Raw genomic sequence first — 57,671 nt, forward strand, 5'->3', positions numbered from 1 at the left:
CTGCAAGGGCCGAACCAGTGGCCGGGGGCACTGCCCGAGCTGAAGCCGGCTCTGCTGGCATGGCAGACCAAGGCGACAGCGGTAGCGATCCGGCTGCTCAGGGCCTTCGCTTTGTCGCTCGACCAGACCGAGGATGCCTTCGATCCGATCTACCGGGCCGAGCCCAACCACCGCATGAAGATCGTGCGCTACCCCGGTCGCGACGCCACCGGGGATGACCAGGGCGTCGGCGCGCACAAGGATGGCGGTTTCCTGACGCTTCTGCTGCAGGACGAGAGCAAGGACCTGCAGGTCGAATATGACGGTGCCTGGGTCGACGTCGATCCGCTGCCCGACACGCTGGTGGTCAACATCGGCGAACTGCTCGAACTGGCGTCGAACGGCTATCTCCGGGCGACAGTCCACCGTGTGGTGACACCGCCAGCCGGCGTCGAGCGCGTCTCGGTCCCGTTCTTCTTCAGCGCCCGGCTCGACGCCACGATTCCGCTGCTCGACCTGCCCGAGAATCTGGCGGCCGAGGCGCGCGGGCCGGCCAGCGACCCCGACAACCCGCTGTTTCGCAATGTCGGCACCAATGTGCTGAAGAGCCGCCTGCGCTCGCATCCCGACGTGGCGCGCCGGCACTATGCCGATCTTCTGGAAACCGACGCCTCACCGGCTGAAATCTTTCAAAACGAGAACGAAATTTCCGAATCTCACGTTGTTTTAGAAAGCCGTTCGTCGCCATCTGCCGCGAATACGCGCATATAGGAATTATCGTTCGGCGGTTTCCTCCCATTCCACCGAGCGGTGTTCCCCTCTGAAGGTTCTTGACCTTCTTTTGGCCGGGCCGCTTTCGCGCCCGGCCTTTTTTAATGTCAAGAGCTCTTCTTTCTTCCCCACAAGGGGAGAAGGAAGAGGCGCCAGGTACTTCACCCAAACTTCGGATCAAGGCTGCCCGACTTGTACCGCTTGGCCATCTCAGCTACCGGCAGCGGCTTGATCTTCTGGGCATTGCCGGCGGTGCCGAACTGCTCGAAGCGCTCCTTGCACAGCTTGCGCATCGCCGCCATCGCCGGCGTCAGATATTTGCGCGGATCGAACTCGCTCGGGTTTTCGGTCAGCACCTTGCGGATGGCGCCGGTCAGCGCCATGCGGTTGTCGGTGTCGATGTTGATCTTGCGCACGCCGTGCTTGATGCCACGCTGGATCTCTTCCACCGGCACGCCCCAGGTCGGCTTCATCTGGCCGCCATATTTGTTGATGATCTCCTGCAGGTCCTCGGGCACCGAGGACGAGCCGTGCATGACCAGATGCATGTTGGGCAGGCGGCGGTGGATTTCCTCGATGACATTCATCGCCAGCACCGCGCCGTCCGGCTTGCGCGAGAATTTGTAGGCGCCGTGGCTGGTGCCCATGGCGACAGCCAGCGCATCGACATGGGTGTCCTTGACGAATTCGACCGCCTGCACTGGGTCGGTCAAGAGCTGGTCGTGGCTGATGGCGCCTTCGACGCCGTGGCCGTCTTCCTGCTCGCCGCCGCCGCTCTCAAGCGAACCGAGCACACCGATCTCGCCTTCCACCGACACGCCGCCCCAATGCGCCATGTCGACGACGCGCCGGGTGATTCCGGAATTGTAGGCATAGTCGGCCGGCGTCTTGCCGTCCTCTTTCAGCGAGCCGTCCATCATCACCGAGGTGAAGCCGTACTGGATGGCGGTGACGCAGGTGGCTTCGTTGTTGCCATGGTCGAGATGCATGCAGACCGGGATGTCGGGGTGGATTTCGACCAGCGCGTCGATCAGCTTGGCCAGCACCACATCATTGGCGTAGGCGCGGGCGCCGCGGCTTGCCTGCAGGATGACCGGCGACTTGGTCTCCTCGGCCGCCTCCATGATGGCGAGGCCCTGTTCCATATTGTTCATGTTGAAAGCGGGTACGCCGTAGCCGTACTCGGCGGCGTGATCGAGCAATTGTCTCAGTGTTATGCGAGCCACCCAATAGTCTCCCGTATCTGGTTTCAAGCGCAACGTCGCGGGCCGGCCGATTGCCGGCCTAGATGCTTCTGGCCGGATTTCGCCAGAACCGCAACCGTCAGCGGCCATCGAGGCCGCAATTCTTGTTGCAGGGCTGAAATCCGGCAGCCAGCCGGTGAGGCGCTAATCTCCCCCATTGAGGGGGAGATGGCCGGCAGGCCAGAGGGGGTCGGTTCGACTGGAGCGCTAGCATCATCTGTCGGTGCTGGGAGGTCGCGTCAGGACGCGCCGACCCCCTCTGTCGCCTTTGGCGACATCTCCCCCTCAAGGGGGGAGATTATCCGCGTTCGGGGAACATCGCCTTCAACCCTTCGCGCGAAGCCTTGGCCACACCGCGCTCGGTGATCAGCCCTGTCACCAACCGTGCCGGCGTCACGTCAAATGCCGGATTTGCCGCCGGCGTCGCTTCGGGCGAAACCCGCACCTGCGCAATCTTGCCGTCCGCCGTCTTGCCCCAGACCAGCGACACCTCGTCACCGGAGCGTTCCTCGATCGGGATTTCGGTCAGCCCATCACCCACCGTCCAGTCGATGGTCGGCGAGGGCAGAGCGACGTAGAAGGGCACCTCATTATCGGAGGCGGCGAGCGCCTTGAGATAGGTGCCGATCTTGTTGCAGACGTCGCCATTGGCCGTGGTGCGGTCGGTGCCCACGATCACCATGTCGACCGCGCCACGCTGCATCAGATGGCCGCCGGCATTGTCGACGATCAGCGTGTGCGGCACGCCGTGGCCGGCCATCTCCCAGGCGGTCAGCTGGGCGCCCTGGTTGCGCGGGCGCGTCTCGTCGACATAGACATGGACCGGAATGCCGGCCTCGACGGCGAGATAGATCGGCGACGTGGCGGTGCCGTAATCGACCGTCGCCAGCCAACCGGCGTTGCAGTGGGTGAGGATGTTGACCGGCTCGCCCGGCTTCTTGCGTGCCGCGATCTCCTTGATGATGGCAAGCCCGTTCTCGCCGATGGCGCGATTGAGATCGACATCCTCGTCTGCGATTTCGGCAGCGCGCTTATAGGCCGCCTCCGCGCGCTGTCCCAATACGATCGGCCTGAGGAACCGCCGCATCTCGTCCAGTGCCCAGCGCAGATTGATCGCCGTCGGCCGCGTCTTGTGCAGCGTCTCCCAGACCGCGTCGAGCGCTTCGTCAGACGGATCGTCCGCCATCTGGATGGCGACGCCATAGGCTGCGGTGACGCCGATCAGCGGCGCGCCACGAACCCACATGTCACGGATCGCGGTGGCGATGCCGGCAACGCTCCCGATCGTCTCGACCCGGAACTCGTGCGGCAGCCAGCGCTGGTCGATGATCTCGACCGAACGCTGGTCGTCGCTCAGCCAGATGGTGCGGTAGTGGCGCTCGCCGACGTTCAAATCCTGCTCTCCCGTTCGATCAAAGCGGCCAGATTATTGACCTCGTCCATGCCGTGAATCTGGTGCCGGTTGACGGCGATGTGGCGGCCGAATTTCAGCGCCTTGGCCTCGCAGGAGGCTCGCAGATCCTCGTCTTCAATGGTCTCGAAATCGGCATTGTGGGCGAGGCCGAGGATGCGCCGGTGCACCTCGATGCCGGCAAAGCCCAAGAGGTCGGTCCAGATCTGGTGCAGCACATGGTCGAGCGCCTGCTCCGAGGCGAGAATGTCGCCCTGATCCTCGAACAGGCTCTTCTGGTAAAGCATGCCGGTGCGCTCGGTGCGCCATAGATGCGAGAACTCGGCGCGGAACACCGTCCAGGTGTCGTTGGTCACCCCGAGCAGATAGGCACGCATGGCGTCACGCTTGCCCTTCTGTTCATGGCCGCGCTGCGAGAAGTAGGACATCCAGAAATTGGCGAGCAGCATGCCTACATCGAAGGCCATCGGACCGTAGAAGGCGAACTCCGGATCGATCATCCGCGTCTCGGTGTCGGTGACCATGATCGAGCCCGAATGCAGGTCGCCATGCAGCAGCGTCTCGGCGTTGGCGGCGAAGATATGCTTCAGCCGCTGCGCTTCGACCTTGAGGTCGCGGTCGGCGCGCAGTTCGGCAACCAGGCCGTCGAGCTGCGGCGAGGTGTGCCGGTTCAGCTTGGCATCGAAATATGGGTCGGAAAACACCAGGTCTTCGGTGATGCCGCAGAGCTCGACATTGTCGGCAAACAGCGCCAGGTCGGCCTTGCGGTCCTTGGTGGGCATGGAGAGATCAGAGCCGCGGAACAAAGTGCGGGCCATGAACAGGCCGATGTCGCGGGCGATATTTGGCAACTCGCGGCCGTCGATCAGGGCACGGCGCAGGATGATGTGCGGCGGCGCCAGATATTCCATGATGATCAGCGCCTGGGCTTCGTCGAAATGGAGGATCGCCGGCACCGAGCCCGGCGCGCGCGCCTCTTGCCGCGTCAGCGCGTGATACTCGAAGAAGGAGCGTTTGAGCGGCAACGGCCAGCTGTCGCCGACGAGGCGAACATAGGGCAGGGCCTGCTTGACCACGGCCGCACCCGAGCCGCCTTCGACGATGAAGACGAGGTTCAGATTGCCGTCGCCGACCTCGCGCACCTTCCAAGGGCCCTTGCCGATTTTGGCGCACAGCGCTTCGTTCGTACCGAGGCGCGTTGCAACCGTCTCCACCGACAGTGCTTCAAACGGCAATTTCGCAGTCATTCCTCACCCTCCCGCTTGCTCGCTCCAATCATAGTGGAGCGATGGCGGTGAGGCCAAGCTAGGAAGCTGACTGGCAATTGTCAATCGAGTTGACAATTGATGACGTAGCCCATAGCGTCATCTTAAGGGAGGAACGAATGGGCAATGATGCCGTGTTCCGCGTGGACGGGCTGAGGAAATCCTTCGGCCATATCGAGGTGCTTGGCGGCGTCTCGCTCGAACTGCATGCCGGTGAGATCACCGTGCTGATGGGCGCCAACGGCGCCGGCAAGTCCACCCTCGTCAAGATCATCAGCGGCGTCTACGACCATGACGGAGGCATCATGCACCTCGCTGGCGGCAACTTTGTGCCGAACACGCCGGCAGAGGCGATCCGCGCCGGTGTCGTTACCGTGCACCAAAACATCAATGACGGCGTCGTCGCCGATCTCGATGTCGCCACCAATCTGACGCTCGACCGGCTGAGCGGCAAGGGCGCGCCGCTGCTGTTCAACCCCGGCCGGGTGCGCCGCGAAGCCAAAGCGGTGGCCGACCGCATGGGGCTCGCCATTGACCTCAAGGCCCGCATCAGCGACCTGTCGCTGGCCGATCGCCAGATGGTGGCCATCGCGCGCGCCATGGCGCACCAGCCGAAAGTGCTGATCCTCGACGAGCCGACCTCGTCGCTGTCCAGCGCCGAGGCCGACCGGCTGTTTGCGCTGCTCGACCGCTTGCGCGAGCAGGGCGTCGCCATCCTCTACATCTCGCATCGCATGTCGGATATCAGGCGGCTGGCCGACCGCATCGTCTCGATGCGCGATGGCGTCATCTCAGGCGTCTTCGACAGCAAGCCTCTCGACTATGAGGGCGCCGTTAACGCCATGCTCGGCCGCAAGATCCATCTTGACCGCATCGAAGCCAGGAGTTCTGCCGAGCCGATCCTGACCGTCGATGCCTTCCGCATCGCCCCTGGTGCCCGGCCATTCTCGCTGACTCTCGGCGACGGCGAGGTCGTTGCCATTACCGGCCTCGTCGGCGTCGGCAAGACCGCGCTCGCCGAGACGCTGTTCGGCTTGCGCAAACCGCTGTCCGGCACGATGACTTTATATGGCAAGCCCTATGCGCCCGCGTCGACCGGCGAAGCCATCGCCGCCGGCGTGTTTCTGGTCGCCAAGGACCGTGGCGAAAACGGCATCGTCGGCGGCTTCAACATCCAGGAAAACATCAGCCTGCCCTTCCACAAGCGCATGTCGCGCTTTTCAGTTCTCAAACGCGGCCTTGAACGCACTATTGCCCGCCGGCAGATCGAGGATCTCGGCATCGTCTGCCGCTCGGAGAAGGACGAGATGACCACTCTGTCGGGCGGCAACCAGCAGAAGGTGATGGTGGCCCGCTGGATGGCGCAGGACGCCCGATTGTTCATTCTCGACGAACCGTTCCAGGGCGTCGATATCTCCGCCAGGCGCGACATCGCCGCCAAGCTGAGGGCCAGCGCCAATGGCCGCGCCACGCTGCTGTTCGTCACCGAACTCGACGAGGCACTGGAGACGGCCGATCGCATATTGGTGATGTCCGAGCAGACCATCGTCGGCGAACACCGCAACGCCGATGTCGATCTCGACCGTCTGCTGGCCGAAGTCGCGGGCGGGCCGTTGCACAGTGCGGCCTGAGCCACGATGATTGAAGAACTGAGGGTTGGAATGGAGTGCACGGGTTTGAGTTGGGTATTGACGGCGGGCGCTGAATGACGCTGCGCGATTACGCTATCCGCTACGGGTTCATCGTGCTTCTGTTCGGGCTGATCGCGTATTTCGCCATCGCCGCCGACGGGTTCGTCTCGCCGCAAAGTGCCGTCTTCATTTTCCAGTCGGTCGCCATCACCGGCGTGCTGGCGCTGGGCGTCACCGCCACACTGGTTGTCGGCGGCTTCGATCTCTCGATCGGCTCGGTCGCCACATCGGCCATGATGGCGGCTGCCTATGTCATGGTGGTGCTGGAGCAGAACGTTGTCGTCGCTGTCCTCATCTGCCTGCTCATCGGCGCCCTTGTCGGCCTCATCAATGGCTGGCTGATCGTCTATATGCGCGTGCCCGATCTGCTGGCGACGCTCGGCATGATGTTCCTGCTCGTCGGCTTGCAGCGCATCCCGACTGAAGGACGCTCCATCGCCACCGGTATGACAATGCCGGACGGCTCGGTCGCCAACGGCAAATTCTCCGACGCCTTCCTGGCGCTCGGCCGCCACCGCTTCGACTTCTTCATCCCGAACCTCATTCCGGTCTCGGTGGTCGTGCTGATCGTGCTCGCCGTGCTGATCTGGTTCTTCCTCGAATACACACGCTTCGGCCGCATGATGTATGCCGTGGGCAGCAATGAACGGGCCGCCGAACTCGCCGGCGCGCCTGTCAAGGCATACAAGATCTGGGCCTACGTCATTTCAGGAGTTTTTGCCTCGATCGGCGGGATTTTGCTGGCCGCACGGCTTGGACGCGGTGACATCGCGTCGGGTAATAATCTGCTGCTCGATGCGGTTGCCGCGGCGCTGATCGGCTACGCGGTGCTCGGCGCCGCCAAGCCGAACGCCTTCGGCACCGCCATCGGCGCGCTGTTCGTCGGCATCCTGCTGCAAGGCCTGACGATGATGAACGCGCCTTACTACACGCAGGATTTCGTCAAGGGCGTGGTTCTCGTCGTCGCCCTTGTCTTTACCTTCGCCCTTTCCGGCCGGGGCAGGAGATAGAATGGCTGCCGGGACAGTTTTGGGTTCAACAAACGGAGGAAAGAACGTGAACATCACAAGACGACTTTTGGGGAAGGTCGCGCTCGGATTGGCCGGCGCAACAATGCTGATGCAGGTCCCGGCCTTTGCCGCCGACAAGCCGGCGCCGTTCGACAAGCCCGGCGTCAAGATCGCGCTGGTGCGCTATCTCTCGACCGGCGATTTCTTCCAGGCCTATCTCTCGGGCGTCGAGTCCCAGTCCAAGGCGCTCGGCATCGATCTGCGCGTGCTCGACAGCCGCCAGGACGCCGCCCTTCAATCCGACATGGTCGACCAGGCCATCGCACTCGGCGTGCAGGGCATCATCATCCAGCACGGCCTGACGGAATCGATGAAGGACGCCGCCCAGCGCGCGGTCGATGCCGGCATCAAGGTCGTCGCCTTCGACGTCAATGTCGAAAACCCCAAGATCCCGCAGATCGAACAGTCCGACAAGGACCTTGCGCGCCTGGCGCTCGAGCAGGCGGTCAAGGACAATGGCGAGAGCTGGAACGCCGGCTATGTCTATGTCGCTGGCATCGCGCCGCTCGACCGCCGCAACGAGACCTGGGTCGACGTGAAGAAGAAACATGCCGGCATCAAGGAAGTCGCGATGTTCGGCACGCTCGACAACCCGATCGCCAACTCGGTCGCCAACCAGGCGCGCTCGGTGCTGCAGGCGCATCCCGACATCAATGTGATGTTCGCGCCCTATGACGAGTTCGCCAAGGGTGTGAAGATCGCCGTCGACGAGGCGGGGCTGAACAAGAAGATCAAGATCTACTCCGCCGACATCTCTACCTCGGACATCGCGGCCATGCGCGAGACCGACAGCGCCTGGGCCGCCACCGCCGCCACCAACCCTGCCGTCGTCGGCCAGGTCTCGGTGCGCGCGCTGGCGCAGCTGCTCGCCGGTGAAGATCCCGGCCACAACGTCGTCGTGCCGCCGACGCTGATCACCCAGAAGGACCTGATCGACAAGGACATCAAGAACATGGAGGACCTGTCGGCCAAGCTGCCGCAATTCGCCCATGCCGATGTCGCCATGCCGGCCTGGATGCCGAACCCGAACGCGAAGTAGGATCGGTCGTCTGATAGATGCGAAGGGCGGCTATGGGCCGCTCTTTTCATATTGATGGTAAGCCTGCCGGCCTACAACCAATGGTCTGGATCGCGCATCCCGGGGACAATCGCCACAGCGATAACACCATCGGGCTGCGGCTCGTAGATGATGATATAGCGGTCTTCGACGAGCACGCGGGCCGTTGCGCTAAACTCGGGCCGTGCGCTGCCCATCTTGGGGTGCTGCGCCGCCAGCTCCAGTCTTTCGAAAATGCGCATCAACAGTCTGTCTGCTGCCTTTTCATTGTCGGCGGCGATGGTGTGCCAGATGTCTCGCAAATCCTGCGAAGCGCGCGGTGTGAGCCGATGGCTAGCCACGGGCGCGGCGTTCTGCCTTCAGGCTGCGAATGAACTCGGTGTGGTCGACAGCCACTGGCTTGCCGCTGCCCATCCCGTCGGCATAGGCCCGCTTCAAGTGCTGGAGTTCGAGCGTGCGCAATTCCTCGCGCTGCTCCCATAAGCGCAGGGCGTCGCGGACAATCTCGCTGTTGGAAGCATAACCGCCACCTTCGATAGCGCTTTGCAGGCGAGCTATCTGCTGCGCGGTAAGGGATATGGTGAGGGTGCGCATAGGTTCGTTTTTCATACCCACATTATAATGCAGCCAACAAGATCTAACAATATCTGTTAGGAATCTGCCCCTGCATCATGACCGCCCGACGCGCACCAGCCACCGCGCCGTCCTCGCCATGCAGGCGTGCAGCACCGGAACACCATATTCGATGGCAGGCAGGTCATGCGGCGCCCTTGGCGGGATCGCCAGCATCCGCCATGCCCGGCCGGCGGCAGGCAAAGCTGCGTCCCATCAGACGGTGTCGCCAGCGCGCCGTCCTTGAAATCGCTCAGCAGCCATTGGCCTTCGCGGGTGACGAAGGTGGGAACGGAGTCGTATTTCGCCGATCCAGAGTACGCATGACATGGTTGCCGAAAGCAGCGAAACCTCATGCTCGGCGGAGCGCCCGCCGAACAGCACGCCGACACGAAGTCTCTTCGCAGCCATCGACAACTCCACCAAGGATCAGGGTCGGAGCTCGCATGCGAAACACAAGGCGCGCCCTAAAGTGGTCGAGCAATAGGCCAAGGATTGGAGTGGATTTTGACCAGTTCGAGCAGTTTTTCAGCACGACCTGCAAAAGCAGTTCTCCGCCTGGAGTCCTTCAGGTGGGAGAGCGGTTCGTCGTTTTGGTGAACGATGAACCGCTCCAGGTCTATGTCTAGCGCAGCGCTGCGGCGATGTTGCCACCGTCGACCGTCGTCACATCGGCGGTGGTGCGTTCGGCCAATGCTTGGTGCAGGAAGGCCTGCGCCACGTCTTCTGCCGTCACCTCCTGTCCGAGCAGATTGCCCGACATGTATTCCTTCTCCGACACGCCGCGCGCGCCGGAACGGCTGGCGATCATGGCGTCGGTCAACAGGCCGGAGCGGATGCGGTCGGCGTTGACCGCATTGGAGCGGATGCCGTGCGCGCCGTAGTCGAGCGCATATTGCCGGGACAGGAATAGCGTCGCCGCCTTCGGCACACCATAGGCGCCGAATTTCGGACCCGGGTTGACCGCCTGCTTGGAGGTGTTGAACAACAACACACCGCCGGTGCCCTGTTCCAGCATGATGCGCACCGCGTTCTGCGCCGCCGACTGGTGGGCGAAGAAGTTGAGCTCGAAACTCTTGCGCAGCAGGGCATCGTCGAGCTCGCCGATGCGGCCTTCCCAGGCGGCACCGGCGTTGGAGACCAGAATGTCGACGCCGCCATAGACAGCGACAGCTTTAGATCGGAAGAGCACACGTCTGANCCACGTGAGATGAAACGATGATGGGGGCCTTTTGCTTCGGCTTCAACTCGATGCGGCCTTCCCAGGCGGCACCGGCGTTGGAGACCAGAATGTCGACGCCGCCATAGACAGCGACAGCTTTGTCGAAGGCGGCGCGCAGCTCGGCCGGGTTGGTGATGTCGGCGCCGATGCCGATCGAATTGTTGCCGGCTGCCTTTGCCGCCTCGGCCGCCCTGGCCGCATCGAGATCGACGACGACGGCATGCGCGCCATTGGCGGCGAACAGTTTTGCCGTCGCAGCACCGATCGCGCCGGCGCCGCCAGTGATCAGCACCACCTGGCCGGTCAGCGGCTTCGGCTTGTTGGAGGCGAGCTTGGCCTGCTCAAGCGACCAGTACTCCAGCGGGAAGAGGTCGGCCTTCGATAGAGGATGGAAGCTGCCGACGGCCTCGGCGCCGCGCACCGCCTCGATCCACATCTCGCCGACATCAGATGCGATCTTCGCATCCTTCAGCGTGCGGCCATGGCCGAACATGCCGAGGCCCGGCACCAGCGTCAGCCGCGGCATCGGGTCGAGCATGGTGCGCTGGACGTCGTCCAGCGCATCGTTGGTTTCGACATAGGCGCGATAGTCGTTGGCGAAGGCGTCGACATGGCTCTTGATGACGGCCTTGTAGTCGCCAATCTTGTCGGCGTCTGGCGCCGGAACCGCCATCGGTCCGGTCTTGATGCGGATCGACAGGTCGGGCGTCGACACGCCGCGTCCGGCATAGTCTGCAATGCCGGCTGAGTTGATGAAATCGACGATGGCGTCCGAAGTGCGGAAATCGCTGATCATGCGGTCGAAGCGGCCTTCGCCACGCGCCACCGCCACCGCGCCACGCAGCATCGGCGCGATCGCTGCCGGCGTTGCGAGCTTGGCCGGCAGTGCGGCTTTCGCTGCCTTCGGCTTGCCGTTCTTCGCCACATAGTCTTCGGCCACGTTCACATAATGGATCATGCGGTCATAGGCCTGCTTCGCAGCGTCGCCGAAGGTGAAGATGCCATGCTTGTCGAGGATCAGGCCTTCGACGCTGGGGTCGGCGTCGTAGACATCGGCGGCCACCTTGGCGAGGTCGAAGCCCGGCTTGATGTAGGGCACGTACCCCATCTTGTCGCCGAACACGGTCTTGATCAGCGGCTTGCTGTCCGCCTGGTCGACGATGGCGAGGATCGCGGTCGAATGCGTGTGGTCGACGAATTTATGCGGCAGGAAGGCGTGCAGCAGCGTCTCGACCGATGGATTGGGGGAGGCGGGGTCGATGAGGTTCGCCCGCTGCAGCGCCACCATGTCCTCGTCGGCGAGGCTGGCCAGCGCACGCGCCTTCAGCAGCGCGCCGAGCTTGACCGCCGGCAGGCCTTGCGGCTCGATCACACCCATGTCCCAGCCGCTGCCCTTGACGCACAGCACATCCCATTCGTCGCCGACGAGATCGGTGGCCTTGGTCTTGCAGGAGGTGTTGCCGCCGCCATGCAGCACCAGCCGCGGCTCGCCGCCGAGCAGCCGGGTCGTGTAGACGCGCAGCGCGAGGTCGCGGGCAACGCCCTTTTTCGCATAGTCGGCAACCAGTCTTTCCGCGTCGCCGTCATTCCAAAGGTTCTTCATGTCGCTATGTCCGCTTTGCTGTCTTTGATGTTGCTGTGAACAGGAGTGCCGCGACGCCTTGATGACAATGCGCCTGCTGCTGGGATTTCGTTGGTCAGGAAGCCTTTTTTGCCCCCGCACTGGCTCCGGCATGGTCGAGCAGCCGCCGCGCCATGCTGGCGCCGACGACGAGATGCGTGCAGAGTCCGCCGGCGAGCGCGGCGAGCAGCGGTTCGAACTTGCTGTCTTCCTGCACCACCATCAGCCGCTTTTCGATCTGGCGCAGTGACGACAGCGAGGCCGAGATGACGCGGCGGTTGTAGCTGCAGTCGAGCGCCTTGCCGGTGGCATCGATGATCTGGCCGGCAACGACGCCGGCGGCGCCCGCTTCGCGCAACAGCCCCATCTCGCCGGGGCTGAGCGCGCCGCATTTGACGACATGGCTGTCGCCATCGACGGTGCCGACCGAATAGAGCGCCAGATCGCAGTTGGCAATATCGGCCAGTTGTTCGCGGATCACCGGTTCGGCGCGCAGCCCATGCGCCAGCAATTCCGTCGTCAGCACCAGCGGCGCGTAGAAATTGAGGCCCTTGGCGTTGAGCCGCCGGGCGATCTCCATCGTGCACTGGTCGGGACGGTAGGAGTAGGGCGCGCCGAGATTGCCGCAGAGCTGCACAACGGTGACGTCCTGCAGGTCGGCATAGGACATGACGTCGGCGATGGTGTAGACGGTGCGGCCCCAGGCGACGCCGATCCGGTCGCCCTTCTTGACCAGTTCGAGAAAGACGCCCGCCGCCAGCACCGCAACGTCCGTCGAAGGGTCGACGACATAGGCATTCTCCGGCGCGATCCACACCGCATCAAGCTTGAGCGCGTCCTCGAGCTGGCGCGCAAGCACGTCGTCGGTGAACAGCTGCGTCGAGGTCGAGATGTTGACGATGCCGGTCTCGCGCGCCTTGCGCAAATACATGGCGACCGAGGCGCGGGAGATGTTAAGCTGGCTGGCGACCTGGTCCTGGCGCAGGCCATGGGCATAATAGAGCCATGCGGCCTTGTGGATAAGCTGTTCTGCCGGTCGGATCGCCATGCCGTCTCCTCGGCTGACATTATTCACGGCTCTCGACAAAAGTCAAACTGGCGTGGGTACACGATACCTCTTTGCCCATCGAATCTGGACGATCATTGCGCCAAATGTGCCCGGTCGGGAATCGCCGATGGTGACGTGGCGGGAACCTGTGGTTAGAAGTTCTCAACAATGAAAATTCGGGGAGCACGGGATGGGCAGTCCCTACGAGCAGGATCTCGGCAAGAACGCCGCCAACCATCAGCCGCTGACGCCGCTCACTTATCTGGAGCGGGCGGCAAGCACCTATCCCGATCATGTCGCCATCATCCATGGCAGCCAGCGTATCACCTATCGCACCTTCTGGCGGCGCTCGCTGAAGCTGGCCTCGGCGCTGTCGAAGCGCGGCATCGGCAAGGGTGATACGGTGACCGTCATGCTGTCCAACACGCCCCCCATGCTGGAGGCGCATTTCGGCGTGCCGATGGCCAAAGCGGTGCTGCATTCGCTCAACACAAGGCTCGATGCCGCCGTCATCGCGTTCCAGCTCGACCATGCCGAGACCAAGGTGCTCATCGTCGACCGCGAATTCGCTGCTGTCGTCAAACAGGCACTGGCACTGGCCAAGGTGAAGCCGCTGGTCATCGACTATGACGATCCCGACTATGCCGCCGATGCACCCTATCCCAAGGGCGAGCGCATCGGCGCGATCGACTATGAGGCGTTCGTCGCCGGCGGTGACCAGGGCTACGCCTGGTCGATGCCCGACGACGAATGGGACGCCATCTCGCTCAACTACACCTCCGGCACGACAGGCAATCCGAAGGGCGTCGTCTACCACCATCGCGGCGCTGCCCTGATGGCTTACACCAACACCATCCATGCCGGCATGGCCAAGCACGCCGTCTATCTGTGGACGCTGCCGATGTTCCACTGCAATGGTTGGTGCTTCCCATGGACAATGGCCGTCCAGGCCGGCACCCATGTCTGCCTGCGCTGGGTGCGGCCGAAGCCGATCTACNGCCGATCTACGATGCCATCGCCGACCACGGCGTCACACATCTTTGCGGTGCGCCGGTCGTCATGTCGGTGCTCATCAACGCCAGCGATGAGGACAAGCGCCACTTCCCGCAGACCGTTACCTTCAACACCGCTGCCGCGCCGCCGCCGGAAGCCGTGCTGTCAGGCATGGCCGATGCCGGCTTTGCCGTCACCCATCTCTACGGCCTGACCGAGACCTATGGCCCGGCGGTCGTCAACGAATGGCACACCGCCTGGGACGGTCTCGACAAGGGCGAACGCAGCGCCAGAAAGGCCAGGCAGGGCGTGCGCTATGCCGCACTCGAAGGCCTGACGGTGATGGACGCGGAGACGATGCAGAAGACGCCGGCCGACGGCGAGACCATCGGCGAGGTCATGTTCCGCGGCAACATTGTCATGAAGGGCTATCTGAAGAACAGGAAGGCGACCGACGAGGCTTTCGCCGGCGGCTGGTTCCACTCCGGCGACCTCGGCGTCATGCATCCCGACGGCTACATCCAGCTCAAGGACCGCTCCAAGGACATCATCATCTCCGGCGGCGAGAACATTTCATCGATCGAGGTCGAGGAAGCCCTCTACAAACACCCGTCCGTGGCGTCCTGCGGCGTCGTCGCCAAGGCAGACGACAAATGGGGCGAGGTGCCGGTCGCCTATGTCGAGCTGAAGCCCGGCAAGGTGGCAAGCGAGGCCGAGATCATCGAACACTGCCGCGCGCTGCTCGCCCGCTTCAAGGTGCCGAAGGCGGTGATTTTTGCCGAGATCCCGAAGACATCGACGGGGAAGATCCAGAAGTTTCAGCTGCGGGAAATGGCGAAGGGATCTTAGTTCCAGAGCGCAACGGCACGCGCAAGGTCGAGTTCGCGCACACCCTCTGTCACCAAATTATACGCGTACGTCGAATTCGCATTGACACTTCCCTCTTTTCGATTTACGACTGACGAAAGTTGAAATTCGTCACTCATAAATCGACAGAGAGCCATGTCCGAAGCCGCCAGCATAATGGCCGACTCCACCCGCCAGGAGAATGTCACCCGCATTCTCGACTGTGCCGAACGCCTGTTCCGGCACTATGGTTACGGCAAGACCAATGTCGCCGACATCGCCCGCGAACTCGGCATGTCGCCGGCCAATATCTACCGTTTCTTCGCCTCCAAGGTCGAAATCCACCAGGCCGTCTGCGGCCGCATGCTCCTCGCCAGCTACAACATGGCCTACGAGATTTCCCGGTTGCCGATCAGCGCCGAGGAGCGGCTGCGCCGCTACGTGCATGCGCAGTACAAGATGACGCTGGAAGTCATGCTCGACGACCAGAAGGTCCACGAAATGGTCATCGTCGCGCTCGAGCGCGACTGGGGCGTCATCGACAAGCATATCGACAGCATTCACGACCTGTTTGCCGAGGTCATCCGCGAGGGCATCGAGGCCGGCGAGTTTGCCGACCAGGATCCGGTCACCGCATCGCGCTGCTTCGGCGCCGCCACCGTCATTCTGTGCCACCCGCAAATGGTGGCGCAGTGCCTTGCCAAGACCAATCGGGCGATGCCCGACGATCTCATCGATTACGCGATCAAGGCTCTGAAGTAATAGCCGCCGCCCGCCGGGCGCCGGTGTCGACCGTTCATCTCCAGTCGGGAGTACGAAAGTGTCTTTGTCCAGTTCCATCATCCGCAAGCTGCCGGTCGCCGGCCTGATCGTCGCCACGCTCGGGCTCGCCGCCTGCAGCCAGGAGAAGACCGAGGTCCAGGACATCATCCGTCCGGTCAAGGTGGTCGAGATCGGCCAGGCCGAAAAGAGTCGCGAACTCACCTATTCCGGCTCGGTGCGAGCCCGTACCGAAATGAACCTCGGCTTTCGCATCTCGGGCAAGGTCACTGAGCGCCTGGTCGACATCGGCCAGCATGTGACGACAGGCGATGTGCTAGCCCGTATCGATCCCACGGACTATGAGTTGTCGGTCAAGAGCGCCAAGGCTAGCCTCGACGCCGCCGAGCGGCAGGTCGAGACGGTCGATCTGTCCCGCAAGCGCGCCGAACAGCTTTTTGCCAAGAACTTCACCTCCAAGTCGCAGCTCGAACAGGCGACGCTGAGCTACAACCAGGCGGTAGCGACGCGCGATGCCGCCCGCTCTACACTTGCCCAGGCGCAGAACCAGGTCGTCTACACCGATCTCAAGGCGAGCGAGAACGGCATCGTCACGGCGGTCTCGGCCGATGTCGGCCAGGTGGTCGGCGCCGGAACGCCTGTGATGACCGTTGCCGTCGACGGCGAAAAGGAAGTGCTGATCGCGGTTCCCGAAATGGACATCGCCGCCTTCAAGCCGGGAAAGGACGTCAAGGCCAGCTTCTGGTCCGATGACGCGCTGGCGCTCTCCGGCAAAGTGCGTGAAGTCGCCGGCAGCGCCGACCAGCAGTCGCGCACCTTTGCCGTCCGCGTCTCGCTGCCCGACGACCCGCGCGTGCTGCTTGGCATGACCGCCAAGATCGAGGCCTCGGTGGCCAAGAAGCAGGAGATGGTGTCGATCCCGCTCAGCGCGCTTGCGGAAAAGGATGGTCGCAAGATTGTCTGGACCGTCGACCGCGCCGGCGAGACGGTGCACGAGCGCCTGGTCAAGGTTGCGGAGTTCACCTCCGACGGCGTCAGCGTCGCCGACGGGCTCAAGCCGGGGGATGTCGTCGTTGCCGCCGGCACCCAGTTCATGACCGAGAATCTCAAGGTCAAGCTGACCGGCGATGCGGTCCAGGCCGCCTCTGCGGAAGGCGATGCCGCAAAGGCCCTGCGCTGACCGCAGGCATGAAGCCGGCTTGATCGTCGCTTCGGCGAAAGGGCTGGGCAAGCGAATTCAGGGTTTCCGGGCGGCGAGCGCCCGATGGTCGAGACGCCAAGATCGAGTTCCCCCGCATCGATCCGCGCGTCCCACCGCGATGAGTGTCTCTCCGCTCGGAAAGCCTCGCCGCCCGGAAGCCAGCATCGGAATATTTTAGCTGCATGCAAAGCGCATGCGCGCACGATCAACGAATTGGACTGACGCCGATGACCACCACCGACAGCACTGAAAAGCAGCCTTTCAATCTTTCGCGCTGGGCCATCGGCCATCCCTCGATCGCGCGCTTCCTGTTCGGTCTGATCATCATTGCCGGCGCGCTCGGCCTGATGCGCATGGGCCAGAAGGAAGACCCCGATTTCACCTTCCGCGTCATGGTCGTCCAGGCGATCTGGCCGGGCTCCTCGATCCAGGAGATGGAAGACCAGGTCGTCAACAAGATCGAGCGCAAGCTGCAAGAAACGCCGCACCTCGACTTCGTCCGTTCCTACACCCGCGCCGGCAGCGCCATCATCACCGTCCAGATCAAGGGCGACACCAATGCAGAGGAGGTGAAGGACGCCTTCTACCAGGTGCGCAAGAAGGTCGGCGACATCTCCGGCGACCTGCCGCAAGGCCTGCTCGGGCCCTATTTCAACGATGAGTTCGGCGACACCTTCATCACCCTGCACTCGATCGGCGGCGACGGCTACAGCTATCCGGAGCTGAAGAAATTCGCCACCCAGGCTCGCGACATGCTGCTGACGACGCCGGGCGTCGAGAAGGCCGTCATCATCGGCGACCAGCCGGAGAAGCTTTATATCGACGTCTCGTCCAAGGCCCTGGCCGAACGCGGCCTGACGCTGACCGACCTGCAGAACGCCATCAAGGGCCAGAACAATGTCGATCCGGCGGGCTCCGTCGACACCGGCCTGCGCTCGGTGCGCATCTCGGTCGAGGGCGATGTCACCAGGGCTGCCGACATCAGGGAATTGCGCCTGCGCGCCGGTGGTCAGGTGACACGTCTTGGCGACATCGCCACCGTGAGTTCCGGTCTCGAAGATCCCTATCAGCGCAAGTACCGCTTCAACGGCCACGAAAGCGTCCAGGTCGGCGTCGTCATGGCCAAGGGTTTTAACGTCAGGGACGTCGGCACGGATGTCGAGGCGACCTACAAGCGCTTTGAGGAAGCGCTGCCCTACGGCGTTGCGGTCGACCAGATTTCCAACCAGCCCGAGGTTGTCAAGGACGCCGTCAACGAGTTCATGGAGGCGCTCGGCGAGGCGCTGCTGATCGTGCTTGCTGTCTCGCTGCTGTCGATCGGCTGGCGTTCCGGCCTGGTCATCGCCATTGCCATTCCGCTGGTGCTGGCCGCCACCTTCGCCATCATGTACGAGCTCGGCATCGATCTGCAGCGCATTTCGCTCGGCGCCCTGATCATCGCGCTCGGGCTGTTGGTCGACGACGCCATGATCGTCGTCGAGATGATGGAGCGCAAGCTGGAAGAGGGGCTGGTCAAGATCGATGCGGCGAGCTTCGCCTATTCCTCGACCGCCTTCCCGATGCTGAGCGGCACGCTGATCACCATCGCCGGCTTCATCCCGGTCGGCTTCGCCGCCTCGACCGCAGGCGAATATGTGCGCACGCTGTTCTATGTCGTCGGCATCGCGCTCGTCGTGTCGTGGTTCGTCGCCGTCTATTTCACGCCGTGGCTGGGCTACATGATCCTCAAGCAGCGCAAACACGCCGGCAACCATCATGACGCCTTCGACACCGGCTTCTACCGGCGGCTGCGCGCCACGGTCGGCTGGGCGGTGCGCCACCGCATCATCGTTCTGGTGATGACGCTGGTCACCTTCGCCACCAGCCTGTGGGCGTTCCAGTTCATCCCACAAAACTTCTTCCCGCAATCCTCGCGGCCGGAAATCCTCGTCGATCTCTGGTTGCCTGAGGGAACCTCGATCAAGGAAGTCGAGACGCAGGCCAAGGCGCTGGAAGCCCGGATGATGGACGACAAGGACAAGCGCTTCATCGCCACCTATATCGGCGAAGGCGCGCCGCGCTTCTTCCTGCCGCTCGACCAGCAATTGCGCAATCCGAACTATGCGCAGCTTCTGGTGATGGCCAATGACGAGCCGGCACGCGAGCGGCTGATCCTCAAGCTGCGCTCAATCCTGGCGCAGGATTTCCCCTCGATCCGTTCCAAGGTCGACCGTCTGTTCCTCGGCCCGCCGACCGGCTGGCCGGTGCAGATGCGCATCATGGGTCCGGACCGCCAGGAGGTGCGCCGCATCGCCGACCAGGTGAAGGCGAAATTCGCCGAAAATCCGCTGCTCGGCGCCGTCCATGACGACTGGCTGGAGCCGGTACCGGCGATGAAGCTGATCATCGACCAGGACCGCGCCCGTGCGCTTGGCGTCACCTCGCAACGCATCCGCCAGATGCTGCAGGCAGCGATGTCCGGCGCGCCGCTCGATGACTTCCGTGATGGCGAGGAGACGGTTTCCATCGTCGCCCGCGAACCGGACGCCAGCCGCAGCCTGCTGTCCTCGGTCGACTCGGTCTATATCCCGACCGATTTCGGCGGCTTCGTGCCGCTGTCGCAGGTGGCCAAGGTGGTGCCGGTGCTCGAGCAGGGCGTCGAATGGCGGCGCGACCGCCTGCCGACCATCTCGGTGCGCGCCACGCTGCCGGATGGCGTGCAGTCGAACGACGTCGTCACCAAGCTCTACAATGACATGCAGGGCATGCGCGCCGGCCTGGCGCCCGGCTACAAGATCGAGATCCAGGGCGGTGCGGAAGATTCCGCCGAAAGCCAGGCCTCGATTGCCGCCAAGGCGCCGATCATGCTGGCCGTCATCGTCGTGCTCCTGATGATCCAGCTGCAGCATTTCGGCAAGGCGATGCTCGTGCTGGCCACCGGTCCGCTCGGCATCATCGGTGCGGCGGCGGCTCTGTTGATCAGCGGCGCGCCGTTCGGGTTCGTCGCCATCCTCGGTGTCATCGCGCTGCTCGGAATCATCATGCGCAACTCGATCATCCTGGTCGACCAGATCGATCAGGACATCGCCAGGGGAATGGACCGATCGGAGGCCATCATCGGCTCGGCCGTGCGCCGTTTCCGGCCGATCGTGCTGACGGCGATGACGGCGGTGCTGGCGCTGATCCCGATCTCGCGTGCGGTGTTCTGGGGACCGCTCGCCTACGCCATGATGGGCGGCATCCTCGTCGCCACCGTACTCACCATCCTGGTGCTGCCGGCAGGCTACGCGCTGTTCTTCGGCCGCGAGCCGAAGAAAGGCAGGAAGCCGGCTGATGAGGCGGTGCAGGACAATGACAGGCCGCCACTGGCGCTGGCCGCCGAGTAGGCGCTGCCGGCGCACAGGATGCACCTTGGAAAAGGCTGGAACGCCGTACGCTTGACGTGCGGCGTTCTGGCTTTCTCCTTGCCGGTGGCACCGAGCACCCAGGCAAGTATCTCAACACCAGGCGGGTTCATCAAAATAGGTTGAACGGCCACCTGTATGAAAATGCTTCGCGGCGCCGGCTTTGCAAAACAGAATTCCTTTCCAGGACAACAAAGCCGTCCGATCCTGCTTACATATCGGAGCGGCAACGCTCATTCGCATCAGGTGATCATCCCATGGCAGACAACAAGCAATTGCGGCTCGGCGCCTTCATGCGTCCGGTCAGTCTTCACACCGGGGCCTGGCGCTATCCCGGCTCATATCCCGATGCCAACTTCAACTTCGCCCATCTGAAGCGCTTCGCGCAGACGCTTGAGGCGGCGAAGTTCGACGCCTTCTTCATGGCCGACCATCTGGCCGTTCTCAACATGCCGATCGAGGCGCTACGGCGCAGCCACACGGTGACCTCGTTCGAGCCGTTCACGCTGCTGTCGGCGCTCGCCGCCGTCACTGATCATATCGGCCTTATCGCCACCGCATCGACGACCTTCGACACGCCCTATCACATTGCCCGTCGCTTCGCCTCGCTCGACCATATCAGCGGCGGCCGCGCCGGCTGGAACATCGTCACCACATCCAATCCCGACGCCGCGCTGAACTTCGGCCTCGACGAGCATGTCGAGCACGACGAGCGCTATCACAATGCGCGGGAATTCTACGATGTGGTGACCGGCCTCTGGGACAGCTTTGCCGACGACGCCTTCATCCGCGACGCCGAGAGCGGGCTCTATTTCGATCCCGCGAAGCTGCATGTGCTCGACCATAAGGGTGAGCATCTCTCGGTGCGCGGCCCGCTCAACATTGCGCGGCCGGTGCAGGGCTGGCCGGTCATCGTCCAGGCCGGCGCATCTGAGGCCGGGCGGCAGCTGGCAGCCGAAACGGCGGAGGTGATCTTCGCCGCCCATTCCGATCTGGCGTCCGGGCAGCGCTTCTTTGCCGATGTCAAAAGCCGGGCCGAGAAGCTCGGCCGTTCGCGCGACGACATCAAGATCCTGCCCGGCGCCTTCGTCATCGTCGGCGACAGTGTCGAGGAAGCACAGGCCAAACGCGCCAAGCTCGACAGCCTGGTCTATTACGAGAGCGGCATTGCCTCGCTGTCGATCGCGCTCGGCCATGACGCGTCGGCCTTCGACCCCGACGCGCCCTTGCCCGAAATCCCCGAGACCAATGCCTCGAAGAGCGGCCGCGAGCGCGTCATCGAGCTGGCGCGCCGGGAGACTTTGACCGTCCGCCAGCTGGCGCAGCGGCTCGGCGGCTATTCCGGCCTTGCCTTCGTCGGCACGCCTAAAACCATCGCCGACGCGATGGAGGAATGGTTGCTTGCCGAGGGGTCAGACGGCTTCAACGTCATGTTCCCCTATCTGCCTGCCGGGCTCGACGACTTCGCCGAGAAGGTGGTGCCCGAGCTGCAGCGGCGAAAGCTCTTCCGGCGCGAGTATGAGGGCACCACCTTGCGCGAGAATCTCGGCCTGAAGCGTCCGCCGAACCGGTTCTTCGAAGGCTCCGAAGCGGTCATCCGCAAGGCCGGCTGACGTCTGCCACAAAAAGAAACGGGCGCGCCGAAGCGCGCCCATTCTTTTCAAGCCATCACTTTCAGATGACGAAGTACCAGTTGGCGAGCAGCATCACGACCAGGCCGGCGACCAGCGTCAGGTAGGGCAGCATGCCTGCCTTTTTGACCGAGAGGTCTGCGCCCGCCATGCCGAGGTCGGCCAGCATGTGGTCGGGGAACTTGCCCTTGTCTTGGACGTAGTGCCGGTAGCAGAACACCGGGATGATCAAGGCGGCTGTGATCAGGCCGGCCCAGAGCGCCATCGGGTTCCACACCTTGGCGCCGGCGCCCATGAAGATGGCGTTTACATAGGCGAAGATGGCGCCGAGGCCGAGCAGCCAGCTCGGCGCCTTCCAAGGCCGGTTGATGTGGCCGTTGTCGATGCGGTGGATCCAGCCGGCATTGAGGTTGAGGAAGTTGAAGATGATGTAGCCGCAGTTCGACACGGCGAGGATGAAGAAGAAACTCGTCGCGTCGGCCGAGGCGATGGCCAGCACGATCAGGTTGAAGACGAGATCGGTCCACATGGCGCGCGTCGGCGCGCCATGCTCGTTGACGTGGCTGAGATAGCGCGGCAGCCAGCCATCGACCGAGCCCTGGTAGAGCGTGCGCGACGAGCCGGCCATTGCCGTCATGATGCACAGCACCAGCGCCAGGATCATCAGCATCACCAAGAGGCTGTGGATCAATGCGCCACCCCCGACCATGCCGGCCAGTGCATCGGCGACACCCGAGCCGTCGACGATCGGCGTCGCCAGCATGCCGTTGAGGCCCAGCACGCCCTGGAAGGTGAAGGGCACCAGGATGAACAGAAGCATGCAGAGCAGGCCGGAATAGAAAATCGCCTTGAACGTGTCGGTGCCCGGGTTCTTGAACTCCGATGTGTAGCAGACGGCGGTCTCAAAACCATAGGTCGACCATGCGGCGATGAACATGCCGCCCAGCACCAGCGTCCAGCCGGCAATGTTCCACGAGCCGGGCTCCGGCGCGTAAGCCGCCGCCAGCGGCACCAGCGGCGAAAAGTTCGCCCAGTTGATCTGGCCGGTGACGATCGGCACGACACCGACGATCAGCATCGGGATGATGACCAGGAGGCCGATATACTTCTGCACATTGGCGGTGCCGAGAATGCCGCGATGCTGGATCGAGAAGATGATCAGCATCAGCACCGCGCCGATGAAGAAAGTGGCATTGAGGGTAAAGGAGACAGGACCTAGCGTGTGGCTGAACAGCGTCCAGTTGCGGATCGCCGGCGTGGCCGCCGCGGTCACCGCGGCGATGGCGTCGGCAGGCACCGTTCCGGCATGCGCCGCGATATAGGCGACGACGTCCGGCGACGCCTCGGTGAACAGCGGCACCGGCGCCAGCGCGTTGAGAATATAGGCGGCGGCGATCGAGCAGCCCAGCGACAGCACCGGCGACCAGGCGAACCAGTTGCACCACACCGACAGCGGCGCGATGAACTTGGAATAACGCAGCCAGGCGGTGGCGCCGTAGATCGAGGCGCCGCCCGACTTGTTCGGGAACAGGCCGGCGATCTCGGCATAGGTGAAGGATTGCAGGAAGCCCATGATCATGGAAGCGATCCAGATCCCGAAGGCCAGCGTTCCCGTCGTTCCGGCAATGCCGCCGATCGAAAACAGGACAAGGGCAGGAACGCCGCTCGCCACCCAGAAGGCGCCGCGCCAGTCGATGTTGCGGAGCAGCTTGCCTTCAGCGGGCTGCTCCAGGGCAGTGGTAATCGTGCTCATCTGTCTGAATTCCCCATTTTGTGTTCCCGGCCGGTGATGCCTCGGCTTCGCGAAGCTTGTTCCCCGGTACATGACCGCACGACTCCAGTGTTTCCACTCAGTCGTATTTTTTTCTTAACAGTGAAGATTGATCCGGCGCGCTTTCACGTCAAGTGATTTGTGGCGTCGTGCACATCACGGTTGCGAAACGCTCGCTTTGTCCTTCTCCCCTTGTGGGGTGAGAAGCGGTCCGCGGTAGCGGACGGAAAGCCAATTGCTTTCGAGCTTCGAACGCCCTGAGCCTGCGAAGGGCCGGGGGTGCAACCCTCAGGATCGCGGCCTGGTCTTTTGCGGATCGTAGTGGGCGAAGGCCACCACGCGCGCCGGCAGCCGCTTGGCATGACCGTCGAGCTTGCCGATCTCCACCTCTGTGCCGATTGCCGCGTGGGTGACGTCAAGCCTCGCCAGAGCGATGTTTTTGTTCAGCACCGGCGAGCGCATGCCCGAGGTGACGACACCGATCTGGGCGCGGCCGATATGGACGCAATCCCCATGGCCTACGGCGACATTGCTGTCGATGTCGAGGCCAACGAGCTTGTGCTGCGGATGTTCCTTGCGCCTTATCAGAGCCTCGCGGCCGATGAAATCGTCGGTCTTGGCCTTCAACGGTACGGTGAAGCCAATGCCCGCCTCGAACGGGTCGGTCTGGTCGGAGAATTCGTAACCGGCGAAGATCAGCCCGGCTTCGATGCGCACCATGTCGAGTGCCTGCAGGCCCATCGGCTTCAGCCCGTGCGGCTGGCCGGCCTCCCAGATGGCATCGAACACTTTTTCGGCGTCGCGTGGGTGGCACCAGATTTCGTAGCCGAGCTCGCCGGTATAACCGGTGCGCGACACCACGACCGGAATGCCATTGCCGCCGCCGATGCGCGCGACAGCGAAGCGGAACCATTCGAGTTCGTCGATCGACGGTTGCAGCGGCGAGGTCCAGACCACCTCTCGCAAAATGTCACGGCTCTTCGGCCCTTGGACAGCGACATTGTGCATCTGATCGGTGGAGGAACGCACCAGCACGTTGAGGCCAAGCTTTTTCGCGGTGTCGCGCAGCCATTCGCCGGACAGGTCGTCGCCGCCGACCCAACGGAAATTGTCCTTGCCGAGCCGCAGCAGCGTGCCGTCGTCGATCATGCCGCCATGCTCGTAGCACATGGCGGAATAGACGACCTGGCCGACGCCGAGCTTCTTGACGTCGCGGGTCAGCGTGTATTGCAGCAGCGCCTCGGAATCCGGGCCGGTGACCTCGAACTTGCGCAACGGCGACAGGTCCATGATCACGGCATCCTGCCGGCAGGCCCAGTATTCGGCGATGGCGCCTTCCTTGGCGAAGGAATTGGCCAGCCAATAGCCCCGGTACTCCACGAAGTTGCGGGTGTGCTTGGCGAAGGATGAATGAAAGGCTGTCTCGCGGGTCATTTTCGGTTCCGAATCGGGCGTCATGCGTCTGGCGATCGCTCGCGAGAATTTGTGCTGGCCGGAATAGGTCCGCACATGGATGTCGGTCAGGTCCCAGCCATTGGCCGGCGTCGTATCGTCAGGGCAGGCGGAGGACACACAGACGATGTCGGTCAGGGCCCGCAGCAGCACATAGTCGCCGGCACGCGACCACGGCTCGTCGGACACCACGATGCCATGCGCGTCGATCGCCGTGTTGAAGAAGAAGTTGATCGCCATCCAGCCGGCGCGGGGCGTCACACCCTTGTCGGTCAGCGCGCGATTAAAGTTTTCCGAGCAGTTGGTGTGGCCGGGATAGCCGATGTCGTCATAATATTTGGCAGCGCACGCCAACGCGAAGGCGTCGTGCCGGCCGCATGTGTCCTGCACCACCTCAACCAGCGGCTCCATGTCCTGGTCGTAATATTTCGAATGCAGGCCGGGCATCGGATAGCTCGATCCCATCAGAGTGCGCGTCGTCGTCACGTCGAGCGGGTGGTCGAGACCCTTGTCCAGCTTGCGCGCAGAAAAGCACTGGAAGTCGGTGCACTGGCGACCATCGACGTCGATGATCTGCAGATAGTCGCCGGCCTTGACGAAATAGGATTCGGCGGTTGCCGAATGGACGCGCAAATCGAGCACCGGATCGGCGAGCGGATCGGCGAGCTGCGATTTCGATTTCAGGCGCACCGTGGCACGGCGGACGATGACGGTGAGCGGCGTTGCCGTGTCGTGGCCGTCGACCAGCATCGGCCCGCTAGGCGCTGCAATCAGCAAGCCGCCATCGCGCGCGACGGTGAAGGCCTGCTCGGTGCCTGCCGGCGTGGCGCCGCCGAAGACGCGCACCGCCTTGGCCTGGTCAAGCTGCACCTGGCGGTGCTCGAGTCCGCGGCGCACGGAAGCGAGGCTATCGTCGCCCTCGGCCAATAGCGCCTTGATCCCGGCGGCATTGCTATTGGACTTTTCGCCGAAGATGGCGGGGTCGGTGGCGCCTGACTTGTCCCAGGCCAAAAGCTCGCAGGCCTGGCCGCCCTCGACATTGCGGATGGCAAATGTATCGCCGGCCTCGATATCGATCAGCACCGCGCCGTTACCGGGGGCCGCATACCGCTCCATGCCCGGCGGCAGCGCGATCTGGCCGGGCCGCAGGATGAGGCTTGGCCGGGGCGGCCCGGCTGTCACTGTGGGGTAGGGCGACTGGCTCATCTCAGCCTTGCGGTTCGAGAAACAAGTTTGCCTGTGTGTAAAATTACTTTAGCTGCAAGAATAGCAGCGCAGTTGCGTTTGGCAAGGCTGGCTCCCCCTTCTCCCTCTGTGGGAGAAGGTGTCGCCGCAGGCGACGGATGAGGGTGTTCCAGCGGTGAGACGTTGGCGTACCCTGGAACACCCCTCATCCGTCTCGGCACTAACGCGCCGATCTTCCTTCTCCCACAAGGGGAGAAGGAAGAAGCGCACAAGCGCTACGCCAAATCCTCGGAATGCCCGATCTCGACACCATACTCCGCCGCCGAATCCAGCATCGTGTGCCACAGACTTTCAGCAAATGTCGCAAACATCAGCACGTTGAACACCGCCTGCCCATCCGGCCGGTCATTCCCGCGCCAGAGCGTGACGCTGGTGTGATCCATCGAGGTCGCGGCAGCCGCCCCAACCAGAAATGCATCGGGATGCAGATCGATCGACGACAGCTTGCCCAGCATCGCCCGCGCCTTGGTACCGGAGATACTGATCAGCACTCGCGCATGCGACTGGTCCGATAGCGAAGCGGAAGACGCGAACGTCTGGGCGAGTGCTTCAGTCCCATGCTTGCCGCCCTTCAACAGCACGAAGAACTGGTCCGGTCCCGACCAGATCAGCGTCGCATCCGAAGTCTGCACCGCCTTGGGTGTCTCAGGAGCCGCAACACCGAAGCTTGCCTTCGCGGCGTTGGCCAAATCTCCCGCCTTGCCGCGCCGCGCCATCACCTGGATCAGGTCGAAATTGCGGATTTCGGTCAGCAACACGCCGACATTGCCGTTCGCGCCGTAAGGCCCGACAACAAGTGCCCGCTCGATTGGACTACGAACATCCCAGGAAAACTCAGCCACGCTGGCGCCCTCCATCCGGATCGTAAAAGACGGGATTGCAGAGTTCGACATCATAGTCTTCGCCGCGCAACGGGTCGTGCGCATGGACGATCTCGCCGATGCGTTCGCGGCCGCGCTCGACAAGGCCGAGACCGATCCACTGGTCGAGCGTCGGCGAGAAGCAGACCGAGGTGACGTAGCCTTGGTCGTTATCAGGCCCGGGCGTCTGGCCCTTCGGGATGATGTGCGCGCCGGAGCGTAGGCGGCGCGCAATGTCGACGGGCTTGATGCCGACCACGACCTGCCGGTCCGTCGCCACCAGCGCCTCGCGGCCGGCCATGACGCGGCCGATGAAATCCTTCTTGGTCGACATCATCTTGCCGAGGCCGAGATCGGCGGCGGTCGTCGTGCCGCTCAGTTCCGGTCCGGCGATATGGCCTTTTTCGACCCGCATGACACCAAGCGCCTCGGTGCCGTAAGGCGTCACGCCGAACGGCTTTCCCGCCAGCATCAGATTGCGCGCCATCGCCTCGCCAAAGCGGGCCGGCACCGAAATCTCGAACGCCATTTCGCCGGAGAAGGAGATGCGGAACAGCCGCGCATTGATGCCGCCGCGCAGCGCCACTTCGCGCGCACCCATGAACGGAAAACCTTCGTTGGACAGGTCTTCGGCCGGATCGACGATTTCCCTGAGCAGGTCACGCGTCTTCGGCCCGGCAATCGAGAACTGCGCCCACTGGTCGGAGACCGAGGTCAGCTGCACATCGAGTTCCGGGAACAGCACCTGCCGGCAGAATTCGAGATGCTGCATCACCAGCCCGGCCTTCGCCGTGGTCGTGGTGAGGAAATAATGGTCCTCGGCCAGCCGCGAGGTCGTGCCGTCATCATAGACGAGGCCGTCCTCGCGCAGCATCAGCCCGTAGCGGGCTTTTCCCACGGCAAGGTTTGAGAAGGTGTTGATGTAGACGCGGTCGAGGAAGGCGCCGGCATCGGGGCCGTGCACATCGATCTTGCCCAGCGTCGAGACATCGCAGAAGCCGACGCCCGAGCGCACCGCCTTGACCTCGCGGGTGACCGATTCCAGCCAGTCCTTCTCGCCCGCGCGCGGATACCATTGCGCGCGCTTCCACAGGCCGGTGTCGACAAAGATCGCGCCTTGTTCGGCCGCCCAGTGATGCGACGGCGTCAGCCGCGTCGCATGGAAATTTTCGTCGCGATGGTGGCCGGCAAAGGCGCCGATGGCGACCGGCACGTAGGGCGGGCGATAGATGGTCGTGCCGGTCTCGGGAATGGATTTGCCCGACACCGCCGCCATGATGGCGAGGCCGGCGACATTGGACGTCTTGCCCTGGTCGGTCGCCATGCCGAGCGTGGTGTAGCGCTTCAGATGCTCGACCGATTCAAAACCCTCGCGCTGCGCCAGCTCGATGTCGGACGCGGTGACGTCATGCTGCTGGTCTACAAAGGCCTTGCCTTTGCCGGCGACGTGCCAGAGCGGGGTCAGTGAGAAGGACTCGTCGCCGGCAACAACTGCAGAGCCCGGATTGCCATTGCGTCCCGCGTCCCGCGCCGCTGCGGCGCCGGCCTCGAAACCTGCGCGCAGGCAGGCGCCTAGCCCGAAGTCGCCGTTAGCCGCACCTGCGGCGACCATACCGGGCGGCGCGCCGTCCGGCACGAAGGCGGCGATGTCGTCGCGCCATTTCGGCCGGCCGCGATGGTATGAGGTCAGCCCGACCGCCGGGTTCCAGCCGCCGGAAACGGCAAGCCCGTCGGCCTCGACCTCGGCGCGCGCGCCGCCGGTCAGCGACACCGCTATTTTTCTTACGCCGTCCTTGCCGCCGTCGACGCCGCTGACCGAACCATGCAGCACGGTGAAGCCGTTCCTGGAAGCGAGAGAACGATGGGCAGGCGAGACGTCAGGCCGCGCGTCGATCACCGCCGCGATCTGCAGCCCGGCGCCGAGTGCCGTCTCGACCGTGCGCCAGCCATCCTCATTGTTGGTGAACAGCGCGATCCGCTTTGCCGGCGTCGCCGCATAACGTGTGACGTAGGTGCGGATGGCGGACGCCATCATCACGCCGGGCGTGTCATTGCCGGCAAAGACGATGGGACGCTCAATCGCGCCGGCGGCGACGACGCAGCGCTTGGCCACGATGCGCCACAGGCGCTGGCGCACCTGATGCTCGGGCGGCACCGGCAGATGATCGTTGACCCGCTCGATCGCGCCATAGGTACCGCCATCATAGACGCCGAACAGGGTCGTGCGGGTCATGATGCGGACATCCGGCATCGAGCTGAGCTCGGCCAGTGTGCGCGACAGCCACTCCGCGGCCGGCAGACCGTCGATCGTGCCGCCATCCGACAACAGACGGCCGCCGGGCGCAAAATCTTCTTCGCACAGGATGACGCGCGCACCGCTGCGGCCTGCAGCGAGTGCGGCGGCGAGACCGGCCGGACCGGAGCCGGCGATCACCACATCGCAATGCGCCCAGGCCTTGTCGTAGTGATCCGGATCGGGGGTGACCGCCGCGCGACCCAGACCCGCGGCGCGTCGGATCGCCGGCTCGTAGACCATTTCCCAGAATTTTGCCGGCCACATGAAGGTCTTGTAGTAGAAGCCGGCGACGAAGATCGGTGCGAACAGCTGGTTCACCGACATCACATCGTGGCGCAGCGAGGGCCAGCGGTTCTGGCTTGCCGCTTCGAGGCCTTCATACAGTTCGGCCGTCGTGGCCTTGGTGTTGGCCTCGCGCCGTGCGCCGGTGCGCAGTTCGACCAGCGCGTTGGGTTCTTCCGAGCCCGCAGTCAGAATGCCGCGCGGACGATGGTATTTGAACGAGCGGCCGACCAGCTTGACGCCATTGGCGACCAGCGCCGACGCCAGCGTGTCGCCCTGGAAGCCGGAGAGGCTCTTGCCATCGAAGCGGAAGTTGAGCGGCGCCGAGCGGTCGATGAGACCGGCGGATGTGAGACGATGGGATTGGCTGGAACTCACGATGGCCGGCCTCTCATCGATCCAATGCCAGGCGGGACCGTCGCGCTCTTCACCCTCCCCCTTGTGGGGAGGGTCGCTGCGCAGCAGCGGGGTGGGGGTGCGGCACCGNCCAGCCCCCCGCCCGGACCTTCGGTCCGACCTCCCCACAAGGGGGAGGTAGGGGGCTGGCGCTTTTCGCGACGGCTACGATTTCGACAGGATAGCTCATTTCGCCACCTGCCTCGTCCCGGCGCCCGCCGCCGGCTCCACCGCCGAGATCTCGTGCGTCAGCGTGTTGCGGGTGACCTTCAGCCAGGCCCGGCAGCCACCGCCGTGATACCAGTTCTCAGCCATCACGCCGGCGACATTGTCGCGCAGATAGACGTAGTCGTAGACAGCATCCTCGCCGGCACCCGCCGCCGGCCGCGCCGGCTTGGCGTCGCCGAGATAGCTGAACTCGCCGAGTTCGCGTTCGCCGCAGAAGGGACAGACAATACGCATCTCGCCAGCCTCAGTGCAGGTTCGGTTGGGCGCCCTGGCCCTTTTCGTCGATCATGGCGCCAGTCCGGAAGCGGTCGAGGCGGAAACGAGCCGCCTCCTTGTGCGATTCATCACGCGCCAGAAGGTGCGCAAAGACGAAGCCCGATCCCGGCGTCGCCTTGAAGCCGCCATAGCACCAGCCGGCATTGAGGTAGAGCCCGTCGACCGGGGTCTTGTCGATGATCGGCGAGCCGTCCATCGACATGTCCATGATGCCGCCCCATTGGCGCAACAGCCGCACGCGACCGATCATCGGGATCAGCGCCATGCCGCCCTCGCAGACATCCTCCATGACAGGCAGATTGCCGCGCTGGGCGTAGGAATTGTAGCCATCGATGTCGCCACCGAAGACCAGCCCGCCCTTGTCCGACTGGCTGACATAGAAATGCCCGGCGCCGAAGGTCATGACGCCGGGGATGAGCGGCTTGATCGCTTCCGAGACGAAGGCTTGCAGCACATGGCTTTCGATCGGCAGGCGCAGGCCCGCCATCGCGGCGACGCGCGAGGAGGACCCGGCGACCGCCATGCCGACCTTGCCGGCGCCGATTTTTCCACGCGACGTCTCGACGCCAGTCACCTTGCCGTTGCCGTCCCGGACAAAGCCGGTGACCTCGCAGTTCTGGATGATGTCGACGCCGAGTTCGCTCGCCGCATGGGCATAGCCCCAGACCACCGCGTCATGCCGCGCGGTGCCGCCGCGCCGCTGCAGGAGGCCGCCCTGCACGGGAAAGCGCGCATGGTCGAAATTCAGGAACGGCAGCATCTTCTTCAGCGCCGCCTGGTCGAGCAGTTCGGCATCGATGCCATTGATGCGCATGGTGTTGCCGCGCCGCGCATAAGCGTCGCGCTGCGCGTCGGAATGATAGAGGTTGAGGACGCCGCGCTGGCTGACCATGGCGTTATAGTTGAGGTCCTGCTCCATCCGCTCCCAAAGCTTCATCGAAAGCTCGTAGAAGCCGGTATTGCCGGGCAGGCCGTAATTGGAACGGATGATGGTGGTGTTGCGGCCGGCATTGCCGGAGCCGATCCAGCCCTTTTCCAGCACGGCGACGTTTCTGATGCCGAACTCGCTGGCGAGGGACCAGGCGGTGGCGAGCCCATGGCCGCCGCCGCCGATGATCACCACATCGTAGTGGTCCTTGGGCGCCGCATCGCGCCAGGTGCGCTGCCAATTCTTGTGGCCGGAAAGGGCAGCACGGGCGAGCGAGAAGATCGAATATTTCATCAGGTCATTCCGAGGTCGCTCGCACAGCGGGGACGATTATATGTCCAGCGTGTGGTCGCGCTCCCATTGCGTGAAGTGCGAAGCATAGGAATTCCATTCCTGGTGCTTCAGCTTTAGGTAAGCCGACGAGAATTCCTCACCCAGCGCCGCCTTGAGCGATTTGTCCTTGTCGTATTCGCGAAGCGCGTCGAGCAGATTGAGCGGCAGCTTCGGCGCGCCTTTCACCGTGTGGCCGTTCTGGTACATGTCGATGTCGTAGCGCTTGCCGGGATCGGCCTTGGAGCGGATGCCGTCGAGACCGGCGGCAATGATGACGGCCTGCAGCAGATAAGGGTTTGCGGCGCCGTCCGGCAACCGCAGCTCGAAGCGGCCGGGGCCGGGCACGCGCACCATGTGGGTGCGGTTGTTTCCGGTCCAGGTCACCGTGTTCGGCGCCCAGGTGGCGCCCGAAATGGTGCGCGGCGCGTTGATGCGTTTGTAGGAGTTCACCGTCGGGTTGGTGATGGCGGCCAGCGCCGAGGCATGTTTCATGATGCCGCCGAGGAAATTCTTGCCCTTGGCCGACAGGCCGAGTTCCATCGCGTTATCGGCAAAGACGTTGACCTTGCCGGCCTTGTCCCAGACCGAAATATGGGCGTGGCAGCCATTGCCGGTCAGGCCCTGGAAAGGCTTTGGCATGAAGGTCGCGCGCAGGCCGTGTTTCTCGGCCACCGACTTGACCATGAACTTGAAGAAGGAGTGCTTGTCGGCGGTGGCGAGCACATCGTCGAAGGCCCAGTTCATCTCGAACTGGCCGTTGGCGTCCTCATGGTCGTTCTGGTAGGGGCTCCAGCCCAGCGCCAACATGTGGTCGCAAATCTCGGCGATGACATCGTAGCGGCGCATCACCGCTTGCTGGTCGTAGCAGGGTTTTGAAGCCGTGTCGTATTTGTCGGAGATGACGCTGCCGTCCGGCGAGATCAGGAAGAACTCTGCCTCGACGCCGGTCTTGACATGCATGCCGTCAGTGGCGGCTTCCGCGATCAGCCGGCGCAGCGTGTTGCGCGGCGCCTGCTCGACTTCCTTGTCGTCCATGATGCAGTTGGCGGCGACCCAGGCGACATCGGGCTTCCACGGCAGCTGGATCACCGAATCCGGATCCGGCACCGCCAGCATATCAGGATGCGCCGGCGTCAGGTCGAGCCAAGTGGCGAAACCGGCGAAGCCGGCGCCGTCCTTCTGCATGTCGGCGATCGCCTGCGCCGGCACCAGCTTGGCGCGCTGGCCGCCGAATAGGTCGGTGTAGGAAATCATGAAATATTTGACGCCGTTCTCTTTGGCGAATGCGGCGAGATCGTTCCCCATTATAGTTCCTCGCTTATTTTGATGTGTTTTTTAGAAGCCGTTTTTCCCCGGTATCCAGTTGGTGCCGGCCAGCGGCACGCCGGCCATGGCGGCGGCTTCGATGGTGAGGGCTACGAGATCCTCGGGCTCGAGATTGTGCAGGCTGTTCTTGCCGCAGGCACGCGCAATGGTCTGCGCCTCCAGCGTCATCACCTTGAGGTAGTTCGCCAGCCGCCGTCCGGCGGCGATCGGATCGACCCGCTTCATCAGTTCGGGGTCCTGCGTGGTGATGCCCGCGGGGTCGCGACCCTCGTGCCAGTCGTCATAGGCGCCGGCGGTGGTGCCGAGCGCATTGTACTCCGCCTCCCAGCGCGGATCATTGTCGCCGAGTGCGACCAGCGCTGCCGTGCCGATCGACACCGCGTCGACGCCGAGCGCCAGCGCCTTGGCGACGTCGGCGCCGTTGCGGATGCCTCCGGAGACGATCAGCTGCACCTTGCGGTGCATGCCGAGATCCTGCAGCGCCTGCACTGCCGGCCTGATGCAGGCAAGCGTCGGCTGGCCGACATTTTCGATGAATACTTCCTGCGTCGCCGCTGTGCCGCCCTGCATGCCGTCGACGACGACGACATCGGCGCCGGCCTTCACCGCAAGTGCTGTGTCATAATAGGGGCGGGCGCCGCCGACCTTGACGTAGATCGGCTTTTCCCAGTCGGTGATCTCGCGCAGTTCGAGGATCTTGATCTCGAGATCGTCGGGCCCGGTCCAGTCCGGATGGCGCGAGGCCGAGCGCTGGTCGATGCCTTTCGGCAGCGTACGCATCTCGGCGACGCGGTCGGAAATCTTTTGTCCCAACAGCATGCCGCCACCGCCGGGCTTGGCGCCTTGGCCGACGACCACTTCGATGGCGTCGGCGCGGCGCAAATCCCTGGGGTTCATGCCGTAGCGTGACGGCAGGTACTGGTAGACCAGTTGCTTGGAATGCCCGCGCTCTTCCTCGGTCATGCCGCCGTCGCCGGTGGTGGTCGACGTCCCGGACAGGGTCGCGCCACGGCCGAGCGCTTCCTTGGCCGGGCCGGACAGCGAGCCGAAGCTCATGCCGGCAACGGTGATCGGGATTTTCAGCTCGATCGGCTTCTTGGCATAGCGCGAGCCCAGCACGACCGACGTGTCGCACCGCTCGCGATAGCCTTCCAGCGGATAGCGCGAGATCGAGGCGCCGAGGAACAAAAGGTCGTCGAAATGCGGCAGCTTGCGCTTGGCGCCGGCGCCGCGGATGTCATAGATGCCGGTCGCCGCGGCGCGGCGAATCTCGGAAAGCGTGTAGTCGTCGAAGGTCGCGGATTTGCGCGGCGTCGTCGGCGGGTTCTTGTAGGTCATGCTCCCTCAATACGCGTCGGCGTTGTCGATATTGAAATTGTAGAGCGTGCGCGCCGAGCCGTAGCGCTTGAACTCCGACGGCGCGACGCCGGTGACGCCGGCGCGGTCGAGCAGTCCCTGCAGCAGTTCGATATGCTCGGGCCGCATCTCCTTGGCGATGCAGTCGGCGCCCAGGCTTTCGACCTTGCCGCGCACGAACAGCCGCGCTTCGTAGATGGAATCGCCAAGTGCGTCGCCGGCATCGCCTAGCACCACCAGATTGCCGGACTGCGCCATGAAGGCCGACATGTGGCCGATATTGCCGTGCACGACGATGTCGATGCCCTTCATCGAGATGCCGCAGCGCGAGGATGCGTTGCCCTCGATGACGAGCAGCCCGCCCTTGCCGGTGGCGCCGGCATACTGGCTGGCGTCGCCCTTGATGACGATCGAGCCCGACATCATGTTTTCGCCGACACCGGGGCCGGCCGAGCCGTGCACTGTGATCGCAGCGCCGTCATTCATCCCGGCGCAGTAGTAGCCGACGCTGCCGTGCACATCGATGCTGACAGGCTGGTCGACGCCGACGGCAACCGAATGGCTGCCCTTCGGGTGCAGCACTTCCCACGCCGTCTCGTTGGAACCGGGCGTCAGATTGTGAAGCGCCTGGTTGAGCTCACGCAATGACGAAACATCGAGATCGAAAACCCGGGACGCCTGGTCTTGCGCCGCCTTCGAAAGTTTGGTTGCCGGCATGGGCTCAATGCTCCCAGAAATAGACGGTTGCGGGTTCCGGTTCCCAGACCCTCGCATTGTCTATGCCGGGCAGTTTGGTCAGCGCGCGATATTCCGAGCCGAAGGCGACATACTGATCGGTCTCGGCCATGACGGCGGGCTTGCAGGCGATCGGATCGCGCACCACGCCGAAACCGTTCTTGGTGCCGACGACGAAGGTGAAGAAGCCGTCGAGGTCGGACAGCGTGCCTTCCAGCGCCTCGCCGAGGTTCTTGCCATGCGCCATCTGCGACGAGAGATAGGCGGCGGCGACCTCGGTGTCGTTCTCGGTCTCGAATTTCATGCCCTCCCGCACCAGCTCACGCCGCACATTGTTGTGGTTGGAAAGCGAGCCATTGTGCACCAGGCACTGGTCGGCGCCGGTCGAGAACGGATGCGCGCCCATAGTGGTGACGGCCGATTCCGTCGCCATGCGGGTATGGCCGATGCCATGCGTGCCGGTCATCGAGCGGACGTCGAAACGGTCGACGACCGCTTCCGGCAGACCGACTTCCTTGTAGATTTCCACCGCTTCGCCGGCGCCCATGATGCGCACGTCGGGGCGGATTGACTGCAGCGCTTCGCGCGCGGCATCGACCTTGTCGGGCGCGGTTCTCAACACTGCATGGGTGGACTTCACCGCTATGCTCACCGGCGCGCCGATGGCCTTCGCGAGTTCGGCGTCGAGGCCGCGGAAATCGCGCTCGGGCTTCGCGGACTGGATGGTGATCTTGGCTTCATTCCTGGAAGGCGCGCCATAGATGGCAATGCCGGCGCTGTCGGGGCCGCGATCGCTGAGCGATATCAGCATCTGCGACAGCATCGAGCCGAGCTGCGGCTCAAGCGACTTGTCTTTCAGAAAAAGTCCGACGATTCCACACATGTCAGCCTCCCGGCGTTACCACTAGACGATGATGTATCGAATGCGTCGTGCGAATTCAATCATATGAAAAAAATATTCCTGTAGTTACGTATGCGGTTCGATGCCGCTTGGTGCACTATCGCTGCCGTCGCGGGCGCTGTGAATCCATGTAGCGGTGCGGATGCGGGCGATCTTGTAGGCGTCGAGGATCGACAGCGCATAGATCAGGAAGCCGCCGGCGTGGCGGCCGACGAAGCTGGCGTCGGCCGGCGCGATCTTGGCTGTCACCCAGGCGAGGATCACCATGAAGAACAGGAATTGCAGGCCGCGCACAGGCACGCCCAGAATGACGTGGCCGCTGGCCGGCAAGACGATTGCGGCGCCGAGCACGAGATAGGGGTTTGCCGGTGGGGGTAGGGGGGCGTTCATGCCACCTGCCTTTCCTGTCTGTTGATGGCGTCGCGCAGCCCCGAGGCTGAGGTGAGCAACCTCTCGACCAGCGCCGGATCCAGCCTTGTGCCGCCGAATGCAGCCTGCCGGAACACGCCGTAGCGCGCCCGTTCGGCCTCGGCCAGCAGCCAGACGATGCGCACGCCGTTCGGGGTGATCAAGAGTTCCTTGGCGCGGCCTTCGGCAAAGATGTCGAGAAGGCTGGCGATGAGGTTCTGCGGAAAGCGCGCCGCCCTGAGGTCGGTTCGCAGCACGGCTTCAGCCGGAAATCCCGGAGCCTTCGGCAGCGTATGCTGAAGATGATCGAAATTGGAGAAGGTCGTCGGCGAGCCCGGCCGCATCATCATGTCGAAGGTCGCCGGCACCGCAACCGGCTCTGTGATCGTGACACTCAACCATCGCGCCGGCAGCTTTCGCGTTGCCAGCGTGTCGACGATGGTGCGCAGCTGCACGCGCTGTCCGTTCCATGTGCCGGCCCAGGTGACAACGCCGGCTGTGCCATCGGAGACATCAACCGCATCTGTGATGACGGTCCGGATGCTGGCTGCCTCGGCTGCAAGATCAGCCTTGGCCTTTTTGCGGCTGGCGCGCGCATGCCAGGCGAGGTGCAGGACGAGAGCCACGGCGACCGCCCCGGCCAGCAATGCTGTCGTCACGTCAGACACCTCGTCACGCCATGCCCGCCCAGACCGGCAGGCCTCTCCTGTCAATAGCCCTGCGGCTTCGGCCACGGCATGGTGAACTGGTCGCCGCGGCGCACATAGCGGTAACGGTAGAAGTGGAACCACAGCGAGATCAGGAAGTAGAAGGCGACCATGGCGATCAGCTGCGTGCCGTAGCCGAGGAAGATCGCAAAGAAGGTCACCACGCAGAGGCAAAACAGCACGATCGCCGGGATCGGGTGGAACGGGTGCGTATAGCCGCGGCGGATCGTGCCCAGCGGCCACTTTTTGCGGAACATCATGATGTTTATGCTCATGAAGGTGTATTGCAGCACGCCCGACAGGATTGAGAAGGTGATCGCCTGGTTGAGGTCGGCGATGAAGGCGAAGGCGAGCGCGATCGGCAACAGGAACAGGATCGAGCGATAGGGCGTGCGGTATTTCGGGTGCACGGCCGAGAACCATGTCGGCAGATAGCGGTCGCGTCCAAGCGAGAACCACGCGCGGGCCGCATCGTTGATACAGCCATTGGCCGACGCCAGTGCCGCGAGCAGCGTGGCGACGAACAACAGGTTTTCCAGCAGCGGGCTGCCGGTCAGCTTGCCGGCGTCCCACAAGGGATAATAGGTGATACCGAGGTACTCCCAGGGCATCAGCGAGGCGCAGACATACCAGGTCATGGCGGCGGCGATCAAAAGCGTGATCATGCCGGCCATGGTGCCGTAAGGCAGCGAACGCGCCGGCGAGCGCACTTCCTCGGCGGCCTGCGTAGTGCCTTCGATGCCGAGATAGTACCAGATGCCGAACTGGAAGGCCGCGATGACGCCGATCCAGCCATAGGGCAGCGCATTGCCGGGGGTGACCAGTTCGTTGAGCTTCAGCACAGCACCCTGCGTCCAGGGGCTGACCGAGAAGAACAGGATAACGATCGAGACATAGGCTATCGCCGTGATGACGAAGTTGACGTTGAGCGTCATCAGCACGCCGCGATAGTTCAGCCATGCCAACACGACGATGGTGGCGGCAATGAAGGAGTTGTGGGTGAGCCCTTCGACGCCGGCCTTGGCGACGATGGTGTCGCCGAGCAGGATGGCGTCCGAAACCTCCAGCATGGTGTAGGCAAAGACCAGGAACAGCGCGACGTTGAAGGCCATCAGGGGCCCGACAATGTGCTTAGCCTGCGCGTATTGGCCGCCGGCGGCGGCAACCGTCGATGTCACCTCGGAGTCGATCATGGCGACCGAAGTGTACAAGAGCCCGACCACCCAGCAGACGATCAGCGCCGCCAGTGCGCCGCCCTTGTCGGCCGAGAAATTCCAGCCGGTGAATTCGCCGACCAGCACGATGCCGACGCCAAGCGCCCAGACATGGGCCGGGCCGAGCACGCGTAGCAGTGAAACCCTGTCGCCGTGTATTGCCGGTTCAAGCGTGATCGTCATTGTTCAATCCCCACTCAGATCCGGTGTTTTTCGGAAGCGGCTTCAAGCTCGCCTTCGCGCGAGGAAGTCAGCACCTCCTCGGAATAGGTCGTGTCGATCTTGAACCAGTCGTAGAGCATCCACAGCGCAAGCACGACCGAGATGCCCCACGATGCGTAAGAGAGTGCGACCCACATGAGCGTGCTTCCCCAAAATCTCTGGCGTTACTTGTCGTCGAACTTTTCGTTGATGACGTCGCGATATTCGCGGTCGGAGGCGCGGAACAGGAAGACGAAATAGCCGATCAGCACCGCCGCCATGATGATCAGCGTCGGCCAGTCGATGATGTAGTGGAAGCGGTTCTGGATGACGTCGTGCGCGGTCTCCGGCGTATAGCCGAGCTTTTCCCAGATCGAGGCCATGGTCGGGTTCTGTCCCAACGCTTCCCAGGTCTTGGCATCGAGCGCGTCGATGGATTTCGCCGCACCCGCCAAGCCGAGTTTCAATGGCAGCCACAGCGCCACGAAAATGGCGACCACGACGACCACGATATCGAAAATCTGCCCGGCCTTGCCTTGTTCCGGCGGCGTGTAGCGCGACATGACTTCTACCCCTCAGGACGTTCTGTTTTCAGGACTTGCGGTTGCGGGCCGCGTCGGCGTTCTTGATGTCGAGACCGTAGATGAAGTCCTTGTCTTCCTTGTAGTGATTGACCATCGCCAGGATGGCGGCCGTGTTGAAGATCAGCACGGCGGCCGCCGCGATCGCGACGACGATCTTGATCCCGGTGTCCGGGATGTAGGGCCATGTCATGACGAGCACGAAGAGGATCGTCGCCCAAAGGCAGATGATCAGGAGCGCGGATCCGCGCAGGTCGGAACGGTACAGCGCTTCGATGCGCTGCTGCAGGTCTGACATCGGTTTTCCCCTTTTTCCAGCGCCCGACCCCGAATTGGCCGCCCGCTGCCCTCTTTCAACAGAGTGAAATTTTTTTCATAAATTCGGACCGAATCCAGCAATTGTCAAGGTGATTTTACGTTGGGTTAACCGTTTGTCCCCAGCGGTAAATTTTGCCTGACAATGAAATTATTTGCTTGCGGGTATTGCGGCATCAGGACGTTTGCGATCAATATTCGACCAAATGCTCCCGCCTCCGCGCAGGGAGCCGGGAACACAATAGCATTTTCGAACGGAGGATTTGCGCATGACGGCATCCTGGAGATTTTCGACCCTGGCGGATCGCCATCGCGCGTTAGGCTCGAAGCTCGAAGACTGGAGCGGCATGGGCACCGCCTGGACCTACGACAAGGACGCCGACGAGGAATACACCGCCATCCGCACCAGGGCCGGGCTGATGGATGTGTCGGGCCTGAAGAAGGTTCACATCACCGGGCCGCACGCCTCACACCTCATCGACCTGGCAACGACGCGCGACGTCGAGAAGATCTATCCCGGCAAGTCGGCCTATGCCTGCATGCTGAACGAGGCCGGCAAATTCACCGACGACTGCATCCTCTACCGCACCGGGCCGAACGCCTGGATGGTGGTGCACGGCTCCGGCACCGGCCATGAGGAATTGCAGCGCGCTTCCGTCGGCCGCGACGTATCGCTGCGCTTCGACGACAATCTGCACGACCTGTCGCTGCAGGGACCGACCGCGGTCGACTATCTCTCAAAGCATGTGCCGGGCATTCGCGACCTCAACTATTTCCATCATATGCAGACGCAGCTGTTCGGCTTTCCCGTCATGATCTCGCGCACCGGCTATACCGGCGAGCGCGGCTACGAGATATTCTGCCGCGGCCAGGACGCCGGCACGATCTGGGACAGGATCCTCGACGAGGGCAAGAGCGCCGGCATCATTCCGTGCCGCTTCACCACGCTCGATATGCTGCGCGTCGAAAGTTATTTGCTGTTTTATCCCTATGACAACTCGCAGAAATATCCGTTCGAGAACGAAGGCCCCGGCGACACGCTGTGGGAGCTCGGCCTCGACTTCACCGTCAGCCCCGGCAAGACCGGCTTTCGCGGCGCCGAAGAGCATTACCGCCTCAAGGGCAAGGAGCGCTTCAAGATCTACGGCGTGCTGCTCGACGGCAAGCAACCCGCGGATGAGGGCGCGCCGGTCTATCGCGACGGCAAAAAGGTGGGCGTGGTCACCTGCGCCATGTATTCGCCGCTGGTCGAGAAATCGATGGGCATCGCCCGCCTCGACGTCGACTGTGCGGTCAAGGACACCAAGCTCGAGATCCGCAACAAGAGCGGTTCGATCAGGGCGACGGCGCAGCCTCTGCCCTTCGACGATCCCAAAAAGACCAAGCGCACGGCGAAAGGCTGAGGCACAATCGACAGCGAGGGTTTCGAGGTACGAAGTAGAGAATGGCAGCCAAAACGATCATCAGCCGGCCCATTTACGGAACCCTGTCCCCGCAGCCCGGCAAGCATCATCTTTTCGTGGCGGATGCGGAAGGCGCGCTGGCGATCGTCGATATGGCAAGGACGGCGCCCCCCGGCTTCTTCGACGGCGCCGAAATCGTCTTCATTCCCGGGGCCGACGGCAAGCACGTTGCCGCTCTTGAGGCACTGAAGTCCGCGCAATTTCATGTCGCGCCAACCTTCGCCAGCCTGCTGCCCCGGCTGAAGCAGACGCTTGCCAACGCGCATATGGGCCTGCGCCTCTATCTCGCCGGCACCGAAGGGCTGATCGGCCAGGCCATGCAGGTGGCGCTCGAAGCCGGCATCGATCATACCTCCATGCAGACCGAGCATCGCGGCTCATTGGCGCGGCGCATGCAGTGCGTGCATTGCAAAGGCATCACCGAAAATGTGACGACGCAGCCGGCCACCTGCGCGCATTGCGGCCTGCTGCTTCTGGTGCGCGATCATTATTCGCGACGGCTGGCAGCATTCCAGGGCGTCTGCATAAATGCCGAGGATCGCTCGGAGATACCTCCCATCGAGGAGGTCTTCCCATGAGCACCGGCACCACCAAGCTCGATGTCGTCGTCAGCGACGTCGTCCCGGTCAACGAACTGGTGACGCGCTTCCATTTCCGCCGCCGTGACGGTGAGCTTTTGCCGACCTTTTCCGGCGGCGCCCATGTCGTGGTCGAGATGCGCGATGGCGACCGCACAAGGCTCAATCCCTATTCGCTGATGGGGTCGCCGCTCGACACCCGCGAATACACCATCTCGGTGCGCCGCGACGATGTCGGCCGCGGCGGCTCGTTGTTCATGCACCGGAGCGTCAACCCCGGCCTGGAGATGGTGGTCAGCTACCCCGTCAATCTGTTCTCGCTCGACCTCAGGGCCAAGAAGCATCTGATGCTTGCCGGCGGCATCGGTATCACGCCGTTCATGGCGCAGACCGCGCAGCTCGCCGGGTCCGGCGGCAATTTCGAGCTGCACTACACCTGCCGCACCGCCTCGCTCGGCACCTATGCCGATGTGCTGCAGGAGCGCTATGGCCGTCGCGTCCGGCTCTATCAGGACGACCGCGACGAGCGCATCGAACTCGACCGTCTCTTGTCCTCGCAGCCGCTCGGCACCCATCTCTATGTCTGCGGCCCGACCGGCATGATCAACTGGGTGCGCGAGCGCGCTGCGGCTCTCGGCTGGCCGGCGGAGACCGTGCACTACGAGCATTTCGCGGCACCCCAGCCCGGCCTGCCGTTCGACGTCACACTTGCCGTCAGCGGCAAGACCATCCGCGTCGGCGAGCAGCAGAGCCTGCTCGAAGCGATCGAGGCCGCCGGCGTCGATCCGCCCTATCTCTGCCGCGGCGGTGTCTGCGGCCAGTGCGAGACCAACGTCATCTCGCATGACGGCAAGTTCATCCACAACGACCACTGGCTGAGTGAGGAAGACCACCGTTCCGGCTGCAAGATCATGCCGTGCGTGTCGCGCTTCGAAGGCAAGTCGCTGGTCCTGGAAAGATAGGAGGCGAGCTTGGGCATCACCTTTCGCAAGGAAACGTTTCGCGACGATTTCACCTTCAACAACAGCCCGGAGCACATCAGGCGGTTTCCGTTTCCGTTCCACGAAGACAGCTACATGTACGCGGTCAACATCGAGCCGCATGTCGTCGGTCCCAAGGGCAGCGTGCTGGAAAACCTGATAGACGTCGACGAGCACTATGTCGCCGAGATGCAGGACCGCGCTTTGGTGCTGGCCGAGGATCCGCTGCGCTGCCAGTCGCTGCCGCATATGACGCTGGCCGGCTGGGACCTGCTCGAACTTTTGATGGAGCAACAGGCACTTGGCTATCCCGAGCATTTCACCCTGACCCGCGACGGCGACCGCTGGCGCTGGATCAACCGGCCGCTCGGTATCGACGACACCTTCACCTTCGGCGACACCTCGACACTGCCTTACGGGCCGATGGAGTACATCACCCGCCAGAGCCAGGGCGATTTCTGCATCCTCGATCAGCGCGACGGCAATCTGTGGATGGACGCCGGCATGGTCACCACCCAGGCCGACTGGTCGCTCGATTTCGACATCGGCATGAATTTCTTCGAATGGCACGCGCCGGTGCCGCTGGCGCATGAGAAGGGGATTTTCGTCAGGGCGCTGAAGTTCCTCACCAACATCCAGCAGGGCAAGCCGGCGCGGCGTCTCAACTGGACGATGACCATCAACCCGCGCCTCGACACCAGCCCGGAGAATTACCACAAATGGGGCCCGGACCGCGCGACGGTGACGCCCGAAAATGTCGGCGACAAGGTGCATCTGCGCGTCGAACTGCAAAGCTTCTGGCGGCTGCCGCGCTCGAACGGCATCGTCTTCCCGATCCGCTGCTATCTCATCAAGATGGACGAACTGGTGACACAGCCGAAATGGGCAAGACGACTGCACCGGGTGATCCGGGATTTGCCGGAAGAGCTGGCCACCTACAAGGGCCTGACGCGGTATCGGCCGACATTGGTGGAATGGCTGTCGAAGCTGGATGATGGCAGTGCGACGTCACCGGGGTTCGGGCCGGACTAAAGGCCCCCTCATCCGGCCGCTGCGCGGCCACCTTCTCCCCGAGCGGAGAAGAGATCGCCAGCGCTGACGCCAGACTCCTCTCCCCTCGGGGAGAGGTCGGATTGCCCCGAATTGCTCTTGCAATTCGGCCTTGGCAATCCGGGTGAGGGGGCTGCGGCGGTCCGATTACCCAGCGCTATTCTGCGGATAGCAAATGATCGACAGATACCGCATCGGAAGTTTCGTCAGTTGCTCCGGCCCGTGCGGCGCGTCGGCGTCGAAGAACAGGCTGTCGCCCGGCTTCATCGGATAGAGGTTGCTGCCGTGCCGGTACACCACCTCGCCCTCCAGCATATAGAGGAATTCCATGCCCTCATGCTGGAAGGTCGGGAACACATCCGAATCCTCGGTCAGCGTAATCAGATAGGGCTCGACGACGACGCCGCTGGTGTTGGAGCCGATATGGCCGAGCAGATTGTATTGATGGCCGGCGCGGGTGCCGCGGCGTTCGACATCTAGCCCTTCGCCGGCCTTGACGAAGACGGCGCTGCGCTCTTCCTCGAATCGGCGGAAGAAGGCGGTGACGGGAACGCCGAGCGCCCTCGACAGCGCCTGCAGTGTGGTCAGCGACGGCGAGGTGATGCCGTTCTCGATCTTCGACAGCATGCCCAGCGAAATATCGGTGGCGACGGCGAGATCGGCGACGGTGATGCCGAGCTTCTTGCGGAAGGCGCGCACCTCGCGCCCGATCGCCACCTCCAGCACTTTTTCGCGGGTGTCGCGAATGGCATGCGGGTTCTGCGTCAGCGGCGCGCGGATGGTCTTCCCGTCCACGGATGCCTTCGCCGGTGGCTTTGCCCTTGTCGAAGCAGTCTTGGAGTCGGAACTTGTCTTCGCCATCTCGCCCCCGAATCCCCATGATTATTTCACTCCAGGTGAACATATTCGGTGCCGATACAGAAACGCAACCGCGCAGCAAGCCCGTTAAGTCGAATGGTGTCCGCACCGGATTTGCGCCGTCATCCGTTTCCGGAAATCCGCTGGGGCGAAACGCGGTTTCTCCACAAGGCCTGTTGACAGCATCCAAGAGGCAATTACTGTCCTGTGAGTGAAATTTGTTTCGTAAGAGCAATTCCAAAAATCGAATGACACCGGGAGGCCTGCCATGAAAACGCGCGTTGCCGTCATTGGAGCGGGGCCATCCGGTCTGGCCCAGCTCAGGGCCTTCAAGTCGGCTGCCGACAAGGGCGCCGAGATACCCGAAATCGTCTGCTTCGAAAAGCAGTCCGACTGGGGCGGCCTGTGGAACTACACCTGGCGCACCGGCCTCGACGAGCACGGCGATCCCGTCCACGGCTCGATGTACCGCTACCTCTGGTCGAACGGACCGAAGGAGTGCCTGGAATTCGCCGACTACACGTTCGAGGAGCATTTCGGCCGCCCGATCGGATCCTACCCGCCGCGCGCGGTGCTGTGGGATTACATCAAGGGTCGCGTCGAGAAATCAGGCCTGCGCGAATGGGTACGCTTCAACAGCCCGGTGCGCATGGTGACTTTCTCCGACGAGACGAGGAAATTCACCGTCACCGCGCATGACCGCACCAACGACGTCACCTACTCCGAGGAGTTCGACAATGTCGTCGTCGCCTCAGGGCATTTTTCCGTTCCCAACGTTCCCTATTTCGAAGGCTTTTCGACATTCAACGGCCGCATCCTGCACAGCCATGATTTTCGCGACGCCATGGAGTTCAAGGGCAAGGACATACTGATCATCGGCCGCTCCTATTCTGCCGAGGACATCGGCTCGCAATGCTACAAATACGGCGCCAGATCTATCACCTCCAGCTACCGCTCCAAGCCGATGGGGTTCAAATGGCCGGAGAACTGGAAGGAAGTGCCGCTGCTGCAGAAGGTCGTCGGCAAGACGGCGCACTTCAAGGATGGCACCACCAAGGACGTCGACGCCATCATCCTGTGCACCGGCTATCTGCATTCCTTCCCGTTCCTCACGGAAGAGCTGAAGCTGAAGACCGCCAACCGCATGTGGCCGGACGGGCTCTATGAGGGCGTCGTGTGGGAGAAGAACCCGAAACTGTCCTATATCGGCATGCAGGACCAGTTCTACACTTTCAACATGTTCGACGCCCAGGCCTGGTTCGCCCGTGACGTCATCATGGGCCGCATCAAGCTGCCGTCGGTACAGGCGATGGCCGAGCACGGCGCCAAGTGGCGGGCACGCGAAGAGACGCTGGAAGACGCCGAGCAGATGATCTGGTTCCAGGGCGACTACACCAAGGAATTGATGGACCAGACCGACTATCCCGGCTTCGACGTCGAGGCGGTCAACCAGACCTTCATGGAGTGGGAGCACCACAAGGCGGAAGACATTATGAGCTTCCGCGACCACGCCTACCGCTCGCTGATGACCGGCACCATGGCGCCATCGCACCATACGCCCTGGCTGCAGGCGCTGGACGACTCGATGGAAAGCTATCTCCAGGTGAAGGGCGTGGCGGCGGAATAGGTCGGCGTGATGCAAAACAATGCGCCGGCACCGGCCCAGTTTCAATTCAGAGGGTAGTCGGGAGCCGCATCGGTCTCCGTCACCTTGACCCACACCAATTCGCTATAATAGGCGCCCTCCGGGCCGGTGCCGTACATGGACAGTCTGTCAGCCATCAGCAGATGTGTCATGTCTTTGAGTGCCCGGCCGGTCGGCTCCTCGGGCCAGGCGAAGACGCCGTCGGTTTTGGCGCCGAACCTCACATCGGTGCATCCGAAATCGATCTCGACCTTCCACGACAGCAACGGCCTGATATCGCTGAGCGGCGGGCGCGGCGGATCGGGCTGCTCGAAGTGATGGTCGACCGAGACTCTCGTCGGCACTGCCGGCGTGATGCCTTTGGCTTTGAAGGAGGCGATGGCGTCGTCGCCAAATCGTGCGAGCAGGCCAGCGTGCCATAACCGGTAGGTCGCGCGGAAAAAGCCGCTGACCCGGATAGATTTGCCATCGTTGTTGAAGACGTTCACAGCGGCGTAGAAACGGCGCAGTCGTGGCGCCAGCGCCCGCCAGTCGCATTCGGCCGGTGTCCCCGGCGTCGCGATGAAATCGTCAAGCAGATCGCTGCCGCGCACATTGGCGTTCAGCACCGTGCAATCCTCACCATGGATATGCCAGTGCCGCCGGAGCTCGGCTGCTGCGATGCCAGGCTTGCGCAGCTCTTCCACCGAGGCGCGAACCCGAGCAATCGCGTAGGACGTAGCCGCATCCAACGTCTCAAACCCCGAAACCACATGCTCGCCGGTCTTGGCCATGTCGAAGACGACGACAGTAAAAGGCGGTTCGCGCTGATCGGGCATTCGGCAGCAAGCTCAGGCTGGTCGAGGATGAAGCAGCTTTCCGCGCGAAAATGCGTCAAAGTCAAGAGCTGGAGCGCGGCCTGCCATTTCCAGAAGAGGCGAACTCCAGAAGAGGCGAAACCGTCTATCCGAGCCGTGCTTGAGCTTTCGCGGCTCAGGGGTCGAAGACCGACCGCGATGATGTCGATGGCAGGTTGTTGCCAGCCCGCGACAATGCCGCGACTTTGGACAGTGCGATGAACACTTTCTGGCCGAGATCGCGTGTGCCGGCCACGGGGCAGGTGATGATCATCACTTCAATCCAGCGGATAGTCGGGAGGCGCCTCCGTCTCGGTCACCTTGGCGGCTAGTATCTCGCAGTCGTTGGCCCAGTCGGGGCCATCGCCGCGCATGGCCATCATGTCGGCCATCAGCAGGAACTGCATGGTTCTGAGCGCCCAGTCGGTGGGCTCTTGCGGCCAGGCGAAGATTCCGGCGGCGTCGCCGCCGAACTTCACGTCATGGCAGACGAAACCGACCTCGACCTTCCAGGATCGCAGCGTCACGCCTGGCGGCGGGTAGGGCGGGTCGGGAAGCTCGAAGTAATTGGCGACCATGAGCTTCGTCGGCTCCGCCGGCTCGATCCCCTTGGCCTTGAAGGCGGCAATGGCGTCGTCGCCAAAGCGCTCGAGCAGACCGTCTCGCGACAGCCTGAAGGTCGAGCGAAAGAAGCCGCCGGCCCAGACGGATTCGTTGTTGCCGTTGGAGATCAGCAGCGAGGCGCGGAAGCGGCGCAGCCTGGGCGCGAGAACTTGCCAGTTGCATTCGGCCGGCATCGACGGCGTCGCAATGAAATCGTCGAGTAGATCGCTGCCGCGCACTCCGGCGTTCAGCACCGAACAGTCTTCGCCATAGAGGTGCCAAAGCTGGCGTAATTCGGTGGCTGTGAGGCCAGGCTTGCGCAATTCCTCCACCGAGGCGCGAACCCGCGCAATCGCATAGGCCGTCGCCGCCCCCAGCTTCTCGAAGCCGGAAATCAGATGCTCGCCATCCGGCTCGCCGGTCTTGGCCATGTCGAAAACGACAACGGCAAAAGGCGGTTCGCCGGGATTGGACATTCAACAATTATCCTAGTCTTGTCCGCGCCTTCGCCGTCCAGGCATTGAACAGCCGGTCGGCGACGATGCCGATAAAGGCTATTGCCAGCCCGGCGACAATGCCGCGGCCGGAATCGGCTTTCGACAGCGCGATGAACACTTCCTGGCCGAGATCGCGCGTGCCGACCATGGCGCAGATGATGATCATCGCCAATGCCATCAGGATGGTCTGGTTGACGCCGAGCATGATCTCGGGGAGCGCCAGCGGCAATTGCACGCGAAAGAACGTCTGGCGCGGCGTGCAGCCGGAAACCTTCGCCGCCTCGATCAATGCCGGCGGCACCTGCCTTATGCCATGATTGGTGTAGCGGATCGCCGGCACCACGGCGAAGGCCACCGTGGCGATCATGGCCGTGACGTCGCCAACCCGGAACAGCATCACCACAGGAATGATGAAGCAGAAGGACGGCAGCACCTGCAGCGTGTCGATGATGGGCGTGACGATCTTTTCGAAGCGGTCGCTGCGCGCGGCCATCAGGCCAATCGGGATGCCGATCAGGCAAGCGATGAAGGCCGAGATGCCGCAGAGATAAACCGTCGCCATAGTCTTTTCCCAAAGGCCGGTGACGGCGCAGAAGGCGGTCAGCGCCGCGACAAGGGCGGCCAAACGCAGGCCACTGAGCTGATAGCCGGCGAGGCCGAGCAGGGCCACCGCGCCGAGCCACGGAAAGCCTTCGCAGAAGGCGCGCAGCGGGTTCAGTACATTGAGGATGAGCGCCACGCGAAACGCTTCGATCACGTCGAAGAAGTTGATCGTCACCCAGCTCACCGCCGCCTTCCACAGTGGCGCGGTGGTGAAGGTGATCTCCTTCGGCACCGCTGCGAACGCCGGTACGAACAGGCCGAGCAGCGTCGTCACGACCAGGATGGCGATGGCCAGCGACAGATTGGGATAGCGCCGCCAAACGCTCTGGTTCGCCTGCCGTTGAACGTGGCCTTTTGCCTGCTTATGCGCGATCGCCTGGCTCAGCCGGTCGAGCGCGATTGCGAGCGCCACAATGGCGAGCCCGGCTTCCATCGCTTCGCCGACCTTCAGCGCACGCAGCGCCAGCAGCACATCATAGCCGAGGCCGCCGGCGCCGATCATCGAGGCGATGATCACCATGTTCAGCGCCAGCATGATCACCTGGTTGACGCCGATCATCAGTGTCGGCCGCGCCGACGGCAGCTGCACGCGCCACAATTTCTGCCGCGCCGTGCAGCCGGCCATCTCTGAGAAATCGTCGATCTCGGAGGGCACCCGCGACAGACCCAGCATCGTTGCCCGCACCATGGGCGGCGTGGCGAAGATGGCGGTGGCGATCATCGCCGAGACCGGGCTGTTGCCGAACAGGAGCAGCATCGGGATGAGATAGGCGAAGGTCGGGATGGTCTGCATCAAATCGAGGGCAGGGGAGATGATCAGCCGCTCGGCCCATGGCTTGCGCCACGCCCAGATGCCGGCGAACAGGCCGGTGACGATGCAGAACGGCACCGCGATGGAAATCAGTGCCAGTGTCAGCATGGCGCTGGTCCACTGGCCGAACAGCGCGGTGTAGAGGAAGCAGCCGCCGACCAGCATGCCGAGTTTTCTACCGCCCACGGCGTGCCCGGCGATGAAGGCGGCTACGCAGACGCCGATCCAGGACAGGCGCGGCAGGACATAGGCATCGGCACCGTGACCAATCTTGAAATTCTTGGCCAGCAGGTCGAGCGCGAAATCGAGGGGAACGCCGAGCACCGCGGTGATCGAGCGGGTCAGCCAGGACAAGTTCGACTTGATCCAGCGCATCAGCGCACTGACCCAGTCGGCGACGGGAACGACCGCATCGGCCGGATAGTCGACCGCCCATGGCAGCCTCTCCTGCAGCAGGAATACCACCAGCACGGCGGCCAGCGCCAGCGCCCAGATCAGCAGCCAGCGCTGAACCGGTGGCCTCGTTTGGCTGGCGCTTGCAGTCACCGTCATGCGCCGGCTCTTTGCTTGTCGATGCCGGCCAGCAGTCCGATCACGGCTTGCGGCGTCACCTCGCCGATCGACTTGCCGCTGCCGTTGACCACCGCGAACGGTTTTCCCGAAGCGACGATGCTGGCCGAGAAGCTGGCGATCCTGGCGTCGGGCGAAACCGTGCCGCCATGCTCGGAGCCATCCAGGGCACGCATCAGGCTGCGCGCCGAAATCACCTTGGCGCGGTCGACATCCCGGGTGAATTCGGCGACATAGTCGGTCGCCGGATTGACCACCAGTTGCTCCGGTGTGCCGATCTGGATGACCTCGCCGTCCTTCATGATGGCGATGCGGTCGGCCAGCCTGATCGCCTCGTCGAAATCATGGGTGATGAAAACGATGGTCTTGTGCAGCATGGTCTGCAGCCGCATCAGCTCGTCCTGCATCTCGCGGCGGATCAATGGGTCAAGCGCCGAGAACGGCTCGTCGAGGAACCAGATCTCCGGCTTGGTCGCGAGGCTGCGGGCAATGCCGACGCGCTGCTGCTGGCCGCCGGAGAGTTCGCGCGGATAGAAATGCTCGCGGCCGCGTAAGCCCACGAGATCGATCACCTCCCGCGCTCTCGCTTCGCGCGTCGGCCGGTCCTGGCCCTGGATACTCAGCGGGAAGGCAATGTTCTCCAGCACGTTCAGATGCGGCAGCAGCGCGAAATTCTGGAACACCATGCCCATGCGATGGCGCCGCAGTTCGATCAGCGCCGAATCGGAAATCTTGAGCAGATCGTTGCCTTCGAATTCGACCTTGCCGTGGGTCGGCTCGACCAGCCGCGACATGCAGCGCACCAGCGTCGACTTGCCGGAGCCGGACAGTCCCATAATGATGAAAATCTCGCCCTGGCGGATTTCGAGATCGACGGCGCGCACCGCGCCGACCAGTCCGGCCGCGGCGATGTCGGCCATGCTGGCCTTGCCGTCACGCTCGCGGATGAAGCTGGCCGCGTTCGATCCGAACAGTTTCCAGACATTACGGCAGGCAAGCTTTATCGGCCGCACATCCTCCGGCGTGCCAGTTGCCTGCGGTTCAGTCGCTTCCGTCATCCAATGGTCCTTCTGGAAAATGGAGATAAGACCCGGCCGCTAGGGCCGGGTCTGGCTTCCAGTCAGGCGATCACTGCGCCCAGGCTTTCCAGTCTGCTTCGTGGGCGGCGATCCAGGCGGCGGCGACATCTTCGGGCGTCTTGCCGCCGAGGTCGATCTCGCCGCTCATCTTGTTGAGCTCATCGGTGTCGATCGTGTACGCCTTGGCCACCTTGTAGGCGACCGGCCATTTGTCCTTCATGCCGGACCAGGAGTATTTCCAGATTTCGCCATGCGGTTTGCCGCAATCATATTTGGCATCCGGGTTGGTGCCCCATTTCGGGTCGGTGTAGCACTCGGGCGTATACTCCGGGAATGCGACCCACTCGCCCTTGTACTTGGCCGGCGCCCAATGCGGCGAATAGATCCACAGCATGATCGGCGCCTTGCGCTGATAGGCCGAGTCCAACTCGGCGAACATCGCCGCGTCGGTGCCGGCATGGATGACGGTGAAGGGCAGCTTCAGCGCCTCGACGCGCTCGTCGTCAAAGCCTTCCCAGGTTACCGGGCCGCCGAGATAGCGGCCCTTCGGCGCCGTCTCCGCTGTCGAGAACGCCTCGGCGCATTTCGGGTCCTTCAGCGCTTCCCAATTGGGCAGGCCGGGGCATTTCTCCTTCATATATTCGGGAAACCACCATTCCTCCTTGGCCTTCGGCCCGAGCTTGCCGAGCCGCTCGGTCTGGCCGGTGGCGTCTGAAGCCTTCATCGCTTCGCCGGCCGTCGTGTCCCAGAACTCCAGGCCGACATCAAGGTCGCCATTGGTGAGGCCGGTGGTCAGGCTGGAGAGGTAGTCGGCTGTCGGATATTCGACGGTATAGCCGAGCTTTTCGAGGATACCGCCAAGGATCTTGGCGTTGAGGTTGACGCTGGTCCAGTCGAACAGCGCGATCTTGATCGGGTCGTTGGATTCAGGTGCTGCTGCGTGGACCGGTGATGTAAGCGCACTTGCGGCGGCAAGCGCCAAGGCTCCCATTGATAGGTTCGAAATCACACTGCGAAATGACATGCTTGTTCTCCTGTCAAACCATGTGGAAATTTCTTGATCGTTCCCTTCTTGCGTCTTTTCTTGATTGTGTTGGAAAGGCGGGTCGTTACGCAAGCTCGTTCGCACCAAGCCAGTGCCGCGGCCGCAACTTGCGCAGGCGAAATGGTTGCTCGACTTGGTGTTTATGTGATGCCGGGCGGGCCCGCGTCATGGCATCGGATGGATTGCTGCGTGAGCAATCGTCAACAGATCGATCGCCGCTCCAGCGGCGCTCTCAGACGTGCGAGCCATCAAGGTCCCATGGTCTCGGCCGGCGAGCCCCATCCCCGCCAAGGCCGTTTCATGAGATGAAATTATATATACCAACGTTCATGCGGCGCAACGGCTGATGCCCTGTGCACTGCGGAATTTCAGACTGGTCGATTGCCAACCGCCAGAGCTGACGTTCACGACATGATCAGGCCGCCATCGACATTGATGGTTTGGCCGGTGATGTAGGTGGCGTCGTCGCTGGCGAGAAAGCTGACCAGGCCGGACACGTCCTCGCCGCTGCCGGCGCGGCCCATCGGGATGTTCTTCACCCATTCGGCCATCAGCTCGCCGGGCTTGTAGTCACCCATCAGCTTGCCCCACGCTGCGTCATTATAGGCCCACATGTCGGTGTTGATAATGCCGGGGCAGATGGCGTTGACGGTGATCTTTTCCTTGGCCACTTCCTTGGCCAGGCTCTGGGTAATGCCGACGACGCCGAACTTCGACGCCGCATAATGCGGCGTGTAGATGAAACCCTGCCGCGCCTGGCCCGATGCCGTGTTGATCAGCCGGCCGCCATCGCCATGCTTGCGGATGCGGGCGATCGCTTCCTGACAGCACAGGAACACGCCCTTGGTGTTGACCGCCATCACCTTGTCCCACTCGGCCTCGGTCATCGCCTCGATCCGGGCGATGGTGATGACGCCGGCATTCTGCACCGAAATGTCGACACGGCCGAATTCCTTCTCGGCGAGGTCGTAAAGCGCGGTGACCTCATCCTTCCTGGTAACGTCCATGCGCATCGACGCGACCTTGGCGCCTGCCGCTTTCAGGCCGGCGGCGACGTCCTCGACATGGGTATCGATGGCGCTGACCACCACCGCGGCACCTTCCTCGGCGAAGCGCTTCGCCATCGCCGCGCCGATGCCACCGCTCGCGCCGGTGATGACCGCAGTCTTGCCTTCAAAACGCTTCTGCATCTTTTCTCCTTACCAGCAGACAAAACCGCCATCGACGATCAGGTCGATGCCGGTGACGTAACTCGCGGCGCGGCTGGCCAGGAACACGGTCGGGCCGACCATCTCTTCCGGCGTCGCCATGCGCCCCATGGGCGTGTCGCGTTCGAAGATCTTGATCTGTTCGGCGACCTCCGGCCGCTTGTTCATCGGCGTCAGCGTGTAGCCTGGGCTCACCACATTGACGCGCAGGCCGCGATCGGCCCATTCCATGGCGAGGCTTTTCGACATGTGGATGACCGCCGCCTTCGACGAATTGTAGTGCGCCTGGGTCAGGCCGCGATTGACGATCGAACCCGACATGGAGGCGATGTTGATGATCGAGCCCTTGCGCCGCGTCAGCATGGCGCGCGCTTCGGCCTGGCAGGACAGGAACACGCCGCTGACATTCACGTCGTAGATTTTCTGCCACTTCTCCAGCGACAGCGTCTCGGCGGCCTCGGCTCCTGCAATGCCGGCATTGTTGACGGCGATGGTCAGCGCGCCGAGCTCCTTTTCCGTGCGCTCGACTGCGGTCGCTAGGTCGGCCTCCGACGTCACCGTCCCGGTCAGCACCACCGCCTTGCGGCCAAGCGCGGCGATCCTGTGCGCGGTCTCATCCAGCCCGCCTTTCGAGGCATGGCCGAAACAGGCTATGTCGGCGCCGGCTTCGGCGAGCCCGATGGCAATGGCCTGGCCAATGCCGCTGCCGGCGCCTGTTACCAGCGCTACGTCGCCGCTGAGATCGAATAGTTTCATGTTGTTCCCCCTCCTGAAATGAAGGGGCGCCAGTCTTTGCTGGCGCCCCGCGCGGTCCGGTCCTTGGGAGGATACCACCTGCTGCGCTTTGTTCCGACTCCTGTCCTCAGCTCGTGGCGAGTTCCATCACCGCGACATTGCTGGCCTCGCTGCGGCCGAGAATGCCGCGCTGGCGGCCGCGGCTCAGCACCAGCACCCGGTGCGACAGACCCAGCACCTCCTCGAGGTCGGAGCTCACCACCACCACCGCCATGCCGGAACGGGCGAGGTCGGCGATGACGTCGTAGATCGCTGCGCGCGCACCGACATCGATACCGCGCGTCGGCTCATCGAGGATGAACACCTTCGGCGGGCGTGACACCCATTTGGCGATGATCACCTTCTGCTGGTTGCCGCCGGAAAGCTTGCTGACCGCCTGGCCAGGTTTGCCCTTGACCCCGAGCCTTGCGACGCCGGCTTCGGCGAATTTCTGCACCGCTTTCGGAAACACCCAGCCCTTCGGCGCGACATGGTCGAAATTGCCGAACGCCAAATTCTCGCCGATGGTCTGGTCGAGCACGACGCCTTGCGCCTTGCGGTCTTCCGGCACCAGCACGACGCCGGCCTTGATCGCTGCCGCCGGCCCGCTGAGATGCACCGATTTGCCGGCAACGCGCACCGAGCCCGACGAGATCGGATCGGCGCCGGCGATCGCCCGCACCAGTTCGGTGCGGCCGGCGCCGATCAACCCGGCAATGCCGAGGATCTCGCCTGCTTTGACCGAGAAGGAAACGTTGTTGAAGCTCTTCTCCGGCGAGGACAGGTTGTCGACCTCGAGCAGCGTCTCCTCGCGCGGCGGTGTCAAGTGTGGGAACATCCGCTCGACCGAGCGGCCGACCATCTGCTCCACCACGGTGCGCACGGGAATATCGGCGCGCTCGTGGCGGGCGACGATGCGGCCGTCGCGCATCACCACCACGCGGTCGGCAATCTGCGCGATCTCGTCGAGACGATGGCTGATGTAGATGAAGGACATGCCTTCCGCCTTGAGCTTGCGGATCTGCTGGAACAGCAGTTCCGTTTCCTCGCCGCCGAGTGCAGCCGTCGGCTCATCGAAGATCAGCAATTCGGCATTCAGCGTCAGCGCCTTGGCGATCTCGACCTGTTGCTGGGCGGCGATGCGCAGCGCGCCCACCTTGCGCTCGGGCGAGACGTCGAGGCCAAGCCGCTTCAACTGCGCCGAGGCCTTGGCGTTCATCTCGGCGCGGTCGATGCGGCCGCCGCGCATCGGCAGGCGCCCGACATAGACGTTTTCCGCCACCGACAGATCCGGCAGCAGCTTCAGTTCCTGATGGATCATGCCCACACCGGCATCGATTGCCGCGGCAGGCGAGGCGGGGGAATAGGGCTTCCCCCGCCAGATGATGGTGCCCGCGTCGGGCCGGGTCGAGCCGGCGATGATATTGGACACCGTCGACTTGCCGGCGCCGTTTTCGCCGAGCAGCGCCACAACCTCGCCCGGCCGCACCTCAAAGCTTGCATCGGCCAGGACCTGGACCGGTCCGTAGCTCTTGCAAAGGCCGTTGACGAAGAGCCCGTTGTGCGGGCTTTCGCTGTGGCGAGGATCAGGAGACATCGTGGTGCTCTCTTAAGCGGTGCCGGTCGTTACGGATGCTTGGCGATGAACTGCTCGACATTGTCCTTGGTGGTCAGCGTCGCATCCTGCAGCTGTTCGGCCGGAACGCTCTCGCCCGCCACCAGCTTGATCGCCGCATCAACGGCGAGACGGCCCATGCCTTGCGTCTGCTGCGTCGCGGTGACGTCGAACACGCCGTCCTTCAGCGCCTTGAGCGCGGCCACGTCGCCATCGAAGCCGGCAACCCAGACCTTGTGGCCGGGATTAGCGACCTTGACCGCCTGTGCCGCACCCAGCGCCAGCGCATCGGCCTGGCCGATGACGATGGAGACATCGGGATGCGACTGCAGCAGGTCCTGCGTCAGCTTGAAGCCTTCGTCCTGGTGCCAGCCTTCGCTCCACAATTCGCCGACCACCTTGATATCGGGATAGGCCTTGAGCGCTTCGCCGCAGCCCTTCGAGCGATCGACTTCCGGCGTGGTGCCCTTCTGGCCGTGGATGATGATCAGTTCGCCTTTGCCGCCGGCCTGCTTGGCGATGTAGTCGCACACCGCCTGCGCCGAGGCGACACTGTTGGTGGCGATGAAGGTGTCGCCGGGCGCGCCGTCGGCGTTGCGGTCGACATTGACGACCGGGATGCCGGCAGCCTTGGCGGTCTTGGTCGGCACGGTGGCGGCTGTGGCGCCGGCCGGAATGTAGATCAGCGCGTCGATGTTCTGCGTGATCAGATCCTGCACCTGGCTGACCTGGGTCGCTGAATCGCCCTTGGCGTCGACGGTGACGATCTCGATGCCCTTCTCCTTGCCGTAGGCTTCGACCGACTGCTTGATCTGGTTGAAGAAGTCGGCCTGCAAATTGGCCACGGCGAGGCCGAGTTTCTTGGCCTCCTTGGCCGAGGCCATGTCGGTCAGCCCGAGCATAGGAATGATTGCGGCAGCGGCGAGCAGCAGTGAACGTTTGGTGAGCATGTGTTTCCTCCGTTGATAGTCAAACTGTCCCGCCAGCGCATCGCGCCCCTTGGAACATCCCAGTTTCGGATCGACCGATCCGTCTATCGCCCGGACGTTCCGGGCGAATTCTCAATTGTGCCCGTTCTCTATCGCGCCCTGCGCCGCCAGGTATCGCTGGCGACCGCCAGCGCGATCACCACGCCGATCACCACCTGCTGGATGAAGGGCGAGACGCCGAGCAGATTGAGCCCGTTGCGCAGCACGCCGATGATGAGTACGCCGACCGCGGTGCCGCCGATCGAGCCGATGCCGCCCGACAGGCTGGCGCCGCCGATCACCACCGCCGCGATGGTGTCGAGCTCATAGCCGAGGCCGGAACTCGGCTGCACCGAATCCAGCCGCGCGGCGAGCACGATGCCGGCAAGACCCGCAAGTACGCCGCAGATGGCGTAGACCCAGTTGGTCAGTGACTTCACCGGAATGCCGGAGAGCCGCGCCACCTCGGCGCTGCCGCCGATGGCGTAAAGGCTGCGGCCGGTGGCGCGGTAGTTGAGGAAGATGGCGAAGACGATCGCCAGCACCATCATCACCCCGACTGTGACCGACAGGAAGCCGAAATGGCGGATGATCGACAGGCTGGTGAACCAGTCGGGAAAGCCGACGATCTGCGAACCGTCGGTGATCATATTGGCAAGACCGCGCGCCACCGACATCATCGCCAGCGTCGCGATGAACGGCGGCAGCCGGGTGACGGTCACCAGCAGGCCGGACACCAGTCCGCAAAGGCCGGCGACGACCAGTGCTGCAACGACGCCGGCCGCAAGGCCGAGATTGAGATAGTCGGGGTGGGAGACAAAGCCCATCACCATGGCGGCCAGCGCCAGCACC

At 63.4% G+C, this 57,671-nt stretch carries 47 protein-coding genes and 4 pseudogenes (2 of these 51 running past the window's edge); 14 read left to right on the plus strand and 37 right to left on the minus strand.

The annotated features are described in order from the left end of the window. A protein-coding gene (locus X756_RS156640) for an isopenicillin N synthase family oxygenase (protein WP_023729259.1) crosses the window boundary here: on the plus strand, positions 1–750 show its 3' portion. The gene continues 357 nt to the left of window position 1, outside the view; the window shows 750 of its 1,107 coding nt (coding positions 358–1,107); its start codon lies beyond the left edge, outside the window; it ends in the stop codon at positions 748–750. Between the two features lie 161 nt (positions 751–911). Here the strand turns inward: X756_RS156640 and fba are convergent, their stop codons facing one another. The 3 genes from fba to mtnK all read right to left on the minus strand — a co-directional run bounded on the left by fba (position 912) and on the right by mtnK (position 4,652). Continuing rightward, positions 912–1,976, minus strand: coding sequence for a class II fructose-bisphosphate aldolase (gene fba, locus X756_RS156635; RefSeq protein ID WP_023729260.1), 1,065 nt, complete (start codon positions 1,974–1,976; stop codon positions 912–914). A gap of 316 nt (positions 1,977–2,292) precedes the next feature. Further along, positions 2,293–3,387 carry an S-methyl-5-thioribose-1-phosphate isomerase gene (gene mtnA / locus X756_RS156630; protein ID WP_023668575.1) on the minus strand — a complete coding sequence of 365 codons (1,095 nt, stop codon included), beginning with the start codon at positions 3,385–3,387 and terminating at the stop codon, positions 2,293–2,295. Further along, the gene (mtnK, locus tag X756_RS156625; RefSeq protein ID WP_023729261.1) at positions 3,384–4,652 is read right to left on the minus strand and encodes an S-methyl-5-thioribose kinase; all 1,269 of its coding nucleotides are present in this window, start codon (positions 4,650–4,652) and stop codon (positions 3,384–3,386) included. Before mtnK ends, mtnA begins: the two co-directional genes overlap by 4 nt. A 137-nt stretch (positions 4,653–4,789) precedes the next feature. Here mtnK and X756_RS156620 point away from each other — a divergent pair, with 137 nt between their 5' ends. The 3 genes from X756_RS156620 to X756_RS156610 all read left to right on the plus strand — a co-directional run bounded on the left by X756_RS156620 (position 4,790) and on the right by X756_RS156610 (position 8,470). Further along, the gene (locus X756_RS156620) at positions 4,790–6,301 is read left to right on the plus strand and encodes a sugar ABC transporter ATP-binding protein (protein WP_023701522.1); all 1,512 of its coding nucleotides are present in this window, start codon (positions 4,790–4,792) and stop codon (positions 6,299–6,301) included. A gap of 74 nt (positions 6,302–6,375) precedes the next feature. Then, complete coding sequence (locus X756_RS156615; protein ID WP_023668572.1) at positions 6,376–7,371, plus strand: ABC transporter permease; 996 nt, start codon at positions 6,376–6,378, stop codon at positions 7,369–7,371. Positions 7,372–7,417: 46 nt separating this feature from the next. Then, on the plus strand, positions 7,418–8,470 hold the full coding sequence (locus X756_RS156610) for a substrate-binding domain-containing protein (RefSeq protein ID WP_023687049.1): 1,053 nt from the start codon (positions 7,418–7,420) through the stop codon (positions 8,468–8,470). A gap of 71 nt (positions 8,471–8,541) precedes the next feature. Here the strand turns inward: X756_RS156610 and X756_RS156605 are convergent, their stop codons facing one another. From X756_RS156605 to X756_RS156595, 6 genes and pseudogenes are all read right to left on the minus strand, one after another. Further along, a complete protein-coding gene (locus X756_RS156605) occupies positions 8,542–8,829 on the minus strand; it encodes a type II toxin-antitoxin system RelE/ParE family toxin (RefSeq protein ID WP_023729262.1) in 288 nt (95 codons plus the stop codon). Then, complete coding sequence (locus X756_RS156600) at positions 8,822–9,082, minus strand: type II toxin-antitoxin system ParD family antitoxin (RefSeq protein WP_023704832.1); 261 nt, start codon at positions 9,080–9,082, stop codon at positions 8,822–8,824. The genes X756_RS156605 and X756_RS156600 overlap by 8 nt, the downstream gene beginning before the upstream one ends. A gap of 94 nt (positions 9,083–9,176) precedes the next feature. Next, positions 9,177–9,517, minus strand: a pseudogene (locus tag X756_RS1000000169760) (D-alanine--D-alanine ligase A); the annotation flags it as partial. Positions 9,518–9,725: 208 nt separating this feature from the next. Further along, a pseudogene (locus X756_RS0133915) lies at positions 9,726–10,277 on the minus strand (SDR family oxidoreductase); the annotation flags it as partial. Between the two features lie 73 nt (positions 10,278–10,350). Beyond that, positions 10,351–11,925: pseudogene (locus X756_RS0133920) on the minus strand (bifunctional aldolase/short-chain dehydrogenase); the annotation flags it as partial. A gap of 94 nt (positions 11,926–12,019) precedes the next feature. Further along, complete coding sequence (locus X756_RS156595; RefSeq protein ID WP_023684445.1) at positions 12,020–12,991, minus strand: sugar-binding transcriptional regulator; 972 nt, start codon at positions 12,989–12,991, stop codon at positions 12,020–12,022. A gap of 190 nt (positions 12,992–13,181) precedes the next feature. Here X756_RS156595 and X756_RS01000000165335 point away from each other — a divergent pair. The 5 genes and pseudogenes from X756_RS01000000165335 (at position 13,182) to X756_RS156575 (ending at position 21,807) form a co-directional block, all read left to right on the plus strand. Continuing rightward, a pseudogene (locus X756_RS01000000165335) lies at positions 13,182–14,833 on the plus strand (acyl-CoA synthetase). Positions 14,834–14,986: 153 nt separating this feature from the next. Then, positions 14,987–15,592: a TetR family transcriptional regulator gene (locus X756_RS156590; RefSeq protein ID WP_023729263.1), complete on the plus strand. Its 606-nt coding sequence runs from the start codon at positions 14,987–14,989 to the stop codon at positions 15,590–15,592. A 58-nt stretch (positions 15,593–15,650) separates the two neighbouring features. Next, a complete protein-coding gene (locus tag X756_RS156585; RefSeq protein ID WP_023729264.1) occupies positions 15,651–16,790 on the plus strand; it encodes an efflux RND transporter periplasmic adaptor subunit in 1,140 nt (379 codons plus the stop codon). A gap of 248 nt (positions 16,791–17,038) precedes the next feature. Next, a complete protein-coding gene (locus X756_RS156580; RefSeq protein ID WP_023729265.1) occupies positions 17,039–20,176 on the plus strand; it encodes an efflux RND transporter permease subunit in 3,138 nt (1,045 codons plus the stop codon). A 275-nt stretch (positions 20,177–20,451) separates the two neighbouring features. After that, a complete protein-coding gene (locus X756_RS156575; RefSeq protein WP_023729266.1) occupies positions 20,452–21,807 on the plus strand; it encodes an LLM class flavin-dependent oxidoreductase in 1,356 nt (451 codons plus the stop codon). Between the two features lie 61 nt (positions 21,808–21,868). Here the strand turns inward: X756_RS156575 and X756_RS156570 are convergent, their stop codons facing one another. The 16 genes from X756_RS156570 to X756_RS156495 all read right to left on the minus strand — a co-directional run bounded on the left by X756_RS156570 (position 21,869) and on the right by X756_RS156495 (position 39,619). Continuing rightward, positions 21,869–23,578 (minus strand): APC family permease, encoded by a 1,710-nt coding sequence (locus tag X756_RS156570; protein WP_023668560.1) that lies wholly within the window; start codon positions 23,576–23,578, stop codon positions 21,869–21,871. A 306-nt stretch (positions 23,579–23,884) separates the two neighbouring features. Further along, a complete protein-coding gene (locus X756_RS156565; RefSeq protein ID WP_023729267.1) occupies positions 23,885–26,254 on the minus strand; it encodes an aminomethyltransferase family protein in 2,370 nt (789 codons plus the stop codon). 254 nt (positions 26,255–26,508) lie between these two features. After that, positions 26,509–27,135 carry a sarcosine oxidase subunit gamma family protein gene (locus X756_RS156560; protein WP_023729268.1) on the minus strand — a complete coding sequence of 209 codons (627 nt, stop codon included), beginning with the start codon at positions 27,133–27,135 and terminating at the stop codon, positions 26,509–26,511. Continuing rightward, positions 27,128–30,109, minus strand: a complete 2,982-nt coding sequence (locus tag X756_RS156555) for a sarcosine oxidase subunit alpha (protein WP_023729269.1) — start codon at positions 30,107–30,109, stop codon at positions 27,128–27,130. Before X756_RS156555 ends, X756_RS156560 begins: the two co-directional genes overlap by 8 nt. 204 nt (positions 30,110–30,313) lie before the next feature. Next, complete coding sequence (locus tag X756_RS156550) at positions 30,314–30,589, minus strand: sarcosine oxidase subunit delta (RefSeq protein WP_023729270.1); 276 nt, start codon at positions 30,587–30,589, stop codon at positions 30,314–30,316. Between the two features lie 10 nt (positions 30,590–30,599). Continuing rightward, a complete protein-coding gene (locus tag X756_RS156545) occupies positions 30,600–31,853 on the minus strand; it encodes a sarcosine oxidase subunit beta family protein (RefSeq protein ID WP_023729271.1) in 1,254 nt (417 codons plus the stop codon). A gap of 36 nt (positions 31,854–31,889) precedes the next feature. Beyond that, complete coding sequence (gene glnT, locus X756_RS156540; protein ID WP_023668553.1) at positions 31,890–33,197, minus strand: type III glutamate--ammonia ligase; 1,308 nt, start codon at positions 33,195–33,197, stop codon at positions 31,890–31,892. A 30-nt stretch (positions 33,198–33,227) separates the two neighbouring features. After that, a complete protein-coding gene (locus X756_RS156535) occupies positions 33,228–34,556 on the minus strand; it encodes an FMN-binding glutamate synthase family protein (RefSeq protein ID WP_023729272.1) in 1,329 nt (442 codons plus the stop codon). A gap of 6 nt (positions 34,557–34,562) precedes the next feature. Then, entirely contained in the window at positions 34,563–35,291 is a 729-nt protein-coding gene (locus X756_RS156530; RefSeq protein WP_023729273.1) for a GXGXG domain-containing protein, read from the minus strand. Between the two features lie 4 nt (positions 35,292–35,295). After that, positions 35,296–36,192 carry a glutamine amidotransferase family protein gene (locus X756_RS156525; RefSeq protein WP_023668550.1) on the minus strand — a complete coding sequence of 299 codons (897 nt, stop codon included), beginning with the start codon at positions 36,190–36,192 and terminating at the stop codon, positions 35,296–35,298. A gap of 84 nt (positions 36,193–36,276) precedes the next feature. After that, the gene (locus X756_RS156520) at positions 36,277–36,600 is read right to left on the minus strand and encodes a hypothetical protein (RefSeq protein ID WP_023729274.1); all 324 of its coding nucleotides are present in this window, start codon (positions 36,598–36,600) and stop codon (positions 36,277–36,279) included. Beyond that, positions 36,597–37,286 (minus strand): hypothetical protein, encoded by a 690-nt coding sequence (locus tag X756_RS156515; protein ID WP_023729275.1) that lies wholly within the window; start codon positions 37,284–37,286, stop codon positions 36,597–36,599. Before X756_RS156515 ends, X756_RS156520 begins: the two co-directional genes overlap by 4 nt. Before the next feature lie 41 nt (positions 37,287–37,327). Next, on the minus strand, positions 37,328–38,722 hold the full coding sequence (locus tag X756_RS156510; RefSeq protein ID WP_023668547.1) for an APC family permease: 1,395 nt from the start codon (positions 38,720–38,722) through the stop codon (positions 37,328–37,330). Positions 38,723–38,736: 14 nt separating this feature from the next. Continuing rightward, positions 38,737–38,898 carry a hypothetical protein gene (locus X756_RS1000000167235; RefSeq protein WP_023668546.1) on the minus strand — a complete coding sequence of 54 codons (162 nt, stop codon included), beginning with the start codon at positions 38,896–38,898 and terminating at the stop codon, positions 38,737–38,739. A 27-nt stretch (positions 38,899–38,925) separates the two neighbouring features. Beyond that, positions 38,926–39,303 carry a hypothetical protein gene (locus X756_RS156500; RefSeq protein ID WP_023729276.1) on the minus strand — a complete coding sequence of 126 codons (378 nt, stop codon included), beginning with the start codon at positions 39,301–39,303 and terminating at the stop codon, positions 38,926–38,928. Positions 39,304–39,331: 28 nt separating this feature from the next. Further along, positions 39,332–39,619 carry a hypothetical protein gene (locus tag X756_RS156495; protein WP_023668544.1) on the minus strand — a complete coding sequence of 96 codons (288 nt, stop codon included), beginning with the start codon at positions 39,617–39,619 and terminating at the stop codon, positions 39,332–39,334. 286 nt (positions 39,620–39,905) lie between these two features. Between X756_RS156495 and X756_RS156490 the strand changes: the two genes are divergently transcribed. From X756_RS156490 to X756_RS156475, 4 genes are read left to right on the plus strand one after another with little or no spacing between them, the layout of a single operon-like run. Beyond that, positions 39,906–41,039, plus strand: coding sequence for an aminomethyltransferase family protein (locus tag X756_RS156490; protein WP_023668543.1), 1,134 nt, complete (start codon positions 39,906–39,908; stop codon positions 41,037–41,039). Between the two features lie 41 nt (positions 41,040–41,080). After that, a complete protein-coding gene (locus X756_RS156485) occupies positions 41,081–41,677 on the plus strand; it encodes a dimethylamine monooxygenase subunit DmmA family protein (RefSeq protein WP_023668542.1) in 597 nt (198 codons plus the stop codon). Next, positions 41,674–42,639, plus strand: coding sequence for a PDR/VanB family oxidoreductase (locus X756_RS156480; RefSeq protein WP_023729277.1), 966 nt, complete (start codon positions 41,674–41,676; stop codon positions 42,637–42,639). Before X756_RS156485 ends, X756_RS156480 begins: the two co-directional genes overlap by 4 nt. Positions 42,640–42,648: 9 nt before the next feature. Beyond that, complete coding sequence (locus X756_RS156475; RefSeq protein ID WP_023692150.1) at positions 42,649–43,689, plus strand: DUF3445 domain-containing protein; 1,041 nt, start codon at positions 42,649–42,651, stop codon at positions 43,687–43,689. Positions 43,690–43,854: 165 nt separating this feature from the next. On the opposite strand, the gene X756_RS156470 is transcribed toward X756_RS156475, so the two are convergent. Beyond that, complete coding sequence (locus X756_RS156470; RefSeq protein WP_023692149.1) at positions 43,855–44,568, minus strand: XRE family transcriptional regulator; 714 nt, start codon at positions 44,566–44,568, stop codon at positions 43,855–43,857. Between the two features lie 265 nt (positions 44,569–44,833). Here X756_RS156470 and X756_RS156465 point away from each other — a divergent pair, with 265 nt between their 5' ends. Next, positions 44,834–46,192, plus strand: coding sequence for an NAD(P)/FAD-dependent oxidoreductase (locus X756_RS156465; RefSeq protein ID WP_023704844.1), 1,359 nt, complete (start codon positions 44,834–44,836; stop codon positions 46,190–46,192). A gap of 41 nt (positions 46,193–46,233) precedes the next feature. Here X756_RS156465 and X756_RS1000000166615 read toward each other — a convergent pair whose 3' ends face one another. From X756_RS1000000166615 to X756_RS156425, 11 genes are all read right to left on the minus strand, one after another. After that, positions 46,234–47,028: a hypothetical protein gene (locus X756_RS1000000166615; RefSeq protein ID WP_023729278.1), complete on the minus strand. Its 795-nt coding sequence runs from the start codon at positions 47,026–47,028 to the stop codon at positions 46,234–46,236. A 154-nt stretch (positions 47,029–47,182) separates the two neighbouring features. After that, entirely contained in the window at positions 47,183–47,320 is a 138-nt protein-coding gene (locus X756_RS1000000168685) for a hypothetical protein (protein WP_023696622.1), read from the minus strand. A gap of 4 nt (positions 47,321–47,324) precedes the next feature. Then, positions 47,325–48,125, minus strand: a complete 801-nt coding sequence (locus tag X756_RS1000000166620; protein WP_023729279.1) for a hypothetical protein — start codon at positions 48,123–48,125, stop codon at positions 47,325–47,327. 7 nt (positions 48,126–48,132) lie between these two features. Next, entirely contained in the window at positions 48,133–50,112 is a 1,980-nt protein-coding gene (locus tag X756_RS156460; RefSeq protein WP_023729280.1) for an ABC transporter permease subunit, read from the minus strand. Continuing rightward, positions 50,109–51,188 carry a glycine betaine/L-proline ABC transporter ATP-binding protein gene (locus tag X756_RS156455; protein WP_023668534.1) on the minus strand — a complete coding sequence of 360 codons (1,080 nt, stop codon included), beginning with the start codon at positions 51,186–51,188 and terminating at the stop codon, positions 50,109–50,111. The genes X756_RS156460 and X756_RS156455 overlap by 4 nt, the downstream gene beginning before the upstream one ends. Before the next feature lie 70 nt (positions 51,189–51,258). After that, positions 51,259–52,233 (minus strand): ABC transporter substrate-binding protein, encoded by a 975-nt coding sequence (locus X756_RS156450; protein WP_023729281.1) that lies wholly within the window; start codon positions 52,231–52,233, stop codon positions 51,259–51,261. A gap of 425 nt (positions 52,234–52,658) precedes the next feature. Beyond that, positions 52,659–53,444 carry a glucose 1-dehydrogenase gene (locus tag X756_RS156445; RefSeq protein ID WP_023729282.1) on the minus strand — a complete coding sequence of 262 codons (786 nt, stop codon included), beginning with the start codon at positions 53,442–53,444 and terminating at the stop codon, positions 52,659–52,661. Positions 53,445–53,453: 9 nt separating this feature from the next. After that, positions 53,454–54,218, minus strand: coding sequence for an SDR family oxidoreductase (locus X756_RS156440; protein WP_023684416.1), 765 nt, complete (start codon positions 54,216–54,218; stop codon positions 53,454–53,456). A 106-nt stretch (positions 54,219–54,324) separates the two neighbouring features. After that, positions 54,325–55,833, minus strand: a complete 1,509-nt coding sequence (locus tag X756_RS156435) for a sugar ABC transporter ATP-binding protein (RefSeq protein WP_023729283.1) — start codon at positions 55,831–55,833, stop codon at positions 54,325–54,327. 29 nt (positions 55,834–55,862) lie between these two features. Then, positions 55,863–56,801, minus strand: coding sequence for a sugar ABC transporter substrate-binding protein (locus tag X756_RS156430; protein ID WP_023668529.1), 939 nt, complete (start codon positions 56,799–56,801; stop codon positions 55,863–55,865). 128 nt (positions 56,802–56,929) lie between these two features. Continuing rightward, a protein-coding gene (locus X756_RS156425) for an ABC transporter permease (RefSeq protein WP_245263948.1) crosses the window boundary here: on the minus strand, positions 56,930–57,671 show its 3' portion. 191 nt of this gene lie beyond the right edge of the window; only the last 742 of its 933 coding nucleotides appear in the window; its start codon lies off the right edge, out of view; its stop codon occupies positions 56,930–56,932.

It is taken from the genome of Mesorhizobium sp. LNJC405B00 (assembly GCF_000502615.1).
Taxonomy (GTDB): domain Bacteria; phylum Pseudomonadota; class Alphaproteobacteria; order Rhizobiales; family Rhizobiaceae; genus Mesorhizobium.

Excerpts from the sequence above, each read along its gene's own strand:
- mtnK (WP_023729261.1), bottom strand. The coding sequence starts at position 4,652 with ATGACTGCGAAATTGCCGTTTGAAGCACTGTCGGTGGAGACGGTTGCA.
- X756_RS156620 (WP_023701522.1), top strand. The coding sequence starts at position 4,790 with ATGGGCAATGATGCCGTGTTCCGCGTGGACGGGCTGAGGAAATCCTTC.
- X756_RS156615 (WP_023668572.1), top strand. The coding sequence starts at position 6,376 with ATGACGCTGCGCGATTACGCTATCCGCTACGGGTTCATCGTGCTTCTG.
- X756_RS156600 (WP_023704832.1), bottom strand. The coding sequence starts at position 9,082 with ATGCGCACCCTCACCATATCCCTTACCGCGCAGCAGATAGCTCGCCTG.
- X756_RS156595 (WP_023684445.1), bottom strand. The coding sequence starts at position 12,991 with ATGGCGATCCGACCGGCAGAACAGCTTATCCACAAGGCCGCATGGCTC.
- X756_RS156590 (WP_023729263.1), top strand. The coding sequence starts at position 14,987 with ATGTCCGAAGCCGCCAGCATAATGGCCGACTCCACCCGCCAGGAGAAT.
- X756_RS156580 (WP_023729265.1), top strand. The coding sequence starts at position 17,039 with ATGACCACCACCGACAGCACTGAAAAGCAGCCTTTCAATCTTTCGCGC.
- X756_RS156575 (WP_023729266.1), top strand. The coding sequence starts at position 20,452 with ATGGCAGACAACAAGCAATTGCGGCTCGGCGCCTTCATGCGTCCGGTC.
- X756_RS156570 (WP_023668560.1), bottom strand. The coding sequence starts at position 23,578 with ATGAGCACGATTACCACTGCCCTGGAGCAGCCCGCTGAAGGCAAGCTG.
- X756_RS156565 (WP_023729267.1), bottom strand. The coding sequence starts at position 26,254 with ATGAGCCAGTCGCCCTACCCCACAGTGACAGCCGGGCCGCCCCGGCCA.
- X756_RS156550 (WP_023729270.1), bottom strand. The coding sequence starts at position 30,589 with ATGCGTATTGTCTGTCCCTTCTGCGGCGAACGCGAACTCGGCGAGTTC.
- X756_RS156545 (WP_023729271.1), bottom strand. The coding sequence starts at position 31,853 with ATGAAATATTCGATCTTCTCGCTCGCCCGTGCTGCCCTTTCCGGCCAC.
- glnT (WP_023668553.1), bottom strand. The coding sequence starts at position 33,197 with ATGGGGAACGATCTCGCCGCATTCGCCAAAGAGAACGGCGTCAAATAT.
- X756_RS156535 (WP_023729272.1), bottom strand. The coding sequence starts at position 34,556 with ATGACCTACAAGAACCCGCCGACGACGCCGCGCAAATCCGCGACCTTC.
- X756_RS156530 (WP_023729273.1), bottom strand. The coding sequence starts at position 35,291 with ATGCCGGCAACCAAACTTTCGAAGGCGGCGCAAGACCAGGCGTCCCGG.
- X756_RS156525 (WP_023668550.1), bottom strand. The coding sequence starts at position 36,192 with ATGTGTGGAATCGTCGGACTTTTTCTGAAAGACAAGTCGCTTGAGCCG.
- X756_RS156520 (WP_023729274.1), bottom strand. The coding sequence starts at position 36,600 with ATGAACGCCCCCCTACCCCCACCGGCAAACCCCTATCTCGTGCTCGGC.
- X756_RS156510 (WP_023668547.1), bottom strand. The coding sequence starts at position 38,722 with ATGACGATCACGCTTGAACCGGCAATACACGGCGACAGGGTTTCACTG.
- X756_RS1000000167235 (WP_023668546.1), bottom strand. The coding sequence starts at position 38,898 with ATGTGGGTCGCACTCTCTTACGCATCGTGGGGCATCTCGGTCGTGCTT.
- X756_RS156500 (WP_023729276.1), bottom strand. The coding sequence starts at position 39,303 with ATGTCGCGCTACACGCCGCCGGAACAAGGCAAGGCCGGGCAGATTTTC.
- X756_RS156495 (WP_023668544.1), bottom strand. The coding sequence starts at position 39,619 with ATGTCAGACCTGCAGCAGCGCATCGAAGCGCTGTACCGTTCCGACCTG.
- X756_RS156490 (WP_023668543.1), top strand. The coding sequence starts at position 39,906 with ATGACGGCATCCTGGAGATTTTCGACCCTGGCGGATCGCCATCGCGCG.
- X756_RS156485 (WP_023668542.1), top strand. The coding sequence starts at position 41,081 with ATGGCAGCCAAAACGATCATCAGCCGGCCCATTTACGGAACCCTGTCC.
- X756_RS156480 (WP_023729277.1), top strand. The coding sequence starts at position 41,674 with ATGAGCACCGGCACCACCAAGCTCGATGTCGTCGTCAGCGACGTCGTC.
- X756_RS156470 (WP_023692149.1), bottom strand. The coding sequence starts at position 44,568 with ATGGCGAAGACAAGTTCCGACTCCAAGACTGCTTCGACAAGGGCAAAG.
- X756_RS156465 (WP_023704844.1), top strand. The coding sequence starts at position 44,834 with ATGAAAACGCGCGTTGCCGTCATTGGAGCGGGGCCATCCGGTCTGGCC.
- X756_RS1000000166615 (WP_023729278.1), bottom strand. The coding sequence starts at position 47,028 with ATGCCCGATCAGCGCGAACCGCCTTTTACTGTCGTCGTCTTCGACATG.
- X756_RS1000000168685 (WP_023696622.1), bottom strand. The coding sequence starts at position 47,320 with ATGATCATCACCTGCCCCGTGGCCGGCACACGCGATCTCGGCCAGAAA.
- X756_RS1000000166620 (WP_023729279.1), bottom strand. The coding sequence starts at position 48,125 with ATGTCCAATCCCGGCGAACCGCCTTTTGCCGTTGTCGTTTTCGACATG.
- X756_RS156460 (WP_023729280.1), bottom strand. The coding sequence starts at position 50,112 with ATGACGGTGACTGCAAGCGCCAGCCAAACGAGGCCACCGGTTCAGCGC.
- X756_RS156455 (WP_023668534.1), bottom strand. The coding sequence starts at position 51,188 with ATGACGGAAGCGACTGAACCGCAGGCAACTGGCACGCCGGAGGATGTG.
- X756_RS156450 (WP_023729281.1), bottom strand. The coding sequence starts at position 52,233 with ATGTCATTTCGCAGTGTGATTTCGAACCTATCAATGGGAGCCTTGGCG.
- X756_RS156445 (WP_023729282.1), bottom strand. The coding sequence starts at position 53,444 with ATGCAGAAGCGTTTTGAAGGCAAGACTGCGGTCATCACCGGCGCGAGC.
- X756_RS156440 (WP_023684416.1), bottom strand. The coding sequence starts at position 54,218 with ATGAAACTATTCGATCTCAGCGGCGACGTAGCGCTGGTAACAGGCGCC.
- X756_RS156435 (WP_023729283.1), bottom strand. The coding sequence starts at position 55,833 with ATGTCTCCTGATCCTCGCCACAGCGAAAGCCCGCACAACGGGCTCTTC.
- X756_RS156430 (WP_023668529.1), bottom strand. The coding sequence starts at position 56,801 with ATGCTCACCAAACGTTCACTGCTGCTCGCCGCTGCCGCAATCATTCCT.